Annotated in this window: 48 protein-coding genes and 1 tRNA gene (1 of these 49 only partly in view); 21 read left to right on the forward strand and 28 right to left on the reverse strand. The window is 55.2% G+C overall.

The window, feature by feature from the left end; translation table 11 throughout:
- Nucleotides 1-141, reverse strand: partial view of a PorP/SprF family type IX secretion system membrane protein gene (locus tag BLR09_RS07705; protein WP_093199994.1) — the 5' end (the start) only. The gene continues 891 nt to the left of window position 1, outside the view; the window shows 141 of its 1,032 coding nt (coding positions 1-141); the start codon lies at nucleotides 139-141; the stop codon falls past the left edge of the window.
- 370 nt (nucleotides 142-511) lie between these two features.
- Between BLR09_RS07705 and BLR09_RS07715 the strand changes: the two genes are divergently transcribed.
- Together BLR09_RS07715 and BLR09_RS07720 are read left to right on the forward strand one after the other, a co-directional pair.
- Nucleotides 512-3,826: a PKD domain-containing protein gene (locus tag BLR09_RS07715; protein WP_093199998.1), complete on the forward strand. Its 3,315-nt coding sequence runs from the start codon at nucleotides 512-514 to the stop codon at nucleotides 3,824-3,826.
- A 136-nt stretch (nucleotides 3,827-3,962) separates the two neighbouring features.
- Nucleotides 3,963-4,787: a glycoside hydrolase family 16 protein gene (locus BLR09_RS07720; protein WP_093200001.1), complete on the forward strand. Its 825-nt coding sequence runs from the start codon at nucleotides 3,963-3,965 to the stop codon at nucleotides 4,785-4,787.
- Here BLR09_RS07720 and BLR09_RS07725 read toward each other — a convergent pair whose 3' ends face one another.
- Nucleotides 4,788-5,543, reverse strand: coding sequence for an SDR family NAD(P)-dependent oxidoreductase (locus tag BLR09_RS07725; protein ID WP_093200004.1), 756 nt, complete (start codon nucleotides 5,541-5,543; stop codon nucleotides 4,788-4,790).
- A gap of 1 nt (nucleotide 5,544) precedes the next feature.
- Complete coding sequence (gene uxuA, locus BLR09_RS25895) at nucleotides 5,545-8,808, reverse strand: mannonate dehydratase (RefSeq protein WP_176785490.1); 3,264 nt, start codon at nucleotides 8,806-8,808, stop codon at nucleotides 5,545-5,547.
- A 274-nt stretch (nucleotides 8,809-9,082) separates the two neighbouring features.
- Here uxuA and BLR09_RS07735 point away from each other — a divergent pair, with 274 nt between their 5' ends.
- Entirely contained in the window at nucleotides 9,083-10,222 is a 1,140-nt protein-coding gene (locus BLR09_RS07735) for a LacI family DNA-binding transcriptional regulator (protein ID WP_093200007.1), read from the forward strand.
- Between the two features lie 50 nt (nucleotides 10,223-10,272).
- Here BLR09_RS07735 and BLR09_RS07740 read toward each other — a convergent pair whose 3' ends face one another.
- The 5 genes from BLR09_RS07740 to BLR09_RS07765 all read right to left on the reverse strand — a co-directional run bounded on the left by BLR09_RS07740 (nucleotide 10,273) and on the right by BLR09_RS07765 (nucleotide 17,064).
- Nucleotides 10,273-11,265, reverse strand: a complete 993-nt coding sequence (locus tag BLR09_RS07740) for a ribonucleoside-diphosphate reductase small subunit (protein ID WP_093200009.1) — start codon at nucleotides 11,263-11,265, stop codon at nucleotides 10,273-10,275.
- 369 nt (nucleotides 11,266-11,634) lie between these two features.
- Nucleotides 11,635-12,756 carry an N-acetylglucosamine-6-phosphate deacetylase gene (nagA, locus tag BLR09_RS07750; protein ID WP_093200015.1) on the reverse strand — a complete coding sequence of 374 codons (1,122 nt, stop codon included), beginning with the start codon at nucleotides 12,754-12,756 and terminating at the stop codon, nucleotides 11,635-11,637.
- A 399-nt stretch (nucleotides 12,757-13,155) separates the two neighbouring features.
- The gene (locus BLR09_RS07755) at nucleotides 13,156-14,550 is read right to left on the reverse strand and encodes an MBL fold metallo-hydrolase RNA specificity domain-containing protein (protein ID WP_093200017.1); all 1,395 of its coding nucleotides are present in this window, start codon (nucleotides 14,548-14,550) and stop codon (nucleotides 13,156-13,158) included.
- A gap of 12 nt (nucleotides 14,551-14,562) precedes the next feature.
- Nucleotides 14,563-16,302, reverse strand: coding sequence for a family 43 glycosylhydrolase (locus BLR09_RS07760; protein WP_093200019.1), 1,740 nt, complete (start codon nucleotides 16,300-16,302; stop codon nucleotides 14,563-14,565).
- A 72-nt stretch (nucleotides 16,303-16,374) separates the two neighbouring features.
- On the reverse strand, nucleotides 16,375-17,064 hold the full coding sequence (locus tag BLR09_RS07765; RefSeq protein WP_093200022.1) for a ComF family protein: 690 nt from the start codon (nucleotides 17,062-17,064) through the stop codon (nucleotides 16,375-16,377).
- A gap of 99 nt (nucleotides 17,065-17,163) precedes the next feature.
- Between BLR09_RS07765 and BLR09_RS07770 the strand changes: the two genes are divergently transcribed.
- From BLR09_RS07770 to BLR09_RS07780, 3 genes are read left to right on the forward strand one after another with little or no spacing between them, the layout of a single operon-like run.
- Complete coding sequence (locus BLR09_RS07770) at nucleotides 17,164-17,523, forward strand: carboxymuconolactone decarboxylase family protein (protein ID WP_093200024.1); 360 nt, start codon at nucleotides 17,164-17,166, stop codon at nucleotides 17,521-17,523.
- Nucleotides 17,507-17,854 (forward strand): hypothetical protein, encoded by a 348-nt coding sequence (locus BLR09_RS07775; RefSeq protein WP_093200026.1) that lies wholly within the window; start codon nucleotides 17,507-17,509, stop codon nucleotides 17,852-17,854. The genes BLR09_RS07770 and BLR09_RS07775 overlap by 17 nt, the downstream gene beginning before the upstream one ends.
- 24 nt (nucleotides 17,855-17,878) lie before the next feature.
- On the forward strand, nucleotides 17,879-18,640 hold the full coding sequence (locus BLR09_RS07780; protein ID WP_093200028.1) for an exodeoxyribonuclease III: 762 nt from the start codon (nucleotides 17,879-17,881) through the stop codon (nucleotides 18,638-18,640).
- Here BLR09_RS07780 and BLR09_RS07785 read toward each other — a convergent pair.
- Nucleotides 18,634-19,074: a DUF2085 domain-containing protein gene (locus tag BLR09_RS07785; RefSeq protein ID WP_218126630.1), complete on the reverse strand. Its 441-nt coding sequence runs from the start codon at nucleotides 19,072-19,074 to the stop codon at nucleotides 18,634-18,636. The two genes, BLR09_RS07780 and BLR09_RS07785, sit on opposite strands and share 7 nt — an antisense overlap.
- 9 nt (nucleotides 19,075-19,083) lie before the next feature.
- On the opposite strand from BLR09_RS07785, the gene BLR09_RS07790 reads away from it, so the two are divergent.
- Nucleotides 19,084-20,634, forward strand: a complete 1,551-nt coding sequence (locus BLR09_RS07790; RefSeq protein WP_176785491.1) for a glycerol-3-phosphate dehydrogenase/oxidase — start codon at nucleotides 19,084-19,086, stop codon at nucleotides 20,632-20,634.
- A 47-nt stretch (nucleotides 20,635-20,681) separates the two neighbouring features.
- Here BLR09_RS07790 and BLR09_RS07795 read toward each other — a convergent pair whose 3' ends face one another.
- The gene (locus BLR09_RS07795; RefSeq protein ID WP_093200032.1) at nucleotides 20,682-20,903 is read right to left on the reverse strand and encodes a DUF2795 domain-containing protein; all 222 of its coding nucleotides are present in this window, start codon (nucleotides 20,901-20,903) and stop codon (nucleotides 20,682-20,684) included.
- Nucleotides 20,904-21,085: 182 nt separating this feature from the next.
- On the opposite strand from BLR09_RS07795, the gene BLR09_RS07800 reads away from it, so the two are divergent.
- The 3 genes from BLR09_RS07800 (at nucleotide 21,086) to BLR09_RS07810 (ending at nucleotide 23,053) form a co-directional block, all read left to right on the forward strand.
- Entirely contained in the window at nucleotides 21,086-21,847 is a 762-nt protein-coding gene (locus tag BLR09_RS07800) for a copper homeostasis protein CutC (protein WP_093200034.1), read from the forward strand.
- Between the two features lie 92 nt (nucleotides 21,848-21,939).
- Nucleotides 21,940-22,323: a hypothetical protein gene (locus tag BLR09_RS07805; RefSeq protein WP_093200037.1), complete on the forward strand. Its 384-nt coding sequence runs from the start codon at nucleotides 21,940-21,942 to the stop codon at nucleotides 22,321-22,323.
- Nucleotides 22,295-23,053 carry a phosphoglycerol geranylgeranyltransferase gene (locus BLR09_RS07810; protein ID WP_093200044.1) on the forward strand — a complete coding sequence of 253 codons (759 nt, stop codon included), beginning with the start codon at nucleotides 22,295-22,297 and terminating at the stop codon, nucleotides 23,051-23,053. Before BLR09_RS07805 ends, BLR09_RS07810 begins: the two co-directional genes overlap by 29 nt.
- Nucleotides 23,054-23,133: 80 nt before the next feature.
- Here BLR09_RS07810 and BLR09_RS07815 read toward each other — a convergent pair whose 3' ends face one another.
- The 5 genes from BLR09_RS07815 to BLR09_RS07835 all read right to left on the reverse strand — a co-directional run bounded on the left by BLR09_RS07815 (nucleotide 23,134) and on the right by BLR09_RS07835 (nucleotide 26,775).
- Nucleotides 23,134-23,733 carry a NifU family protein gene (locus BLR09_RS07815; RefSeq protein WP_093201372.1) on the reverse strand — a complete coding sequence of 200 codons (600 nt, stop codon included), beginning with the start codon at nucleotides 23,731-23,733 and terminating at the stop codon, nucleotides 23,134-23,136.
- A gap of 158 nt (nucleotides 23,734-23,891) precedes the next feature.
- Nucleotides 23,892-24,158, reverse strand: coding sequence for a 50S ribosomal protein L27 (gene rpmA, locus BLR09_RS07820; RefSeq protein ID WP_093200045.1), 267 nt, complete (start codon nucleotides 24,156-24,158; stop codon nucleotides 23,892-23,894).
- A 68-nt stretch (nucleotides 24,159-24,226) separates the two neighbouring features.
- Nucleotides 24,227-24,538: a 50S ribosomal protein L21 gene (gene rplU / locus BLR09_RS07825; RefSeq protein ID WP_093200046.1), complete on the reverse strand. Its 312-nt coding sequence runs from the start codon at nucleotides 24,536-24,538 to the stop codon at nucleotides 24,227-24,229.
- A gap of 108 nt (nucleotides 24,539-24,646) precedes the next feature.
- Nucleotides 24,647-25,486: a prephenate dehydrogenase gene (locus BLR09_RS07830; protein WP_093200047.1), complete on the reverse strand. Its 840-nt coding sequence runs from the start codon at nucleotides 25,484-25,486 to the stop codon at nucleotides 24,647-24,649.
- 104 nt (nucleotides 25,487-25,590) lie between these two features.
- Nucleotides 25,591-26,775, reverse strand: coding sequence for a pyridoxal phosphate-dependent aminotransferase (locus BLR09_RS07835; protein WP_093200048.1), 1,185 nt, complete (start codon nucleotides 26,773-26,775; stop codon nucleotides 25,591-25,593).
- A 323-nt stretch (nucleotides 26,776-27,098) separates the two neighbouring features.
- On the opposite strand from BLR09_RS07835, the gene BLR09_RS07840 reads away from it, so the two are divergent.
- The 6 genes from BLR09_RS07840 (at nucleotide 27,099) to BLR09_RS07865 (ending at nucleotide 34,134) form a co-directional block, all read left to right on the forward strand.
- The gene (locus BLR09_RS07840) at nucleotides 27,099-28,838 is read left to right on the forward strand and encodes a DNA polymerase III subunit gamma/tau (protein WP_093200049.1); all 1,740 of its coding nucleotides are present in this window, start codon (nucleotides 27,099-27,101) and stop codon (nucleotides 28,836-28,838) included.
- Nucleotides 28,839-28,934: 96 nt separating this feature from the next.
- Complete coding sequence (locus BLR09_RS07845) at nucleotides 28,935-29,639, forward strand: 2-phosphosulfolactate phosphatase (protein ID WP_093200050.1); 705 nt, start codon at nucleotides 28,935-28,937, stop codon at nucleotides 29,637-29,639.
- Nucleotides 29,640-29,656: 17 nt separating this feature from the next.
- Complete coding sequence (locus BLR09_RS07850; protein WP_093200051.1) at nucleotides 29,657-30,592, forward strand: PPC domain-containing protein; 936 nt, start codon at nucleotides 29,657-29,659, stop codon at nucleotides 30,590-30,592.
- Nucleotides 30,593-31,288: 696 nt separating this feature from the next.
- Nucleotides 31,289-32,893, forward strand: a complete 1,605-nt coding sequence (locus BLR09_RS07855) for a tyrosinase family protein (RefSeq protein ID WP_093200063.1) — start codon at nucleotides 31,289-31,291, stop codon at nucleotides 32,891-32,893.
- 1 nt (nucleotide 32,894) lies between these two features.
- Nucleotides 32,895-33,704, forward strand: coding sequence for a copper chaperone (locus BLR09_RS07860; RefSeq protein WP_093200066.1), 810 nt, complete (start codon nucleotides 32,895-32,897; stop codon nucleotides 33,702-33,704).
- A complete protein-coding gene (locus BLR09_RS07865) occupies nucleotides 33,697-34,134 on the forward strand; it encodes a DUF7868 domain-containing protein (RefSeq protein ID WP_093200069.1) in 438 nt (145 codons plus the stop codon). Before BLR09_RS07860 ends, BLR09_RS07865 begins: the two co-directional genes overlap by 8 nt.
- A 33-nt stretch (nucleotides 34,135-34,167) precedes the next feature.
- Here BLR09_RS07865 and BLR09_RS07870 read toward each other — a convergent pair whose 3' ends face one another.
- Both BLR09_RS07870 and BLR09_RS07875 read right to left on the reverse strand, forming a co-directional pair.
- Complete coding sequence (locus BLR09_RS07870) at nucleotides 34,168-34,536, reverse strand: hypothetical protein (RefSeq protein ID WP_093200072.1); 369 nt, start codon at nucleotides 34,534-34,536, stop codon at nucleotides 34,168-34,170.
- 12 nt (nucleotides 34,537-34,548) lie between these two features.
- Nucleotides 34,549-35,040, reverse strand: coding sequence for a M15 family metallopeptidase (locus BLR09_RS07875; protein WP_093200074.1), 492 nt, complete (start codon nucleotides 35,038-35,040; stop codon nucleotides 34,549-34,551).
- Between the two features lie 299 nt (nucleotides 35,041-35,339).
- Between BLR09_RS07875 and BLR09_RS07885 the strand changes: the two genes are divergently transcribed.
- Nucleotides 35,340-36,068, forward strand: coding sequence for a LexA family transcriptional regulator (locus BLR09_RS07885; RefSeq protein WP_093200078.1), 729 nt, complete (start codon nucleotides 35,340-35,342; stop codon nucleotides 36,066-36,068).
- A 206-nt stretch (nucleotides 36,069-36,274) separates the two neighbouring features.
- Complete coding sequence (locus BLR09_RS07890; protein ID WP_093200080.1) at nucleotides 36,275-38,692, forward strand: T9SS-dependent choice-of-anchor J family protein; 2,418 nt, start codon at nucleotides 36,275-36,277, stop codon at nucleotides 38,690-38,692.
- A gap of 35 nt (nucleotides 38,693-38,727) precedes the next feature.
- On the opposite strand, the gene BLR09_RS07895 is transcribed toward BLR09_RS07890, so the two are convergent.
- Entirely contained in the window at nucleotides 38,728-40,443 is a 1,716-nt protein-coding gene (locus tag BLR09_RS07895) for a tetratricopeptide repeat protein (protein WP_093200082.1), read from the reverse strand.
- Nucleotides 40,444-40,803: 360 nt separating this feature from the next.
- Here BLR09_RS07895 and BLR09_RS07905 point away from each other — a divergent pair, with 360 nt between their 5' ends.
- Nucleotides 40,804-43,302 (forward strand): bifunctional YncE family protein/alkaline phosphatase family protein, encoded by a 2,499-nt coding sequence (locus tag BLR09_RS07905; RefSeq protein ID WP_093201375.1) that lies wholly within the window; start codon nucleotides 40,804-40,806, stop codon nucleotides 43,300-43,302.
- Nucleotides 43,303-43,366: 64 nt separating this feature from the next.
- On the opposite strand, the gene BLR09_RS07910 is transcribed toward BLR09_RS07905, so the two are convergent.
- From BLR09_RS07910 to BLR09_RS07930, 5 genes are all read right to left on the reverse strand, one after another.
- A complete protein-coding gene (locus BLR09_RS07910) occupies nucleotides 43,367-44,482 on the reverse strand; it encodes a Fic family protein (RefSeq protein WP_093200088.1) in 1,116 nt (371 codons plus the stop codon).
- Nucleotides 44,483-44,701: 219 nt separating this feature from the next.
- Nucleotides 44,702-44,775 (reverse strand) — tRNA-Asn (locus BLR09_RS07915).
- Between the two features lie 68 nt (nucleotides 44,776-44,843).
- Nucleotides 44,844-45,245 (reverse strand): PH domain-containing protein, encoded by a 402-nt coding sequence (locus tag BLR09_RS07920; protein WP_093200091.1) that lies wholly within the window; start codon nucleotides 45,243-45,245, stop codon nucleotides 44,844-44,846.
- 52 nt (nucleotides 45,246-45,297) lie between these two features.
- Complete coding sequence (rsmG, locus tag BLR09_RS07925) at nucleotides 45,298-45,924, reverse strand: 16S rRNA (guanine(527)-N(7))-methyltransferase RsmG (RefSeq protein ID WP_093200094.1); 627 nt, start codon at nucleotides 45,922-45,924, stop codon at nucleotides 45,298-45,300.
- Nucleotides 45,925-45,934: 10 nt separating this feature from the next.
- Nucleotides 45,935-47,047 (reverse strand): glycosyltransferase, encoded by a 1,113-nt coding sequence (locus tag BLR09_RS07930; RefSeq protein ID WP_093200098.1) that lies wholly within the window; start codon nucleotides 47,045-47,047, stop codon nucleotides 45,935-45,937.
- A 125-nt stretch (nucleotides 47,048-47,172) separates the two neighbouring features.
- Between BLR09_RS07930 and tgt the strand changes: the two genes are divergently transcribed.
- Together tgt and BLR09_RS07940 are read left to right on the forward strand one after the other, a co-directional pair.
- Nucleotides 47,173-48,306, forward strand: a complete 1,134-nt coding sequence (gene tgt / locus BLR09_RS07935; RefSeq protein ID WP_093200099.1) for a tRNA guanosine(34) transglycosylase Tgt — start codon at nucleotides 47,173-47,175, stop codon at nucleotides 48,304-48,306.
- A 147-nt stretch (nucleotides 48,307-48,453) separates the two neighbouring features.
- Nucleotides 48,454-49,932 (forward strand): OmpA family protein, encoded by a 1,479-nt coding sequence (locus BLR09_RS07940; RefSeq protein WP_093201377.1) that lies wholly within the window; start codon nucleotides 48,454-48,456, stop codon nucleotides 49,930-49,932.
- A gap of 222 nt (nucleotides 49,933-50,154) precedes the next feature.
- Here the strand turns inward: BLR09_RS07940 and BLR09_RS07945 are convergent, their stop codons facing one another.
- The 5 genes from BLR09_RS07945 to BLR09_RS07965 form a co-directional block, all read right to left on the reverse strand.
- A complete protein-coding gene (locus tag BLR09_RS07945; RefSeq protein WP_093200100.1) occupies nucleotides 50,155-52,923 on the reverse strand; it encodes a T9SS type A sorting domain-containing protein in 2,769 nt (922 codons plus the stop codon).
- A gap of 470 nt (nucleotides 52,924-53,393) precedes the next feature.
- Entirely contained in the window at nucleotides 53,394-54,656 is a 1,263-nt protein-coding gene (gene serS, locus BLR09_RS07950; protein ID WP_093200102.1) for a serine--tRNA ligase, read from the reverse strand.
- 68 nt (nucleotides 54,657-54,724) lie between these two features.
- Nucleotides 54,725-56,083 carry an aspartate kinase gene (locus BLR09_RS07955; RefSeq protein WP_093200103.1) on the reverse strand — a complete coding sequence of 453 codons (1,359 nt, stop codon included), beginning with the start codon at nucleotides 56,081-56,083 and terminating at the stop codon, nucleotides 54,725-54,727.
- A 25-nt stretch (nucleotides 56,084-56,108) separates the two neighbouring features.
- The gene (ribH, locus tag BLR09_RS07960; protein ID WP_093200124.1) at nucleotides 56,109-56,591 is read right to left on the reverse strand and encodes a 6,7-dimethyl-8-ribityllumazine synthase; all 483 of its coding nucleotides are present in this window, start codon (nucleotides 56,589-56,591) and stop codon (nucleotides 56,109-56,111) included.
- Between the two features lie 92 nt (nucleotides 56,592-56,683).
- Complete coding sequence (locus BLR09_RS07965; RefSeq protein WP_093200127.1) at nucleotides 56,684-57,376, reverse strand: tetratricopeptide repeat protein; 693 nt, start codon at nucleotides 57,374-57,376, stop codon at nucleotides 56,684-56,686.
- Nucleotides 57,377-57,671 lie beyond the last annotated feature (295 nt).

The following is a 57,671-nucleotide window of genomic DNA, read 5'->3' on the forward strand; positions in this document are numbered from 1 at the left end:
ACGGGGAGCCAGCGCCGAGCCTGCAAAGGCCGGGTTCAGGTACAGAGGGGCAGCATAAAACTGGGACAACTGCGGATCCTGCGCCTGAGCGGTCAGAAATCCGGACAGCAGCACCGTATAAATCAGAAGACGTTTCAACATGGTCAACAACCGGAAACCTGACTCTTTGTACAGACGGCGATACGATTCAAAAAGGGAGAAGGTCTGGACAAAAACGGACGCGGTCTTCAAAGTAACGGTTCAATCCCTGGATTTTTTTTCAAAAGTTCGGCAAGTTGCACAAACCGTCACAAAATTTGCGGCCCCGGAATCCGTTATTTTTCCGTGAAAATTGTCCTGTCAGCGGCATTCAAACCATTTGCTTCCGACGGGTGTCCACGAGATCGAGAATAGAAAGCGTAACGTCGCGATTTTGCGTGCGCTCATCGTGTGACGCGTTCCTCTTTACGCCGGTCATAAAGGCGTTTCCCGGTCCACGTCGTTTAAAACGCAGAGAACAGATGCATCGGGTATGATTCGAAAAATATTTTTTCTGACCCTGGTCCTGATTACGTGCTTTCTGACCGCCAGAAGCCAGTCGATCAAAGTGAGCGGTCGGCTCTGTGTCCCCGAGCAGGGATGCGGAGGTGACTCCACACGCTTCGAGGTCACGGGGGCAGCCAATATCGCGACGTATAACTGGACCTTCGGAGACACCCAGGCCAATACGTCCAACCGCGCCCTGGCCCGGCACCTCTATCTGCAGCCCGGCCAATACAACATCCGCGTTTCACTGACCTTTACCGGCGGAGCGGCTCCCGTCTCGAAAGACACGACTATTACCATTGGCGACCTGCCGCCGGCTTTTGAATTTTTCGGAGGAAAGGAAGATACTACCATTTGTCCCGGAACCAAGCTGCTCCTCGACCCGTATGATTCCCGTTTTTTCAAGGGAACGGTACCCACTGATGTGACCTACCTGTGGTATCCGTCAGGAGATACGACGCGGACCATCGAAGTGGATTCCATGGGCTGCTATTCTGTCGAAGTAAAGAATAAAAACGGGTGTACCGTTACCGACCGGATCAACGTCAAAATCTGCGGAGAAAGCGAGCAACAGGCGTCCAAGTGGTATTTCGGATCGAACGCCGGGATCAGTTTCGAAGGCGGACAGCCCACGGCGATTACCGACGGAAAAATCAATACCCCGGAAGGCACATCCTCGATATCGGACCGGAAGGGGAACCTGCTCTTTTACACCGACGGCAGGACGATATACGACCGGGACGGAAACGTAATGAAATCCAGGGACCCGGCCCAGGATACCGTCAAACTCGGCGGGAGTCCCGGCTCCACACAAGCCGCGCTTATTGTGCCTCAGCCGAGCTGCCGGGGGTGTGAGACGATCTATTATGTCTTCACCACGAAAGACGTAAACGACTCCCTCAAATGCCTGGAATACACCACTGTAGACATGCGCGGAAACAAAGGAAAGGGTATCGTCCTCGAAAAAAATGTACTACTCCAATGCGGTGTAACCGAACGCCTGACGTCGATTCAAAACCCGATCGATTCGTCGTACTGGGTCCTGACCCACGCGTACGGTACCAACCAGTTTATTCTCAAACGACTGACGAAAAACGGCCTCGAAGACGCCAACTCCCCTTCCATCGGCTTGCCGCATGACACCAAATACCGGGGCGAAGGGCAGATTAAATTCGCTACCTCCGGCGGGAAAATGGGCGTTGTCGTGCCCGGACCCGACCGGAACTATGTCGAAGTATATGATTTCAACGATACGACCGGTACCATCACCAACAAAATCACGATAGACCTGGGGCCGGCGCCGCCTTCTGCCTATGGGGTCGAGTTTTCGCCGGACGGGACCAAAATGTACGTGACGCTGAAAGGGACGAAGGATAGCTCCTCGGTGCTGTTGCAGTACGACCTGACCAGCAAGGATTCGGCGACAGTCGCGGCGTCGAAACTCGAAGTAGCCCGTTCCGAACAGATTTTCGGGGCGCTCCAGTACGCGCCTGATGGCAAGATTTACATGGCCATCGAGGGAAGCGGCTCATTAGGGGTCATAAGTCAGCCGGATGGTACTACGCTGAAAGACATTGATTTCCAGGAAAATGGCTTTGACCTGGGTGGGAAAACCAGTCAGCTTGGGCTTCCAAACTTTGTTCAGAGCATCATTCAGCCGCCAACAGGACCCGGAATCAGCGTAGCCGATACCTGCTTTGGGGTACCGACGCAGTTTCAGTCCGGCCCCATCTGCGACCCGTTGAAGGACAAGTATGAATGGGATTTCGGGGATGGCGCTACCTCAAAGGATCAGTCCCCTACTCACCTGTATGCCGCGCCGGGGCTGTACACTGTCAAACTCCGGCAGTATAACCAGTGCAAGGATACGACGATGACCTATCAGCTGACGATCAAGCCGCAGCCGGTAGCAGATCTGGGCCCGGATATCAATGCCTGCGCCAACTCCGTTGAGCTGGATTCGAAAAGTCAGTATCCGAATAGTCAGTATATCTGGCTACGAAACGGGCGGATATTGAATGTGCCGACTACCGCGTCAAAAATCCGTGTCGATTCTACCGGTCTTTACATCGTGGTGGTAGCCATCGGAGAATGTTACGACATGGATACCATTCAGGTGATTCTTGAGCGACCGCCTCTCTATAAGTTGAAGCAGGATTCGACGTTTTGCGCCGGAAATTCGCTTCGCCTGGATGCAGGTCCGGGAGGTTCTGCCTACCTGTGGAGTACCGGTGCGACGACACAACAGATTACTGTCAATCAGACCGGCAACTACGTCGTAACCGTGACGCTGCCCCGGACCAATAACATCAGCTGCCAGGTGTCAGATACGGTAAAAGTGAACGTACTGCCGCTCCCGCAAATCAGCCTGACGCCTCCAAGGAATATCTGTGCCAATGCGCAACCGGTGCGATTACCTGCCAGCCCGACGAATGGCAAGTGGTCGGGGCCGGGCGTCGATTCTACCGGATTATTTACGCCAAAGCTTCAGCTGATCGGCGCGCAGACGCTGTCGTATGCTGTGAAGGGAGCGAATGGCTGTTCAAATTCAGCGTCGACGGTCATTACAGTTGATTCATACCCCAACTTCACCCTCGGGCCGGATATGGCGTATTGTGCAGATAGCCTGAGGATACTATCCGGCCCTGCAATTCCGGGTGCGACGTATTTCTGGAGTACCGGAGAACGGACACAATCGATACAACCGAAATCGTCGGGTACTTACCGGCTGATTGTCGGCGCCGGAAATTGTAACAATGCCGATACCGTGGCGATTAAGGTACTGCCCATGCCGAACCTGACGCTGCCGACGAAGGCGACGGTTTGTGTAGCCGATAACCGGACCGTCGCGCTCGACGCCGGTGGCAACCCGACCTTCCAATACCGCTGGAATCCGGGCGGGGAAACGACACGGATCATTAACGTCGGGAAAGTAGGCGTGTATACCGTGGAGGTGACCAATGCTGACGGCTGCGCAGAAGATCATTCCATCGAAGTGGTGGATATGTGCGAACCCCAGATCTATGTTCCGGACGCGTTCTCGCCGAACGGAGACGGAACCAACGACCGCCTGAAAGTAACGACGGCGCACGTTGCCGACCGGGATTATGAATTCCGGATTTATGACCGGTGGGGCGAGCTCATCTTCCGCACAAACGACAAAAACGAAGAGTGGGACGGTACGTATAAGGGAAGATCGTTCCCGCCTTCTACCTACGCCTGGGTCGTTGTTTACCGGAGCCTCTACTACCCCGAGCGGGGCATCAGTACCCAGCGCGGAGCAGTACTGATCGCCAAATAGACCGATAAGCCTTCTGTGTATTCTGTGCTTTCTGTGAGCCAATTTTTTTATTTCTCACAGAAAGCACAGAATACACAGAATAAAAAGCAAGAGAGAAAGGCCACCGTCCGTATCTTTCCGGTCAAAACCTCTCTGTATGAAACCTGTTTTCGCGCTGCTTACCGTTGTCGCGGCGGCCTGTCTTACGGCGGGTATACCGACTCCCGCCGATTCCTGGAAGCTCGTTTGGGCCGATGAATTCAATACTCCCGGCAAGCCCGATCCGGCCAACTGGTCGTTTGAAAAGGGGTTTGTCCGGAATGAAGAACATCAATGGTACCAGCCCGACAATGCCTGGTGCGAAAACGGCCACCTCATCATCGAAGCCCGCCGGGAGCAGAAGCCCAATCCGAACTACGAGGCAGGCAGTACAAACTGGAAAACGAACCGGCAGAATATCACCTATACAGCGTCGAGCCTGCACACCCGCGGCCTGCACACGTGGAAGTATGGCCGCTTTGAAATGCGCGGAAAAATCGACGTCAGACCCGGTATGTGGCCGGCTTTCTGGACCCTTGGCATAAAAGGCGAATGGCCTTCCAACGGCGAAATAGATATCATGGAATATTACCGGAATATGCTGCTGGCCAACGTCGCGTGGGCGACAGGTACCCGCTACAAAGCCAACTGGAATTCCACCAAAACACCGCTCAGCGATTTTCCGGTAAACTGGGCCGACAAATTCCACGTCTGGCGGATGGACTGGGACGAAAAGGAAATCAAGCTGTTCGTGGACGACCGCCTGCTGCTGACCTCCGATTCTCAGAAGACTGTCAACCCCGACGGCACCCATCCGTTCGACCAGCCGCATTACATCCTTCTCAACCTCGCCATCGGCGGGCAGAACGGCGGAGACCCCTCCGGCACACAATTCCCGGGCCGGTTTGAGGTCGACTACGTCCGCGTCTATCAAAAACAATAATCAGAAACCGATCGAGTTTCCGCCATCTACCGGCAACGACGCGCCAGTGATATACCCGGATGCGTCCGAAGCGAGGAAAACGGCCGCGTAGCCGATGTCAGCCGGTTTCCCGAAGCGGCTCATGGGCGTACGCCGCAGGGCCCGGTTCATGCGGTCGGGGTCGCCGCTCATCGCGGTTTTCATCATGTCGGTTTCGATAAAACCAGGAGCGATGGCATTGATCCGGACATTGTAGGGGGAAAATTCCGAGGCAAGTACCTTAATCATCCCGGCGACAGCCGATTTGGACGCCGCATACGCCGCTACCCGGTCGATACCGTAGTAGGCCGCCATCGACGTAATCATGATGATGCTGCCTCGCTGCCGCGCAATCATGCGCCGGGCACATTCCCGCGTGAGCGCGAAGACGGCATGCAGGTTTGTTTGAACGATGCGGTGAAAATCGTCGTCTGTTACTTCCAGCGCCGGTTTTTTCATGTTCACGCCGGCGTTGTTGACGAGGATATCGATTGCGCCGAGTGTTGCTTCCACCTGCTGAATCAAACCGGGCAGGGTGGCGAGGTCTGTGACGTCGTTGACAAGGTAGTGCGCGCCCTTTCCGAGGCGTTCAACGGCCTGTTGAAGGACTTCTTCCCGACGGCCGGTCAGGACGACAACAGCTCCTGCTTCTTTCAGGCAACGGGCAATGTCAAAGCCGATACCGCTGCCGCCGCCGGTGACGAGCGCTATTTTGTTTTCGAGGGAAAAGATGTTCATGTCAGCGTAGTTGGTAAACGTCTGTCAGGGTTTTGGTTTCTTCGAGGGAATGTCCGGGTTTCTCGACACCAACCGGAAGCGGCATCCGCGAAAAGGTCTGAAAATACTGCACGCAGGCATCCCGCCACCAGCGGGCTTCCCGAAGCTGAATGGAAAGACGGCCGGCGACGTGCGTAAATACTTCCGGGTCGACCGCTTTTTTCACGCCGTTCCATTGCTGCTGCATCCGCGCGACGCTCTTCACGCCGGCATCGTACCGGTAGCAAAGCTCATCCCATAACGTCCGCCCGTTGGCCATTTTCTGCGACCAGGCAACATGGTGAAACCACAGCAAGTATTCGGGCGGACAGTTCTCACCCCACTTTGCTTGAATTTCAGGCGAATACAGGCCCAGGGCATTACTGCCCGACGCAGATCGGTTGAAGCCGATGCCCAGCGAATCGGCCCGGTGATAGTAAACGGCCGTCCAGTCCGGCCGGGCACTTTTCGCCAGCCACGGCTCAGGACCGTAGTGGAGATTGTGACCCATCAGGTGATGCAGACCGAGAGGTGTCATGTAGTTGACAACCGCCTCACGCGAGCCCATCATCATCTCCCGGATACTCGAAACAGCTTCGGGCTGATGTGTCAGCGTCATATGAATCCATTCCGTAGCGACCTGATCCGCAGCAAGCGTCCAATCCCAGGCCAGTCGCCCGAACGCATACCAGTTGGCCTGACCAAAGGGATGGCCCGTCCAGTTACGGTCGGAACCGGTATTCGCAACTCCTGCCATACCTGTCATCCGGTAGCCGTGCAGCGAACCGTCGACGACCCTGCCGACCTCTGTTCCTGCACCGGCAACGGGGGTATCCAGGCATTCCTTGAACATCGGCGCGAGATAGGCCAGGTGCGTGGCAAACCCGAGGTACTCCTGCGTAAGCTGAAACTCCATCATGAGCGGAGTTCGCGGCATCGCGCCGAAGAGCGGGTGAAACGGCTCCCGCGGCTGAAAGTCAATCGGGCCGTTTTTGACCTGTACAAGGACTTTCGGGTGAAACTTCCCGTCTAAAGGCTTGAACTCTTCAAAGCCTTCCTTTGCCCGGTCGCCGTTGGAATTGGCCTTGTATACAAACGACCGCCACATCACGATACCGGGATGATTACCAAGCGCTTCTGCTAGCATATTGGCGCCGTCGGCATGGGTGCGGCCATAGTCCTGCGGGCCTGGCTCCCCCTCCGAATTGGCTTTCACCAGGAATCCGCCGAAATCCGGAATACGCGCATAGATTTCATCGGTCTTGGCGGCCCACCATTTTCGCACTTCCGGGTTAAGAGGGTCGGACGTCTGCTGCTTCCCGAGCGTTTTCGGAGCCGCAAAAAACACCGACAGATATACCTTGATACCATATGGCCGGAATACGTCTGCCAGCGCTGCGAGCTTGTCGAGGTACTCCGGCGTCAGAAAACGGGCGCTGGCATTGACGTTATTGACGACGCTGCCGTTGATACCGACCGAAGCGCTGGCGCGGGCATAGTCGCGGTAGCGCTCATCCACTACATCCGGCAGGTCAAACCACTTCCAGAGCGATGAGCCCGCATATCCCCGCTCGATGGTACCGTTGTTATTATCCCAGTGATTGAGCAGGCGGTACTTCACTTTCGGACTGCTGGAGATCGATAGTCCGTCGAGCGGCTGGAGTGTCTGCAACGCCCGCAGGAAGGCGAAAGAAGCATAAATCAGACCCTGACTGCTCCGCGCCGATAGTATAATGCCGGAAGAGCCCGAAGTGATGGAATACCCTTCGTCATTGGCAACAAGAGATGGATTGATTTTCAGGGTAATAGCACCCATTCCTTCTTTTCCGCCCACTACCGGCTGTTTACCCGTCAGTCCCCGGATGCCGGCAACCAGCTCCTGTACGGCAGCCTCCGGTACGCCGGGAGAAGCAACGATACGATTCAGGCGGGGTGCATAGGCCGTACGATTGGCGGCGGGAAGCAGGTCGTATTTCAGCCAGAGGCGATACCCGTCGTCAGCGCGCGCCGTTGTTCCCCAGAAACCAAGAACAACGACCAGAACCGTTCGCAGCGTCTGCCAGACAGCCCGCTCCACGCCCCGCAGCTCGGCCAGGCCGCGCAAACGACCGATTGCGGAATAGCCGGGGTATGTTTTCTTTTCGAGGTCGTCAAGCATCTGATGCCCGTGATCCGGACGCATCGGAAGGTCGGTTTCACCTTCTCCGGCGTCGGCGCGCCGTATTTGTTCCAGTGACAGTTCACGGATAACGGCCACCATATCAACATCCCCTTCCAGGTGATCGGCTTCGTGGAAATTGAGGGGATTTTCCTCCCGTTTGGTAGAGCGGAGGTGGACGAAGTGGATCCGGCTGCCCAGTCGGCGGATAATCGACGTCAGGTCATTATCCGCCCGCACACCCAGCGAGCCGGTACAAAACGTAATACCATTAGCGATGGAATAATGGGCGTTAGTCAACTGAATGAGGTCTGCTTCTGTCGAAACGACCCGTGGCAACCCCAGCAGCGGTTTCGGAGGATCATCCGGGTGAATACACAGCCGGATACCCACTTCCTCGGCAACGGGCGCAACAGCCCGGATGAAGGTATACAGGTTTTCACGCAGGCCTGCATCGCCGATTTCCCGGTATGCGTCCAGTTTTTCCTGAAAGCTGCTGAGTTCAAAGGCTTCTTCCGAGCCGGGTAGCCCGAGGAGAACGGTATCGGTCAGGCGCTGACGCTCTGCTGCCGTCATGCCTGCGAATTTTTCCCGGGCTTTTTCAGCGACGTCGGAGGTATAGTCGGCTTCCGCGCCGGGGCGTTGCAGGATGCAGAGGTCAAATACGGCAAAATCTTCCCAAACAAAACGCAGGCCCAGCGATCCGTCCGGCATTTCATAGCGGACGTCGGTGCGGGACCAGTCCAATACCGGCATAAAATTGTAGCAAACGGTCTGAATACCGCAGGCAGCGAGGTTACGAAGCGATTGCCGGTAGTGTTCGATGTATTTTTCCCGGGAAGGCAGCCCCTTCTTGATGTCTTCGTGAACGGGCAGGCTCTCTACCACCGCCCAGTGCAGGGGCGTATAGCGGTCGTTGCCGGCCTCAATACGTGCTTTCCGTTCGAGGATCGCTTCGACGGGCCAGGTATCGCCCACCGGAATCTGGTGCAGCGCCGTGACAACGCCGGTGCAGCCGGCCTGGCGGATGTCCATCAACGACACCGGGTCGTGCGGACCGAACCAACGCATGGTTTGAATGAAAGGCATGATATCGGAGAAAAGTACAAATTCAAACGCCGGACGGCCTCGTCCCAACGCCAACCGAAAGGAAAAATGACAGTGTATTTCCGACAAAAGCAAATGCTTTTCGTCTAATCCTGACCCGGTTATCGTCCAAAAAGTATCTCAAACGTTTTCGAAAACTTTTGAGATACTTTTTGAAAAATCCGGTAATTTGGAAAAAGATAGGTGCGGTCGTGGATTGCTATATCTGGTGACAGGCAAAGTGCCTGCGGGTGTTTTCCCGGTAAAATCCAAAACCATGATTGAGTGTACGCGTTGCGGCAGGGTAGAAGGCATCAAACGGGCGGGTTTCGTCCGCGGGCAGCAGCGGTATTTCTGCCGGGATTGCCGGTATTACTTCGTGCTGGAAAAGCAGGCGCCTGCGCCCCGGCGGCGTCAGACAACGATCATTGACATCGCCCGGCACCTCGGCGTCTCTCCTTCCACGGTATCGAAAGCGCTGTCGGGCCGGCAGGATATCAGCCCACGTACCCGCGAAGAAATCCGCCGGGTCGCCGCTGAGTTGCAGTACCAGCCCAATTTGCTGGCACAGGGGCTTACGTCCAGCAAAACCTTTACCATCGGGGTGATTATTCCGAATATCGAGCGACCGTTTTTTGCTTCGGTCGTCAGCGGCATCCAACAGGTCGTTTCTCCGGCGGGGTACCGCGTGATGATCTGTCAGTCAAATGAATCGCATGCGACGGAGGTCGCCAACGTCCAGGCGCTGGTAGCGAGCCGGGTGGAAGGCATGCTGATCTGCCATTCCATCGAAACAGAAACATTTGATCACATCGCGCGACCGTTTGCCAACGGATTTCCGATCGTGCATTTCGACCGTGTTTGCGAAGAAATCGCGACAGCTAAGGTCATTCAGGACGATTTTGGCGGCGCCTTTGCGATGGTGGAGCATCTCCTTCAGCAAGGGTACCGCCGGATCGCCATCCTCGCCGGACCGGAGAAACTGCTGATCAGCCGCCGGCGCCTGGCCGGGTATCAGGCCGCGCTGGAAAAATACGGTCTGCCGCTGGAAGAAGAGCTGATCTATCATGGTGATTTCCGGCCGGAGACAGCCCGGCGGGCGCTGGAACAATGGGAAAACCAGCGTCCGGATGCCGTGTTTTGCATTCACTACGGCAATGCCATTGACCTGTTGCAAGCCTTGCATGAGCGGGGCATCCGGGTGCCGGAGGAGATGGCGCTCGCCGGTTTCGGCGATGAGCTGCTGACCGCCCTTATCGAGCCGGGTCTGACGACTATCCAGCCCTACCCGTTTCAGATCGGGCAGAAAGCCGCGCGTTTGCTGCTGGAACAGATTCATCATCCCGAGTCATTTGTCCCGGCAACGCATGTGCTGAAGGGGGAGTTGATCGTGCGGGGGTCTTCCAGGAAGAAATAAAAAACGCCGGTACATGGGTACCGGCGTCAGAAAAGAGAATATTCTATTGACTAGAAATCTTCGTCAAGCGCGAATTTCGGCGAATCCTTCTCCTGATTTCCGGACATGACGCCGGCCTTCTGGTATTCGCCGACCCGTTTTTCGAAGAAATTGGTCTTGCCCTGGAGGGAGATCATCTCCATGAAATCGAACGGATTGGTAGCGTTGAATTGCTTTTCAAGGCCAAGCGCTACAAGAAGGCGGTCGGCTACGAATTCAATGTACTGACTCATCAAAGCCGCGTTCATCCCGATAAGGGAAACCGGCAGGGCGTCGGTCACGAATTCTTTTTCGATCGCGACAGCATCGAGGATGATGTCGTAGATATCCTGCTTCGGCATTTTGTTCACGATGTGGTTCGTGTACAGGAGGCAGGCAAAATCGCAGTGAAGACCTTCATCCCGGGAAATAAGCTCGTTCGAGAATGACAGGCCGGGCATGAGGCCGCGTTTTTTCAGCCAGAAAATGGAGCAGAATGAACCGGAGAAGAAAATACCTTCCACGGCGGCAAAAGCGATCAGGCGCTCGGTAAAGTTGCCGCTTTCGATCCAGCGGAGCGCCCATTCGGCTTTCTTCTGCACGCACGGAATCGTGTCGATCGCGCGCAGCATCTTGTCCTTTTCAACCGGATTTTTGATATAGGTATCGATCAGGAGGGAGTACGTTTCCGAGTGGATGTTCTCCATCATGACCTGAAAGCCATAGAAGCACTTGGCTTCGGCGTACTGTACTTCGCTGAGGAAGTTGACAGCGAGGTTTTCGTTGACAATGCCGTCAGAAGCAGCGAAGAAAGCGAGCACGTGAGAAATGAAGTGCCGCTCCCCGTCACTGAGGTTTTCCCAGTCTTTCAGGTCCTGGCCGAGGTCAATTTCCTCCGCCGTCCAGAAAGAGGCTTCGTGCTTCTTATACATTTCCCAAATGTCCTGATGCTTGATCGGAAACAGCACAAAACGCAGCGGATCTTCCACCAGCAGCGGTTCGTTGACAGTTTGCTCCTGAGCCATAGAATGTCGGTCGATTATTGTTTTGTAACGATCTGATTATGAATGTATTTCCGAGAGAAGGACCGCAGGCGGCCTGTGGATGCAAGGGTTAATCCGGAATCGGGTATCAACAAAATTAGGGCTTTCCTCGGCGGATGCAAGGAAAAAAATGAAAGAAGAAATTACCGCCCGCGGGAACCTTTTCACAACGCCCGCCGGGTCTGGGAGTTACCGGCCTGAAGAAAAAAATCAGTTGAGAGAAGACCTTACCCTGCCTGAAGTTTACCGGAAGCGGAGAGGTTCAGGCGCTGGAGTCCCGTATACTCGGGAGCAAACAAAAAGCCTTCCGGTTATGGCACCGAAAGGCTTTTGAAGAAGGATAAATCCGGATTAAACCCAGCGGAAATGCCCGTTGGTATAAAGGGCTTTCAGCTCAAATGCCGGCGTGAAAAGCAGCAGGCTGGCTTCGAAGCCCGGTGCCACGCGGCCCAGGTGATACTCCTGCCGGATTGCCTGAGCGGGGTATAGGGAGGCCATCCGAAGGGCCTCTTCCATTGGAATACCCACTTTTCTGACGCAATTGGCAACGGCCTCCATCATTTTCAAATTGGAGCCTGACAGCGTACCGGAGGCATCCTCGAAACGCGCTGTCTGCGGATTCATCCGGAAGACATACTCGCCGCGGAGGTCTTCCGTGACGGCGTCCGTGATCAGAAAGAGCCGCTCCTTCATGATTTCCTTTGCGATCCGTACGCTGGCGTAATTGACGTGGATACCGTCGACGATGATGCTCGCCCGGGCATGTGAGTCAAACGTCGCTCCCAGCAATCCGGGCTCCCGGCTGCCAAACGGAGACATGGCATTGAACAGGTGCGTCACCAGGCCGATGCCCTTGTCAAACGCATGCTGAGCCTGCTCATAAGTGGCGTTGGAGTGCCCGGCCGACAGGCGGATGGGGCTGTCGAGGAGCCAGTCGAGAACCTCTTCGTCGGCTTCTTCCGGCGCCAGCGTGAGGAATAAGGGCAGGTCTCCGGCCGCGTCGACAAGCAACTGAAGCTCGGCGATGGTCGGCTTCCGGATATATTTCAGGATATGGGCGCCTTTTTTGGCCGGACTGAAATAAGGCCCTTCCAGGTGCAGACCGAGTAATCCGGCGCCTCCTTCGGCCCGGTAAGTTCGGCAGGCTTCAATCGCTTTGAGCATGCCGCTGAGCGGCCCGGTGTGATAGGTTACCTGAAAGTGCGTGGTACCTCCCTCCAGGTGCTCTTCGTAGGTTTTCCGGATCGATTCGGGGGAGATTTCGGTGGTAAACAGCGACCCTTTGCCGCCATATACCTGCAGCTCCATAAATCCGGGAGCCAGCAGCAGGCCGCGGCAATCGATCACTTCAGTATTCTCCGGGAGCGTATCCAGCAGACCGGCAACAGATTGATTTTCAATCAGTACGACTTTATCTTCCACGAAAGCCGAGCCATCAAAGACACGGGCGTTCGTCAGGGCAGTGAACGACATGGGGATTCTGGAATTTTGACGCCCGAATATACAGGCATTCCGCCGGGATTACCGCCACCTTTTGTACCTCAGAAGATCTTGCTGAAAAGCCAAAAGAAAAACCATACCCAGACAAGGGTAATAAGCGGTATGGCGATGAACCAAACCCAGATATTGAGTCTATTGTACGGCCGTTTCATGGACGGGTTATAAAATACCAGCCGGGATACCGCTGGAGTGGACAACTCGATAATTCAGGCGGAAGTATAAAGCAAAAAGGCGGTGGCGGCCGGGGGCAAACAAATATCAATAATTCCGGGGGATTTCTGAGGGATCGGTCAAAAACAGCGCTGTTTTTTGATTCAACGGCAGCGGGTCTTCTGAAAATGAATGAAGGCCGGTAGAAACACCGGCCTTCGCTTACAACTCAAATCCTTCATGCATGTGCGGAATCTCGATATCCCGGAAACCGATCGCCCGGAGCTTATCCCGGAATACTTCCTGCACCGGCAGGTCTCCGTGGACCAGAAATACCCTGCTGACCTTCTCCGGAGCCTGGTCCTGCAGAAAATGAATCATTTCCGCGTAATCAGCATGGGCAGAAAACGAGTCCATGACCTCCACATGGCAGCGTACCTGATACAGCTCCCCGAAAATCTTTACTTCCTGATCGCCCCGCTTCAGCGCCCCGCCAAGGCTGTCGGGCGAGCAGTACCCGACAATCAGAATGGTATTGCGCGGATCGCCGATGTTGTTTTTGATGTGGTGCTTGATGCGCCCGGCCTCGGCCATTCCCGAAGCGGAAATGATGATGCACGGGCCGCTGCGATCATTAATGGCTTTCGATTTTTCTACGCTTGTAACATAGTGGAGATTGGGAAAATCAAATGCATCCCCGTCTTTCTTGATGTAGGAAAGGATGGAGGGATTAAAGCACTCTTCGTGATCACGCATAACGGACGTTGCCCGTACCGCAAGCGGACTGTCCACATACACCGGCAGGCGCGGCAGCCGGTCTTCGCTTTCCAGCTGATCAAGGGCAAAAATGAGTTCCTGGGTGCGGTCGACCGCAAACGCCGGAATAATTACCTTCCCCTGCCGCTCCACGCAGGTTTCCCGTACAATATCCAGCAGGTGCCGCTTCATATCCGGTTCGGGCTCGTGGAGGCGATCGCCGTAGGTCGACTCGCAGATGATGTAATCCGCCTGCGGAGCTGACTCGGGTGAGCGGAGAATCTTGTCGTCCGGTCGCCCGATATCTCCCGTAAACCATACCTTCTTTTCTTCCCCGTTTTCCCGGACGGTGACAAATACGCTGGCACTGCCGAGGATATGGCCCGTATCATAAAACCGGACGCTTACTTCTTCGTTGAGGAAGAATGTTTCGTGGTAGTCAACCGTCTTGAACATGCGGATAGCATCCGTCACATCCTGCAGGTCATACAATGGTTCGAGGGCCGGCTCTCCGCGACGCTGGCGCCGTGCGTTGACCCGCTCGAGGTCCGTTTCCTGGATATGCGCGCTGTCGAGGAGCAGAATTTCCGCCAGATCCCGGGTGGCAGGCGTGCAATAGATATCGCCTTCGAACCCTTTCCGGATCAGCCGGGGTATCAGTCCGCAATGATCGATGTGTGCGTGCGAAAGGACGAGTACGTCTACCTTGACAGGGTCGAAACCGAACTCCTGGTTCATTTCCGTCGTCCCGATACCCTGAAAAAGTCCGCAATCGAGCAGTACCCGGAAGCCGGATTGCGTGGTGAGGAGGTGCTTGCTGCCGGTGACCGTCTGCGCGGCACCATAAAACTGAAGTTTCATAACGAAAAGAAGCTACTTGACAGAAATAATCGGACTGAGTACAGAGACGCCGTTTTCGTTAAACGCCTCGATCGCAAAGAAATACGGCACACCGACGTTCAGCGCGCGTATTTCCAGCGAGGATGGCTGGTCGTTCCAGACCTGCCAGGTTTGATATAGTTTATCCGGCGCGATACCCCAGCGAATGTTGTATCCGACAGCGCCCGGTACTTTGTTCCAACGGATATCGGCATTGCGTTCGTCTTTCTGGCGGACAGCCGAAAAGCCTCCCGGCACGGCAGGCGCCGGGCCGGTACCTTTTCCAAATACCCGTATGTCGCTGATAGCCAGGTTCGGACCGGCCGTGTAAACGTGTTCGTAACGCATGTACCTCGTGCGTACCGGTTGCGGAAGCTCGACATAGGCGCAGGCCCGGTCCCGCTTCGGCTCCCGGGTGAGGTCGGCCAGAAGCGACCAGGACTTCCCGTCAGCCGAGTGCAGAAGCCGGAACTGTGTGTAAACAGCCGTATCGCTGTTGAAAATCGTGTTTTTGTAATCGGTGTAATTGACCTGGACAGCGCGTACCTCCGCCGTTTTTTCGAGATCGATGGTGACGGTCTCTCCGCCTTTGTTTCGGGCGGCTACCCAGTATGTCCGCGGATTTTCGTCGGTCACAAAGCCGGCTCGGAGCGTATCACGGGTGGAAGAAGCCGTCGCCGGCTTCCGGTAAGAAAGCAGCATCCAGCCGGTGAAAAGGGCGTCTTTCTGCTGCCATTTGCCTGTTGGAAGATAGTGGGGGAAATCGCCAAAGCGCGTATCGGAAAAAAGCTGGTCGTCCTTATCAAACCCCGCCGGAAACATCGCTATGCGCCGTTCAAAATTCCAGTTGACGGCTATCCACGGAGTACCGGTATTCCAGTAGTTGCCGTGTACATCCTGAAAGGTATTGCCATGCCCGGCGCCGGTCATGAATCCACCGGGTTTGTAGGAGAACGGGTTGTAGGGCGCGTATTCCCAGGGGCCGAGCGGCTCCTTTCCGACATAGGTGCCGTTTGCGTAGACATTGTACTCAGTACCCGGCGCGCCGTACTGAAGGTAGTATTTCCCGTTGTGCTTGGTCATCCAAGCACCTTCCACAAAGGGCTTGATCAGGTCGGCGTGATTGGGGCCGAACCGCTCCCAGCCGTGTTTCCAGGGGTCGAGCCAGAGCATAGCCTGGTAAGGGCCGGCATAGGTGAGCCGGCGGTGATAGTCGAGCTCAGCGCCGAAAATCGGGTAAACATTCGACGACCCCCAGTACATAAACCACCGGTCCGTATCCGGGTCATGGAAGATAGCCGGGTCCCACGGGCCGATGTCTTTCGGAAGCCGGGGAAGCCAGCGGTTGTAAAACTGAAGCTTTCCTTTTTCAGGTTCGACGGAGTAGAGAATGGGGCGCTGCTCAAAAGTAGACTGAAAGAGAAACAGCGTATCCCGGACCGACAGCGCCGCCGGCGCGCACATGTCTTCAAACGGCCATTTATCAGGCACAACATAGTGCCAGTCGGACAGGTCTTTCGAATGCCAGTATCCCCCGGAAATCGTCACAAAAAGGTAGTATTCGCCTTTGTGCGTTACGATCACGGGATCAGCTCCGGACCGGTACGAGATCCGTTCGTTCAGTTGCTCAAAGTTGTACCGGTAACCGATGTCCATCGGATTACAGTATGTTTTTTGGGCGAAAGCGCTGATTCCGGGGAGGAGCCAGAGCAGTAACAAGCGGAATACAGACATAGGCAGGGGGATGATCTCACCTGCCACGAATCTAGGTTTTGTTTCAGGAAACCAAAAATAAGTTCAAAAATGTCACATGGCCGTCGCCAACGCCCAGACGTGCACCTCCCGGCAGCCGCTGTCCAGAAGCGCCTGTGCGCAGGCTTCGAGGGTGGAGCCGGTAGTGACGACGTCGTCGACCAGGGCAATCCGCCGGCCGGCGATCTGCTCACCCTCTGAGACGCGGAAGAGGGCATCCGTATTCCGGAACCGCTCCATGCGGGATTTATGCGTCTGGGTATCCGTCGCATGTTCTTTCCGGAGAATCTCCCCTGACCAGGGCGACTGAAGTACTTCGGCCAGTCCGCGGGCAATACATTCGCTTTGGTTGTAGCCCCGTTGACGGAGCCGGCTTTCGTGCAGCGGGACGGGTATGATCAGGTCGATCTGTTCCGAAAAACCGGCCTTCCGGAGCTCGGCGCCGAAAAGACGGCCGAGTACTTCCCCGACTTCCTGCCGGCCGTTGTACTTCAGTTGGTGCAGCAGGCGCTGTACCCGCCCGCCTTTGCGAAACCGGAGAAACGCATGTGCGCTGCCGACGCGCACCCGGCCTTCGAACTTTCCGGCTACCAGCGGATTTCCCGTTTCCGCGCTCCCGGTACGCGGAAGTTCGTACCGGCAAACGGTACAGATGGTGCGTTCTCCGTCGGTCAGGGCGTCCTGACAGGCCAGGCAGATTTCGGGGAAAAGCAGCCTGCGGAAGGCCTCCCAATATCGTTTCATTCGCAGGAAAAGTTTTTGGCTAACTTCGCAGGGAATTGAATCCGGACGAATGCCGTTCGGTAAGTCAGGCTGCCCTGCGCAGCGTTACATGAAAACAAGATGTCTCAGATAGAAGCTTTTAATGACTACAGAAGCCGCATGAATGAGCGGATTCTGGGCTCGGATAACCTGATTGTCAAGCGGTTATTTAACCTCGATACCAATACCTATGCCGACGGAGCGCTTGACGGCAAAACCAAGGAAATGATTGGCCTCGCCTGCTCCATGGTACTCCGCTGCGACGACTGCGTCAGGTACCACCTTGGCAAATGCTATGAACTGGGCGTGACCGAAGCCGAAATGCAGGAGATCTTTTCGGTGGCGACGGTCATCGGCGGAACGATTGTCATTCCGCACCTCCGGCGGGCAGTAGAATATTGGGACGAATTACAAGCAGCAGGCCATGGAGACAACGCATGACGATACCCGGCAGTGGGATGAGCTGCTCGACAAGCTCGAAGGACTCCTCGGGAAACGCCCGGGCGATCTGAATGGGGTCCTTTTCCTCATCGGCGTGCAGGAACTGGGCAAGGGCCACCAGTTTTTCACCAAAGAACAGAAGCAGGACCTCATGCATATCGCCATCTGTAAAGTATTGAGCTACAGCGGATACTATGAGCTGGAAGGACTCGATGCCGAAGGATGGCCGCACTGGAAACTGGTACAGAAGCTCCCGTTTGTAGACCTGCTGAGCCAGGAAAAATTATTAAAACAACACGTCGTCGAGTATTTCGAACGCGAAGGTATCTGAACCGGCCGGAACCGGTTTTCCCCCATGAAACTACTTACTTACAACGTCAACGGCATCCGTGCGGCGCTGAACAAAGGCTTTGCGGATTGGCTGCAATCGACCAACGCCGACGTCGTCGCCCTGCAGGAAGTCAAGGCCGACGAGAGCCAGATCAACCGGGCCGTTTTCGAAGACCTCGGGTACCATATTTACTGGAATGCCGCGGTCAAGAAGGGCTACTCAGGCGTAGCCGTTCTCACGAAGAAAAAGCCGCAACACGTGCAGTATGGCTGCGGGAAAGAGGTATATGACCAGGAAGGACGTATGCTGCGGCTCGACTTTGACGATTTTTCCTTCATGAGCCTGTACCTGCCGTCGGGTACTACGGGAGATATGCGGCAAGCCTTCAAAATGGAGTTCTGCCATGATTTTCAGGACTATATCGACGACCTGAAGAAAGAAGTACCCAACCTGATTGTTTCCGGCGACTACAATATCTGCCACCAGGCGATCGATATCCACAATCCGAAAACCAACGCGAATTCATCCGGTTTTTTGCCGGAAGAGCGGGAATGGATCGGAAAGTTCATGGAGAGCGGGTTTATTGACTCGTTCCGCCATTTCCACCCCGAACCGCATCAGTACACCTGGTGGACATTCCGGGCCGGCGCCCGGGAGCGGAACCTCGGCTGGCGGATCGACTACCACCTGGTTGCCGAATCGCTGCGGGATCGCCTCAAAGACGCGGCCATCTGGCCTGATGTCAAGCATTCCGACCACTGCCCTGTGATGCTCGAGCTTCATTGAAAAAAGGCATGGAGCAGGGGGCGGAGAGCATCCAGCAGGGTGTGTGCGAGTGAAAAGGAAAACAGAACTACGCCGATACCTGCCGGAAAGCCGGTCAGAAACCGCAGGGTATTGGTGCTGGTTCGCCAGCCGCGGTACTGGGTGTAGCCGTCGACTGCCAGGGGCAATACCAGCAATCCCCAGCGCAGATCGGCCGGAAGCCACCAGAACAGGACCGCGCCGGCGGCATAGCCGGCGTAAAGACCGGTACACCGGGCGCAGACGGGAAAGGGTTTTCCCCGCCAGAAAAAGGACCGGTCGGGGCGGTGATGGCAGGCAAACATACGGAAACGGGTGATTCGGGTATCCAATTTCGGCAGTATGGCCGAAACATCCGCCGGAATCATCCCCGCGATGTCAATAATTCCGGATATTTTTGGGCTTTGTCCTTTCATCAAGTTCGTATGGATCGTCAGCGTAACCTGGATCAGCTGTCAGGTCAGTCATTTGATCTGTGTATTATCGGCGGAGGAGCAACCGGTGCAGGATGTGCCCTGGACGCGGCTTTGCGGGGATTGAAGGTATGTCTCATCGAAAAGGAAGACTTTGCGGCTCAGACGTCGTCGAAGTCGACCAAGCTGATTCACGGCGGAGTACGCTACCTGGAGCAGGCCGTTAAACAACTCAGCCGGGAGCAGTTCCACATGGTCCGGAAGGCGCTCCGCGAGCGGAAAACCCTGTTGCGGAATGCGCCTCACCTTACCCGTCCGCTGCCCCTGCTGACGCCCTGCCACAACTGGTTTGAGGGTGTATACTACTCGATCGGACTGAAGATGTACGACTGGCTGGCCGGTTCCCGCAACCTGAGCCCGAGCCGCTGGCTGTCGAAAAAGCAAGTACTGGAACTCATCCCCCAGCTACAGACACAGGGTCTCCATAGCGCGGTGATGTATTACGACGGGCAACTGGACGACGCCCGTTTCTGCCTTGCCCTGATCCGCTCGGCAGCGCGCGAAGGCGCCGTGGTCCTGAACCATACCGAAGCCCTGGATTTCGGTCGCTCGAAATTCGGAAAGCTGAAAAGCGTGGAAGTCCGCGACCGCCTCTCCGGCAAAACCTATGAAATTCAGGCGAAGGTCTTTGTCAATGCGACGGGCCCCTTTGCCGACCATATCCGGGAAATGGCGAACCCGAAAATGCGGCCGCGGATGCGGGTCAGCAGAGGGTCGCATATTGTCCTGAAAAAGAGTCATTTGCCGGGAGATACGGCTATTCTGGTGCCGAAAACAGACGACGGCCGCGTGCTGTTTCTCATCCCCTGGCAGGAGCAGGTACTGGTAGGTACCACCGATCTCGAAGACCAGCTCAGCGAGACGCCGATGCCGACGGAAGATGAAACGAAGTACCTCATCGGCTACGTCAACCGGTACCTCAGCACGCCGATTACCGAAGCGGATGTCCGGGCGGGCTTCACCGGCCAGCGCCCGCTGATCGAGGCTATTTTCGCGAAGGATACCAAATCGCTTGTCCGTGACCATGAAGTCGAGCAGGATGATAAGTCCAAACTGATCAGTATTCTGGGCGGAAAATGGACAACGTACCGCCTGATGGCCAGCGATACCATCGACGCAGTGTGCGAGCAACTGAAAATTTCCGATCAGGAATGCCGGACGGAAAACCACATACTGATCGGAGGAGAAAAATACTCGCCCGCGCTGGAGAGCGAGCTGACCCGGACGTATGGCTTTGACAGCGATATTGCCCGGCATTTGCTTCACAAATACGGATCGGAAGCACTGGAAGTAGCCGCGCTGACGCGTGAGAATAGTGCCTGGAAAGCGCGCCTCGCCGACGGGCATCCGTTTATTCAGGCGCAGGTAATATTCGCTGCGCGGAAGGAAATGGCCTGTTCGCCGGAAGATATTCTCTACCGCCGGCTGGGCTTGGGATTGATGGACGCGGCAGCAGCGGAACAGGCCTATCCGGTCATTACCCGGCTGCTGACAGAAGCATAAAAAAAGCCCGGCAATTGCCGGGCTGTCATGTCCTTTGGGGTCGAAGATCAGTATTCGTCTTCGTTGAAGAAAAAGTCGTCCTTCGTAGGGTAGTCAGGCCAGATTTCTTCAATGCTTTCGTAAGGTTGCCCGTCGTCTTCGAGTTCTTGCAGGTTTTCGACCACTTCGAGCGGAGCACCCGTACGGATCGCGTAATCAATAAGCTCGTCTTTCGTTGCAGGCCACGGAGCGTCCTCCAAATAGGAAGCAAGTTCAAGTGTCCAGTACATGCGTTTTCCCTCCTATAAAAATAATGGGTTCAGAAAAATGACTGCAAAAGTAAGTCTTTTTTGGATAGCATAACGACTTACCCCTATTTTTCGCCTGAATAAACTAAAAAACGGATCAAAAAGAATACAGAGGCCCGAAAAAAATACGGATACTTCTCTTTTTCTTTTCTAAGCGTCTGATTATGAGTAAGCAACAAACGAGGAAGGTGGAAGTGTGCGCATATTCCCTCGAGTCATGTCTGGCGGCGGAAGAAGCCGGCGCAGACCGGATCGAATTATGCGCCTCTCCGTTTGAAGGAGGAACGACGCCTCCGGCAGGTATGGCCTATCTGGCAGTCCATGCGGTGTCATTGCCGGTCAATGTGATGGTCCGGCCGCGGGGCGGCGATTTCTGTTACGACGAGACGGAGTTTGCCGTCATGAAAGCGGAAATCGAAGCCTTCAAGGCCATCGGAGTGGCAGGCATCGTGCTGGGTATTCTGACGCCGGAAGGAGAAATAGACATTGCCCGTACCCGGGAACTGACCGAACTGGCGGCGCCGCTGCCTGTTACGTTCCACCGGGCGATCGATTTTGCCGTAGATATGGAAAAAGCCGTGGAAGACGTGATCGCGGCGGGTTGCCGGATCATCCTGACTTCCGGCGGGAAAGACAAGGCGCCGGACGGAGCAGAGACCATCGCCCGGATGGTTGCCGCCGCCGCCGGCCGGATCGACATCATGGCCGGAAGCGGAGTAAGTGGAGCGAACGCAACCAGGCTGTTGCAAACCGGAGCGGATGCCCTGCATCTGACCGGAAAGGTGGATCGGGATAGTGCCATGGCATTCCGCAAGCCCGGAATCGCCCTCGGCGGCGTGCCGTCGGTACCCGAGTATGCCATCTCGTATACGGACCCCGCGCGCGTGAAGGCTGTCGTAGATGCCGTCCGGCAATGGCCGGCCTGATTCCCGTGCATTTTCGTGCCGGAAAGAGGGTTTTCCCCCAAAGTTTGTACTTTTGAGAACCTGACGTCGGGGCGTTTTCGCTTCGCCGGGCCATGAAAAACTACGAAAAGTCTATGATCAGTATCAGCAAGAAAAAGGAAAATCCCTTTCCTGACGACCCTTTCCAGGCGCATTTCCGGCAGATTGGTTCCTCTATTGAACGGGGCGTCCGGCAGGATATCCGGGAAATCGGAACGAGAACCCTCGTCATCACCGGATCTCTCCTGGCCGCCTATGCCCTGTTCGAGTGGCTGATGCCCGGGGAAGAAGAACGCCCCGCAAAAACCGAAGAGCGCAGTACTCCCTCCTTTCTGGCGGAGACCGTGAAAGGATTGGCTGTACCGGTGCTGCTGCAGCTGGCCCGGGAGAAGCTCGTCGATGTTCTCGCTCATTTGAACCCTAAATCCAATGATAAAACCGATTCTGAAACAGTTTGAGACGCTTCGGGAACAGGGACGGAAAGCGTTCGCGGTCCTGATTGACCCGGATGACGTCCGACTGGATGAATTTCCGCTCCTGTTACAGCGGGCGGAAAAGGAGCAGGTAGATTATTTCTTTATCGGAGGAAGTCTCATTACCCAGTTCCACATGGGGGATATCATCGCCCTGATCCGGCAGCATACCCGGATTCCGGTGGTACTTTTTCTGGGTAGTAATATGCATGTGCACCCGGCAGCGGATGCGGTATTGTTTTTGTCCCTGATTTCGGGCCGAAACCCCGAATACCTCATCGGACAGCAGGTAGTGGCCGCGCCGATGCTGAAGAAATCCGGCCTGGAGGTACTCCCAACGGGCTATCTCCTCATTGATGCCGGCCGGCAAACCACGGCGTCGTACATTTCCAACACGACGCCCATTCCGAACGACAAGCCCGCCGTAGCCGCCTGTACCGCAATGGCCGGTGAAATGCTGGGCCTCCGGCTCACCTACCTTGACGCCGGCAGCGGCGCCCTGAAGGCGATTACGCCGGAGATGATTGCCGCTGTGCGCCAGTCGGTGGAGACCCCGATTATCGTCGGCGGAGGGATCGATTCGGCGCAGAAGGCCCGAACCGCTCTGGAAGCCGGCGCGGATGTGGTGGTAGTAGGGAACGGAATCGAGCGAAATCCGGATTTGCTGCCGGAAATCGCGGCGACCGTCCGGCACTACAATGCCCAATACGCATAAACCATAACTGGAAAAGACATAAGAAAAGCGGCTGGCTCATTCATGAGCCAGCCGCTTTTCTTATGTCCGAAATCGGATGATCAGGCGTTTTCAGCCTCTACCAGCTTCACTTCGGGAACCATCCGGGTCAGGAGATTTTCGATACCGGCCTTGAGCGTCATGGTAGACGACGGGCAGCCGCTGCACGATCCCTGAAGGAGGAGTTTTACGATACCGGTGTCTTCCTGGAAGGAGGAGAAAGTAATGGCGCCGCCGTCTGATTCGACGGCGGGTTTGACGTATTGGTCAAGTACCGCCTTGATTTTAACAACCGTATCCGAATCCTGCTCGCCGTTGACTACTTCGAGCTGGGCTTCGCCGGCAGCGCGGGTCAGGACGGGCTTGCCGCTGTCCATGTAGCGCTTGATGACCTGCTTGGCATCGAAGAGCACGTCGTCCCATGATGTTTCGTCATTCTTCGTGATTGTCACGAAGTTATAGGAGATGAAAACGCGGTTGACCCACTCAAATCCGAACAGCTCTACCGCGAGGGGAGAGTTTTTGTCGGGAGAAATGGCTTCGGATGCGTCGGCGTAATCGAACGTGCTGCCTTCCGGAACCAGTTCAAAATTGACGACAAATTTGATGGAGTTCGGATTGGGAGTCGATTCCGTATAAACAAGTACCTGTGGTCTGAGCATGACGATAGAAAGTCGTTTGGAGGGCGAACACCGCCGGGGCTGGAAAAGTTTGCCGGAGGAGCCGGTTTTAGCCGCCTGCAAACAGTTGATTTTCAGGCGTTGCACAAAAAAGCCTGTTCAGTGCAAACTGAACAGGCTTTTGAGAAGAAAAGAATACCTTACGCTTCTGCTTCAACGGGGACTACGCTCACGAAAGAACGGCCTTTCAGACCTTTCTTGAATTCGACAACACCGTCAGTAAGAGCGAAGAGCGTGTGATCTTTGCCGATACCAACGTTACGACCCGGGTTGTGCTGCGTTCCGCGCTGACGTACGAGTACGTTGCCGGCAATGGCTGCCTGGCCGCCGAAAATCTTCACGCCGAGGCGCTTGCTTTCTGATTCCCGGCCGTTTTTGGAGCTACCTACACCTTTTTTGTGTGCCATGGTTCTGTTCAGTTGGGGAGAAAGACCGGAATCATCCGTTTAACGGGATATCCGTATCCGTCACCTTTTTAAAGAGAAATTTCTTCAATGAGGATCTTCGTCAGGTCCTGACGGTGTCCGTTTTGCTTCTGATACCCTTTGCGGCGTTTCTTCCGGAAGACAATTACCTTTTCACCACGAACGTGGTTCAGGATTTTGGCTTTGACGCTGGCGCCGGCTACTGTCGGAGCACCTACTTTTACGTCACCACCATTGTCCACCAGCAGAACCTTATCCAGCACAAGGGCAGCACCCTCCTCACCCGCTAAACGATGCGTGTAGAGGTAGCGGTTTTTTTCTACTTTAAACTGCTGACCTGCGATTTCAACAATTGCGTACATTTTTAGATAAGATTTGGTCCTGAAAAATGGACTGCAAATATAGCTGAAACGTTTTGAAAATCAGCGTTCTGTTTCAAAAAAAATCAAAGATATTCCCGATGATTGTTTTTACTCCAGAATCCGCTGAATGTCATTTGCCTCCCGCAGGTACTCTTCGAAGCGCCCGTAGCTGTCGGACAGCATGAGTCCTTTGAACTTCAGCAGGTTATTGATGTATTCATCGAGTACGTCGAGCAGGTTATCCCGGTTTTGCCGGAAAATCGGGATCCAGGTTTCGGGCGAGCTCTTGGCCAGCCGCACTGTACTTGCGAAGCCGGAACTCGCCAGCTCGAAGATGCGATTGGCTTCCTTCTCTTTCTCCAGCGTGGTCAGCGCGAGGGCAAACGAGCAGATATGGGAAATGTGGGAGATGTAGGCCGTATGCACGTCATGCGAGACCGAATCGAACTCGGTAATCTTCATGCCGATGGCTTCGTAGAGGGCCTTGACGGTCGTTACAGCGTCTTCATCCGAATCGGCTGCGTCACAAATGACCGTGTATTTGTCTGTGAATAATCCGCGTATGGCTGCCTCCGGACCGGAGTACTCGGTTCCGGCCATGGGGTGCGTAGCGACAAAGCGCCCGCGCTTGGGGTGCTGGCGGACGGCTTCGACGATGGGCCGCTTCGTTGACCCGACATCGATGACGATTTGCCTGTCGACCCGGTCCAGTACGTAGGGAAGCAGCGTCAGCAGGGAGTCGACGGGCACCGCCAGGACGATGAGATCGGCCTGCTGGATGGCGTCATCGAGGAGGGCCATCTTATCGGCGAGTTGCAGTTCAAGGGCTTTGACGACGTGCTCGACCTGCTTGTCGACGCCGATGATGGTTTGGGCGAAGCCGGATTCCTTGAGAGCCAGGGAGAGCGAGCCTCCGATCAGGCCCATTCCGACGATGGATATGGTCATGAGGGGGTATGAATCTATAGTGAATGTTTTTGGAGCTTTAAGCCATAGGCGATAAGCGTTAAGCAAACTACTCGCACAGTCGGCTAATGCCAATAGCTTAAAGCCTACTGCTTATTGCTCAAAGCCTGCTGCCTAATCCTCCTCCCGGCTTCCTCAAAAACACGAACATCCGCGCAGAGCGAAATACGGATATAGCGGTCGCCCTGGGTACCGAAGATGCCTCCGGGTGTGATGAAGACATGCGCCTTGTGCAGGACTTCGTCCGACAACGCATAGCCGCTTTCCCAGGTATCCGGAATGCGGGCCCAGACAAACATACCCGTCTGCTGAGGATCATACCGGCAATCGAGCAGGTCCAGCAGTTCGAAAACTGCTTTCTGCCGCTCCCGGTAGATCGCATTCAGTCCGGCGTACCAGGAAGGAGGGTTTGATAACGCCTGTATAGCAGCTTCCTGCATCGGAAGGAACATACCCGAGTCCATATTCGACTTGAATTTCAGGACATTCGATAAAATCTCCGCGCCGCCGGCGAGTACCCCCATGCGCCAGCCGGCCATGTTATGGGACTTCGACAGGGAATTAAGCTCAACAGCGACTTCCTTCGCACCCGGTACCGAAAGGATACTCAGGTACTCCTCGTTCAGGATAAAACTATAGGGATTGTCGTTGGCAATGAGGATGTTATGCTCTCTGCCAAATGCTACGAGCTCTTCGTAAAGGGCACGGGTCGCTTTCGCTCCGGTAGGCATATGCGGGTAATTGACCCACATGACCCGGACGGCCGACAGGTCCGTTTGTGCCAGCGCTTTGAGGTCAGGCAGCCAGCCGGTTTCTTCCGACAGATCATAATTCCGCACTTCCGCACCCGCCAGCAGCGAAGCCGAGCGGTACGTCGGGTACCCCGGATTCGGAACAAGGGCTACGGTACCCGGCTCGAGGTAGCTCATCGCGATGTGCATGATTCCCTCTTTCGAGCCGATCAGGGGCAGTATTTCATTGACCGGGTTGAGATCCGCCCCGAAATACGTCCGGTACCAGTCTGCAAAAGCCTGACGCAATGCCGGTAATCCCACGTAGCTTTGATATGCGTGGTTTTTCGGGTCTTGCGCAGAAACATGAAGGGCCTCGATGGTTTGGGGCGAAGGCGGCAGATCAGGGCTGCCGATGCCCAGGTTGACCACATCAAGTCCCCGGCTTTTCATCTCGGCGATCTCTTTCAGTTTCGTCGAGAAATAGTACTCCTGTACCAAATTAAGCCTTTTTGCCGGCTGGATACTGGACGATGCCATGACTGTATGAAGGGGATAAAAACAAAAAAACCGAACCCAACAGGGCCGGTCGCGGAATGCACTCAATCAAAATGACAAATTCCTACCCGGCTCCTACGACATTGCGTAGTAGTAATAATAAGAAGCCGTGTAGTTGCGAGATGTCATGTTGCGTGATGGATGCGCTGCAAAAGTATCGGATAATTCCGTATTCTTCAAAATTGTGTATCTTTTTTCATAACGAATTGAACATCAGTTCTGTACCGGTTCCATTAACAGAAAACCAGCCAACCAAACCTACATCAGGCATCCCGAAATGCCCAACTCCTCCGTAACTTCACGGCATGGAAGACAAGCAGTTTGTGGTTTCGGCCCGGAAATACCGGCCGGTGACATTCGATTCGGTGGTTGGGCAGTCGCACATTACGACGACCCTGAAGAACGCCATCCGGACGAATCACCTGGCGCAGGCGTTTCTGTTCTGCGGTCCGCGGGGAGTCGGAAAAACTACCTGCGCGCGGATTCTGGCCAAGACTATCAACTGCCTCCGCCTCGACGATCACGTCGAGCCCTGCGGAGAATGCGAAAACTGCGTAGCCTTCCAGAACAATGCCTCGCTCAACGTCCACGAGCTCGATGCGGCGTCGAACAACTCCGTCGAAGATATCCGGAACCTGATCGATCAGGTACGCTACCCGCCTCAGATGGGGAGCAAGAAGGTATACATCATTGACGAAGTGCACATGCTGTCGACGAGCGCCTTCAATGCTTTTCTGAAGACGCTGGAAGAGCCGCCGTCGTACGCCATTTTTATTCTGGCAACGACGGAGAAGCACAAAATCCTGCCGACGATCCTCAGCCGCTGCCAGATTTTCGACTTCAACCGTATTCAGATCAAAGACATGGCCGACCACCTCGGCCGTATCGCGAACAACGAAGGGATCCGGGCCGAGTACGAAGCGCTTGAGCTCATTGCGCAGAAAGCAGACGGCGGGCTTCGGGATGCGCTATCAATGTTTGACCTCAATGTGACTTTTTCGAAAGACAACGCGCTGCACTACCGCGATGTCCTCGAAAACCTCCATATTCTCGACTACGATTACTACTTCCGGATGACCGACGCGCTCCTCGACGGCAGCGTTCCGGCTACCTGGCTGCTTTTTGATGAAATTCTCCGGAAGGGCTTTGACGGCCACCAGTTTGTGGTGGGCCTCCTCGAACACCTCCGGAATCTGATGGTCTGCAAAGACCCCGCGACAGTCCAGCTTCTGCAGGTATCTGCTTCGGTGCAGAACCGCTACCTCGAGCAGTCGGCGCGGGCATCCCTTTCCTTCCTGCTGTCGGCCCTGAGCCTGGGCAGCCAGTGTGATATCAACTACAAGCAGGCCAAGCAACAACGCCTGCATGTGGAAATCGCGCTTTCGAAGATGGCGCACCTGCCGGCGGTGCTGAACCTGGCAAGTCTGCCGTCGGAGCCTGCGGCCGACGGCGAAAAAAAAAAGCCGGTTGAGTCCGTAAGCACACCTGCCGAACCGAAAGGCGCGGCGCCGGTCGCGGTTCCGCAGCCGGAAGCCCCCGCTGCACCTGTAACCCCGCCAGCTCCCCCCGTTCCGCGCAAACCGGCTGTCTCCTCCCGGCTGAAAGCGACGATCGACCTCAACGACTTTGCCGAGACGTCGGAGAAAGAAACGGAAGTAGCCGAGGTAGTCGTCCGGCAAAACCAGGAATACACCGAAGAAGAGCTGCACAAGGCCTGGCATGCGTTTGTAGAACAGCGCCGCCAGGGCGGCTCGATGAGCGAAGTTGTGATGCTGGACCGCGCTTTTTCGGTCGAAAAACACGTCATTCAGTTGGGAGTTGACAACCCCGTTCAGCTGGAGCTGCTCAACGACCTGAAGACGGATCTGCTGACCTTTCTCCGCACAACCCTGAAAAACGGGCAGCTGCAGATACATGCCTTCGTGCTGGAACAACAGGTAAATCGCCTGCCGTACACCCAGTCGGAAAAATTCAGCTATATGCTCGAGAAAAACCCTGCTATTCAGGATCTTAAGAATTCCCTCGGGCTGGATTTCGACTGGTAACGCCCTGCTTTCTGCGGAAACGGCATCTCACCTGCCGGGGCAATACCTATCTTTGTGCCGCATTTCTTCCCGGACCGTCCGGCGATCCCCTTTCTCATGAAACAAATCGACGTCTGCTTCACTCCCGAATTGCTTTACCAGCATAAGATTGACAATGCCATTGTAGTTGTGGTGGATATTTTCCGGGCTACCTCCTGTATGGTGACCGGCTTTGCCTACGGAGTGGAAGGTATTATTCCTGTTGCGACGATCGAAGAATGCGTAGCACTGCGTGAAAAAGGGTATTTCGCCGCAGCCGAACGGAACGGCGTCACGCCTGATGGCTTTGATCTCGACAACTCCCCGTTCAGCTATATGAATGAGAAGTTTGCCGGCTCGACCATCGCCGTTACGACTACCAACGGTACCCTGGCGATTACCAAATCCCGCTCGGCGGTGAAAGTCATGATCGGGGCATTTCTCAACCTCGAAGCCCTGGCCGGCTACCTCCGTACGCAACAATATGACGTACTGGTGCTCTGCGCCGGCTGGAAGGGCAAGCCCAACCTGGAAGATACCCTGTTTGCCGGTGCATTGGTAGACCGTCTCCAAAATGATTTTATGATTTCGGAAGATGCCGCGCTGATGGCGCAGCGGTTATATGTACAGGCGCAGGGTAACCTGCCGGCCTTTGTGGCGAATTCTTCGCACGTACGCCGCCTGCATCGCCTGGGTATTCACAAAGACATTTCCTATTGCCTGCAACACGACCTGTACGATGTCCTGCCCGTTCTCCGGGGGAATCAGCTGGTTCGTATGTAAGCCCTTCCACCATCCAGATGAAAAAGTACCTCCTGCTCGGCCTCCTCGGCCTGATGACTTCCGGCGTATATGCCCAGAAGGCGAAACCCCGGAAACCTGCTCCCAAGAAAAAGGGATCAGTTACGGTGAAAACCGTCGCCACGCAAACAGCGCTTGACGCCCACCCGCTTCAATCCGGGCAGTCGTATGCCTATGATGTCGTGAATGGTTCGCTGACGAAGACAGATGCAGAAGAAACGGTTGGTACCAAAAAACGGTACTACGACGTCTATACCCTGTCGCTGAAAGAAGGAGAAGAGCTGCGGATCGAAGCGGCGTCGGACCGGTACCGGGTGGCGCTTCAGCTCAAAACGCCCGATAACCAGACCATTGCACGGGCCGATACGGCCGAATTTCCCGGCTTCAGTATTCAGAAGCTGGCGTATAAAGTACCGGCTACCGGTATTTACTCGCTGCGTATTTCGACGACAGACGCCGGCCCTACCGGCGATTACCTGATCCGGAAGTACCTGCTGCCGGGTACCCTCGAACTACCCGCCGCTACCGCTGACGCCTGCGAACGGCTGCATTTTCTCCTGGCGCACCATCAGGATCACTTCCTGAAACTGAAAGGTAAAAAGGGCAAAACCGATAAAAAAGCGGGGATCACCGAGCATTACGAAACCCCGTTTGCGTTCGTAGCTGGCAAACCGGCGGAAATTATCTTCGAAACGGAGCAGCAAAAGACGAAATACCTCAATGTACTTGGCGAGTTTCCGACAAAAGACGCCGCGCTGAAGGCCCATGCGGAATATGTCGCGCAATTGAAAAAATGCCTGGAAGGATGGCAGACGGATGAATTGTCCGGCGAAAAATTCCAGGAATTCAGCCTTTCGAGCTATACCGATTTCATTACTCTGACGGTGAAGGAAGTGGGAAAAAAGAAATTCCAGCTGGTCTTCGGGCTGGACTAACCATCTGGCCTGTTTTTCGAAAAGCCCCTGTCGCATTCCCGCGGCGGGGGCTTTTTTCATGCCGGAAACAGCAGGAGAGGTAATCAGCAAAAACGTCAAAAAAAAATGGGAAATTTCCCATTGTTGTTCGGAAAGGTTCGCCCTATATTTACCGCCAGACGCCTTTCTTTTTTACACGTAACTTTCTCAGGGACACCGGATAAATGCTTTCGCTGACGAGCTGTTCGGCGCAGGAAGTATTTTGTCCGGGAGATAATCAGAAACCGTTTCCGCGCTCCGGCGCCGGGAGCCTCCGTATGCCTTTTTAGTTGGAAAAGTCCCTTGTTACACGAATCGGAATGAATTATCTCAACCCTAAAAATCCCCCTGAATAACCCCCTGGATTGCGCGCAACAACTGCCTGCCGGACGACCCACGGCCCCAGGCAGCTGCCTGCCGGCTTTTTGCAATCGCCCAACCGAACGTAACCTACGGCCGGATGATCCCGTTTTCACGCTTTTTACCAGTAATCGCCCGGAAAAAAGCATACTTCGTCGTATAGACTACCCGGTTACCCGGGAAGGCTGGAAAGCTATGTCTTGCTGCGGGAAACGGGGATGTCCCGGGTCAGCCGGTTCCGCCTGATTACCCGGTTGTTGCAGGCCCGCCAGTACTGTCCTGCCGGCCGGATTCCTCACCTTCTTTACTACAAAACCTATGGCAACCTATTTGCGTCATAACGCGTGGAACAACGGTGGTAACTTCACCAATCTCGACCTTTTCTGGTATGCGAAAGGCGTCGAAAAGATGATGAGCCGGGGATTGAACGACCCGGCCAGCTGGTGGTTCTACGCGGCCATTCACGGCGAATATGTCAACCCCAATACTCCGTGGTACCCCCGGCCTCCCGCCTTTCCGGCCTGGGGGTATATCACGGCTCCGCCGCGTGTGCCGACCTCACCCCTGCCGGCGCCCGCCTCGCTGAGCCTCTACTGGAATCAGTGTCAGCATGGTAGCTGGTACTTCCTGCCCTGGCACCGCGGGTACCTGATGGCGCTCGAAGTACAGCTTCGGACGGATATTGTCAGCCTAGGTGGCCCGTCGACATGGGCACTGCCTTACTGGGATTATTTCGGAGGAACGAACGGCAATCAGTACCAGATGCCGCCGGCATTTGCCGCGAGAACGCTGCCCGACGGAAGCCTCAACGCGCTGTATGTCTCGATGCGGTACGGTCCGGATGGTAACCGGAATATTTACGTACCCACTCCGGCCGGCGCCGCTGCTCACCCCGGAGATCCCAACTTTCAGTATGGTATCGTGACGAAAGATGCCCTGAAGAATAATCTTTTTACCGGCTCTAATGCCGTGACGCCGCCTCCCGGTTTCGGTGGCCCTGAAACGGGCTTCTCGCACTCGGGACGGGCACATGGAAATTTCGAAAGCAATCCCCACGACCTCGTACACGTGTATGTAGGCGGGCAGGTTTCGGACACCGACTACGGTCTTATGGCTGACCCCGGTACCGCGGCGCTGGACCCGATATTCTACCTCCACCACTGCAATATCGATCGGCTGTGGGGCGTCTGGAATGCCAGCGGCAATGCCAACCCGACAAGCGCCGCCTGGCTCAACGGCCCCGCGACACGCAAATTTGCCATGCCAACCCCCAACGGGCAGCCGTGGTACTACACGCCGGCGCAGGTGCAAAACCTCAGCAACCTCAATTATTCGTATCAGGAGCTTCAGGCTCAGCCGATTCCGCATGCGCCGATCGTGGCAAAACGCCTGGAAATGCTCGGCGCAACCGAAGCGACCGCCAAAGCCACCAGCGAAGCCGCCACGACGGCAGTACCCAAGCAGCCCGAACTGCTGGGCGCCAGCGCCGGGCCGCTCACGCTGACCGGCAAAGGCGCGCATACTACCGTGAAGCTCGACGCCACCGAACGGCAGCATACCCTGAAGAGCTTCGCGCTGGCCGCCGATCACCTGCCGGATAAGGCGTTTCTGAAGCTGGAAAACGTCAGGGGAACGTTCGATGCCACAGCCCTGAGCATCTACGTGCCTACCACGGGTGGAAAGGAACTCCTCGCAGGTACCGTCGGACTATTTGGCCTGCGGCGCGCGAGCGTTCCCGACGGCGAGCATGCCGGGGAAGGGCTCACGTTCATCCTCGATATCACACCCATTATCGACCAGCTGCACCTGTCCAACGGGCTGTCGGGCGATACGATACCGGTTGATATCGTCCCGAACCGTCCTTTACCGGAAAATACCGAAATTCAGGTAGGCCGCGTCAGCGTTTACCGACAGGAGTTCTGATATGGTCTACACTACCCGGGAATACACGCAACTACAGAAAGCCGGCCTTGCCGTTAGTCTGGCCGCATGGGGTATCCTCCTGCTGCGGCCGGCGCAGGCTGCTTCGTGGTGCTGCGGGGGAGATTGCCTGACGCCTGTACAGACTGTGCTGGCTTGGGACCCGCCGTTTTCCCTGGTCGTCCGGATGGTAATGGCTTCATACGCGCCCGGTTCCCTTGCCGGGGACTGGGCGCTGATGCTGCCTGCGATGATGACGCCGACGCTCATTCCGCCGTTGTATCACATCAGGATCAGTAGCTTTGCGCGAAGGAGGGGGCGCTCAACCATTCTCTTTGCGATCGGCTATGGTCTTGTCTGGATGGCCGCCGGGGCTGTATTGCTCCTGCCGGGATTACTGACGCGGGCACTTATGCCCCAATCGTGGCTACCGGCTTTGTGCGCGGCGGCGGTTGCAGTGGTCTGGCAGGCGACTCCTGTCAAGCAGCGGAGTCTCAACCGCGCCCACCAGCACGATTCACTCGCGGCGTTCGGAACCGCGGCAGACAGGGATGCGTTCAAACTGGGAATCGATCACGGGCGCTGGTGCGTGGTCTCCTGCTGGGCGGCGATGCTCGTTCCGACGCTGCTCCCGCACGGGCACATGGCCGGAATGCTGGCCGTTGGCCTGCTGATGTTTTGCGAGCGGCTTGATCCGCCTGCCATACCTGCGTGGCGCCTGCGTGGATTCCGGACTGTGTTCCGGTATGTCGTTCTTCAATGGAAAAATGCCCGGATACCTGCGGCGCAAAACGATATGACTCAGGATGGATGATCCGATCGGAGTAAATGACGGCGCGCTTGCCGTCAGGGGGGCCGGTGCGCGGACGCTGGTTCGCCTCTCGCCCGACGGCCGGCGGGGGCTGCGACTGCTCGCGGAAGGCGGTGGCCGGCTGTATCTCCGGCTGGAAAACATCCGGGGTACGCGGGATGCGACCGTCCTCAACGTGTATCTCTTCGGTATGCCGGATGAGCCCGGCTCCCGGCTGGCGGGAAGCGCCGGCCTGTTTGGCCTCCGCCTGGCAAGCGTACCGGAGGGAGACAACCAGGGCGCAGGGCTGACGTTTGTCTTTGATGTGACGGCGTTATTGCCCGGGCCGGAAACAGACGCGCTGCCGGTGGGAATCGTGCCGGTGCACCCGTTGTCGGAGCTGTCGGATGTGGTGGTCGAACGGGTCAGTCTATTCTTCCGGCCAGCGGAATAAAAAAAGCCCCGGAACCATCCGGGGCTTTGCTTTTCAGGAATAGGTGGGTTCATCGCCGGGCTCTTCGAGTGATTGCCCGGACTGTAGGTTTTTCATCGTCCTGACGGGGTTTTGTTCGAAATGCTGCCCGATTTTGAGAATTCCGCCTACAATATGCATCCCCGTCATCCCCACCAGAAAAGACAATACATTCTGGAAGGAGGGGCTGATGTTCACCCATTTGCTGAGAAACGGGGTCAGGTATCCGGAGGCGAGCATGCCGACGATGAGCATGCCGGTCACTTTCCGGAGAGACAGTCGTTGTTCGGACTGATAGATCGCCGCGACAGCGCCGGCAAACCCGGCGGCGACGGCGGTAAGGCTCAGTCCCATTTCGATCAGAAACTGCTTGATTTCATTCATGGCTGTAGCGTGTCATAGGCGCAGCGGATCTACGCCGGCCAGGGCTTTTGCCCAGGTCATGCCTTTGAATTGAAAATGCGGCATATCCCGCTTCGCGCCCGGCCATTCGCCTCCCCATTCAATAAGGGGATCCTGCCGGGCGAGTGCCGCAAATTGCCGGAAAAGCTGTTCGCTCCAGTCTAACCCGGCGTCGGTCGTCCGGAAGCCGATGTCATAGGCCAGCGCAGGCGAGAAATTATGGAGGCTTTTGCCGGCAGGCGCATGCGTGACGACCTTATTCTGTGCCGGAGCAATTGGTCCCAGACCGGCGATTTTCCGCAGGCGGTTGACTTCTTCCGGCGTATTTCTTCCCTGCGCGTACAGGGCCGTCTGCTCTTCGGAAGAACGATGTGTTTCCGTCAATACGGGTACCGGCGCTCCGGGATACCGCGCCTGAAAGGCGGCGGCGGTGCGGCGGAAATGCGCCAGCAGATACGGATGGAGAAATTCGGGTTTTCTGCCCATGAAAATAGATCGATAAAGGAAAGGGCACGGCGATTCCGGTGAAAAGGCCGGCCCTTTCAGGATTGGATAAAAGATACAGCTATGCAGAAGATCTCTCCCGGAAGGAGAGCGAACGGTACCGGCGGACGGAGCCGGAAAAAGCAAGGTCAGATAAGCCGGACCAACGGTTTCATAACGTGGGCGAGGATGACGCGCTCAGCGATCAGGATGTGACAAATGTATGTACAATATTTTACATGATGCAAATATTTTACATTTAATTTTTACATTTGTCGAAGGGACACTCGCACACATCGTATATGCTTGACATCAAAAAACTACGGAAAGAAATGGGCCTCTCCCAGCTGGATTTTGCCCGGCTGATGGGCGTTTCGCGGCAGACCGTCGTCAACTACGAAAACGGACTGCCTATCCCGGCATCCCGGATCTCCTTTATTGAAAAAATGAAGGATGACTTCGCCGGAGCCGCCAAAAAAAGAAAACCGGAAGCGGAAATACTTCCCGGTTTTGACGAATATAGCGACGCCGGATTCTCGAAATCCGGCAACCATTTCCTCGAGCACTCCTCGGGGCAGTTGATCATGTCGGTTCCGCTGGTCGAATCCTACGCCTACGCCGGCTATCCCGCAGGCTGGAACGACCCTGAATACCTGGAAGAGTTGCCAAGGCACAGCATCACCGTCGAAAAGCACCACAAAGGCGTATACCGGTCGTTTCGCGTCCGCGGGGATTCCATGGATAACGACAGGCGTAATGCCATATGTGCTGGTGACATCGTGTCCGGACGGCGCATCGAACGGCAATACTGGCAGAGCAAACTACACCTGCACAAGTACAAGTATTATGTCATCGTTCAGGAAGACGGTATTATCGTGAAGTGGATTTACGACCACGATGTAGAGGCCGGAATCGTCTACTGTCGTTCGCTGAACCCTGACAAGGAGCTTTACCCGGACTTCGAACTGCCGCTGTCCGATATCCTCGAACTGTATAACATCGTGAGCGTAGACCGGAAGTTTGCCTTCTGAGAAAAGGTGCAGGCAGCTTTTCCGGCCTGTAGCTGGGGTACTTTCCGGCCGGTTTCCCGAAATGTAAGATTTTTGTAAGATGCGTTTCTGACGTCTGACGGCAGGCTCAGGATAAGTTTGTCGCCTGGTCCGGTGATCGCCTGCGGGCTTCGCCGGCGACAATCTCCTGTACCGGGAAAACCTTCCCGCCACCTGTTGTCACACGTATGAAACCTCTTTACCTTTCTTTCGGGAGACCGTCCGTTTTCCGTTTCCTGCTGTTGCTGTCACTGCTTTGCCTGGGGAGAGTATCCCGCGCCCAGTTTACGGAGAATTTCGAATCGGCATCCTTTCCTGCTTCGTGGAAGGTAATCAACGTCGCCAGCGGGTCAACCGCCGGCTGGACCATCCTGCAAAATCAGCTCGGTACCACTGCTTATCAGGGCTCCCGGATGGCGTATTTGCAGGGAAATGTCATCGGCTCCTCGGCACCGCATGACGACTACCTCATTACTCCGGCTATTACGGTCACCGCCGGGGTCAACGACTACCTGTCTTTTTATGCACGGGTCGGTGTGACCACCGCCTATTCCGACGCCCTGAGCATCAAGGTATCCACCACCGGAAACGACGCGGCGGATTTTACGGCAACCCTTGCGTCCAACGTCAAACCAACTACTTCGTGGAGTAAGTACGGCTATGATTTATCGGCTTATGTGGGCAAAACGATATACGTAGCGATTTATAACAATACGTATGACGGAGGGAAGAACCTGTACCTCGACAATGCCGTCAGCGGTCCGAAGCCCGGCGCGCCTGCCGGGTGTACGGATGCTCCCAACGGTCAGTACCCCTCCGGCACCGTCAGCGCGGGCAATTGTACGGGTACTCCGAAGGTCGTCACCGACGAAGGATACGCCGGTGAATACAGCGTCGTCAGCCTCAAAGGAGGCGTAACGTATACTTTCAGCAGTTCCAAAGCCACCGACTACATTACGATTTCGACAACCGGCAGAGTCGTCCTGAAACATGGTACTACGCCTGTTACATACACGCCGGCGGCCGACGGGAACGTCCGTTTTTACACCCATACCAACCAGAATTGCGGCGCCGAAAGCACTAACCGTACGCGGGCGGTAGTATGCGGCACGCCCCCGCCGCCGGTCGTCAACGACGAAGCCTCCGGCGCAGTTGCCATGACGGTAGGCGCATCGTGCTCCGGCGGAGCCTATTCCATGAGCCGGGCGACCGCCGCACCAAATGAACCGCTGCCGGGATGCGGTTTGCGGGAAGACGTCGGCGAACAAACGCTCTGGTTCAAGTTTACCGCTCCCGCTTCCGGGGCCGTTAAAATCAGTACGGATTTCGCCGGGACCAGCCTCGACGACCCCCGTATGGCGCTCTACTCTGCCACCAACCCGGCTGATTACAGTACGTTTACCAACCTGGCCTGCGACGATGACGGCGGCGTGAAAGACGGCGGCTGGAAATCCGTCATCTTCTGCACCGGACTCATCGCGGGGCAGACCTATTATGTGCAGGTGGAAGACTACATCGGCAGTTCGGCCAATTTCTGCCTGGAAGTGAAGGAACTGACGGCAGATATGCTGTCTGCGTCGACCGGCTGCACCCCGAACAGCAACAGCGAATTCGGTAGCGTCGTCTACAAGGGCTGGCTGTCGCTGACGGACGACGAAGGACGGCTGATTGCCCTGGTTAAAAACAGCGCCGGCGTTCCGAGCAGCTCCACGACTGAATTGATGCACATACATACCGGTCCGGTCCGGAAAGACGGCAGCGGTACGTACTACCTCGACCGAAATGTCAACCTGCACAATGACAATGCGGGACCGTACGAAGTTGTCCTGTTTTTCCTGCAAAGCGAACTGGCTGCGCTTCAGGCGGCTAGTCCGGCAACTACACTTGGCTCTCTGAACATCACCCGGCAAACCGGCACGGGGTGCGCCAGTGATTTTGACGGAACGCAGGGGACTTCGTCACTGCTGGGAATCTCGTCGTCCGGGTCTACTTCCGACGTCGCCTGGGTGACATTTACAACGCCCGGATTTTCTAACTTTTTCATCGCCGGATCGACCGGCGCGCTGCCGGTCACCTGGGGTAGCTTCACCGCCAGAGCGTCTTCCAAAGACATAACGCTGCAATGGACGACCCGTTCGGAAAAGAACAATACCGGGTTCGTGATTGAGCGCAGTACCGACGCAGTGCAGTTTTCCCGCATCGGATGGAAAGACGGCGCCGGAAACTGGTCGGGTGTGCGGACGTATGAATTTCCGGACCGGACGATCGATCCCGGTGTGACCTATTATTACCGCCTCCGGCAGGTAGATGCAGATGGAAAAGAGTCGGTATCCGTCGTCAGAAGCGCGCAAGTGGAAGGAACAGCTGTCCGGGTAGGTCCCAATCCTGCCAAAGGGCATGTCTATCTGTATTTTCCCGGTACGCTCGCCGGTGTGGCAGAGGTCAGTTTGCTGAGCGGAGAGGGCAGAATCGTGCGGAAGTGGGACAGAACAGAGGTTAAAAACGAACCTGTCCCGCTGGATCTTAGCCATATCGCACCGGGACTATACTTTGTGCAGGTACGGACGGCAGGCGCTGTTTATGCCCGAAAACTTGTCGTCGAGTAAAAATCAATCTACCCGTCTGTGAGAAAAGTACGTCCTCACAGACGGGTAATTACGTCTTCCAGCTCTTCATTGTCGGCGAAATGGTGCTTTTTTCGAATACGGTGCCGTAAAACCTGCACAGTATTCGGCGATACCCCGAGCATAGCGGCCATTTCCCGGTAGGATAGTTTCATGCGTGATAAAACAAAATAGCGTAGCTCACTCAGCGATAGGTCATTGTAGGCCTCTTTTGCCCGGGTAATAAAACCGGGATAGGCTTTGTCGAAAAGACGCTGGAAGGTTTGCCAGTCTTCTTCGGTCAGAATAGAGCTTTGCTGTAACCGGCCGATCAGCCCGTCGTGCTCATTTTCGGATCGCTGGCTTTGTAATTGCTCAATCAGCCGGTTTTTCTCCGAGATACTTTCGGTAAACTGCTTCAGCCGGAGCGTCGCCGTTTCGAGCTCCAGCGCCGCGGCCTGTATTTGCAGGTCTTTTGCCTGTTGTTTTTTCTTTTGGACGAAGTATCCCAGCGTCAGAATAATGACGGCGGCGGAAGCGACGATGAAAAGTAATACCCGCTGATTGGCTTTCTGCTGTTTTTCGAGGGTGAGTTCGGCCTGTCGGAGTTCTTCTTCCTGAAGGTTGATTTTCTGTTGTGCCCGGAGGATTTTCGTAGCGCTGAACTGCTCCTGATAGGCATTGATGGCCTGTATGGTAGAATCGAGGTACAGGCGGGAAAGGTGGCCGTCTCCCGCGGCGCTGTACCACTTGCTCATAACCGGATACAGGAGCTGCAGCCGGTCTTTTTGCCCGGCTTTCTCAATGCATTCCCGGGCTGCGGTGAAGTATTCCCGTGATTTTTCCCGTTGATTTCGCCCGAGAAAAATATCCGCCAGCAGGATGGAAGCGCCGGCCGCCGGGCCGTAGTCGGCCTCCCGGATTGCTCCCTCGAAATCGTATTGCAGTAACGGAATCGCTTTGTCGTATTCGCCGCGGTAGTAGCAGTTGGTACCGAGGTTGCCCATGGCAATACGCCGCCAGAGTTTCTTCGGCAGCTCGAACCTGGTTTTCAGAATTTCCTGAAAATAGTAGTCCGACCGGCGGTAGTCTTTTTCTTTCTGATAACACAGCCCGAGGGTATTGCGGGCGGAGTTCATGAACATGGTATTGAAATCGTTTTCGGGGAGGCGGATAATGCGCTCGAAGTAGCTTTTTGCCCGCTCGTAGTCGTGGAAGAAGTAGTAGGCTTCTCCGATTTTGAGTAGGTCGCGTACGAGCTCCGGGTACTCGTACACGTTGGTAGCCCGTAGCTTTTTGTCTAACAGCATGTACTGTTCAAAAGCCCGTTCGTAGCTTTTTTGCTCCCAGTAGTATTGTGCCAGGACGCGCACGGCCCGGATATGGATATGTTCAATCTTTTCGCGTTCGGACCGGGCGATGAGCGCTTCGATGGCTGTTATGGCACGCGGGGTAGGTATCTTCCGGAAAAAGGCGTCGTGATAGACGCGGAAGAGGTCCATTTCCATCTCCAGTTCCCGGTCATTTTCCTGCCGGGCAAAGGCTTTGATCTGCGCCGTCCGGCGGGCAAGGGCGACGGAGTCTTTCAGACCGAGCAACTCAACGTACAGGTAATGATACCCGTTGATTCGTTGGGCATACGGCCGGTGGACGAGGCTATCGTAGCGGGGCGTTTCCGCCTGTGCGGCAACCGGTTGCGCCCGGGCCGGAAACCACAGGCACAGCTGCGTGAAAAAAAGCAGAAGGTATTTCAAGGCGACGGTGCGGGTATGGGATTTCCGATAGGCAAAAATGCACGTTTTCCTGTCGTATCGGGAGACCTTATTGCCAAACAATACCGAAACCCTTCCCGGTATGGACTACTTCAGCAGGAAGAACGACTGCCTGCTCTTCTTCCGGCAGAAAATGCCAGCCCTGAAACTCCCGCAGAAATCCAGTATTTGTTTACAATATTTAATAATTCCTTCATCTTTATCGGACGGTAGCGTCGCGGGTGGCGGACTACATTTGTTTCCCGGAGCGGTGTTGTGCTGCGGGTTTCGCAGCGGCAGGATACCGCCTTTTTCTTCCCGAAGTATTCCGAAAAACAATCCTCTCTTCTAAAACCTGTTCAGATGAAAACACTTTTCCACTGGGGTGTGCTGAGCCTCGCGGCGGTTTGTTTGCTGGTCGTCAGCTGCCGGAAGGATACCTCCGGCAAATCCGGCAAGGAGCTGGCCGTATATAAAGAGCTGTCGGCCAGTCGTGTACAGCTACCCAATGGCTGGTCGCTCACGCCTGTTGGTACCAGCACCGAGCTGGATGATCTTCCGCTGAATCTCGTTGTCTCCCCCGGAAAAAAATACCTCGCCGTTTCGAACAACGGGCAGAGTACGCAGAGTATCTCCCTGATCGACGCCCGGACGGGCACCGTTCTCGACACTGCGCGCGTGGGGAAGGCCTATCTCGGCCTGGCCTTCAGCGACGATGAAAAGACGCTTTATGCATCTGGCGGAAATGATAACCTGATTCTGACCTATTCCCTCGAAAATAACCAGCTCGTCAAACACGAACCCATCGTATTGGGCAAGCCCTGGCCGGTGCGTATTTCGCCGGTCGGCATCGCACTGGACGACGCGGCACATCGCCTGTATGTCGTCACGAAAGACGACAGCACGCTGTATATCTGCGATACCCGCACCCGGCAGACGCTGAAAAAAGTACCGCTGGGCGCGGCCGCGTATACCTGCCTGCTTTCGCCCGATAAAAAAGAACTATATGTTTCGCTGTGGGGCGGTTCCCGCGTGGCGGTGGTGAATACGGCTGCGCAGACGGTAGCGGGGGAAGTACCGACGAACAAAAACCCGAATGATTTGCTCCTTACCCGCGACGGGCAGTACCTCTTCGTCGCCAATGGAAACGACAATACCGTCGCTGTAATCGATACCAAATCCCGCCGCGTACTGGAAACGCTCACGACGTCGCTTTTTCCTGACGCGCCGGTAGGTACAACGCCAAATGGTTTGGCCCTCAGCGAGGACGAAAACACGCTCTATATCGCTAATGCGGACAACAACTGTCTTGCCGTATTTGACGTCAGCACGAAAGGCCGAAGCCGGTCAAACGGCTTTATTCCCACCGGCTGGTACCCGACGGCGGTGAAGGTGATCGGTAACCGTCTCTTTGTCTGTAACGGGAAAGGACTGACGTCGAAAGCCAATCCCAAAGGCCCGAACCCGTCGCTGGCAAAGGTACCGCAGCAAAAAGGACCCAATCCGCAGGCGTATACCGGCCGGGATCAGTACATCGGCGGGCTATTTAAAGGAACGCTGTCGGTGTTTGCCATTCCGGACGAAGAAACACTGGCGGCGTATTCCCGCGTGGTCTACGAAAACACGCCGTATACGAAAGACAAGGAGCTGCATGCGGAGGGAGAAAAAGGTAACCCGATTCCGATAAAGGTAGGCGATCCGTCGCCGATCAAATACGTGTTCTATATCATCAAGGAAAATCGCACCTACGATCAGGTACTGGGGGATATGAAGGAAGGAAACGGCGATGCGTCGCTGTGTCTTTTTCCGGAGAAAGTGACGCCCAACCTGCATGCGCTGGCCCGGGAGTTTGTGTTGCTGGACAACTTTTACGTGGATGCGGAAGTGAGCGCCGACGGGCATAACTGGTCGTCCGCCGCCTATGCCAACGACTACGTTGAGAAGACCTGGGTGACGAGCTACGGCGGGCGCGGAGGCACCTATGACTATGAAGGCCAAAAAGAAATAGCCCACCCGCGTGACGGCTTCATCTGGGATCATTGCCAGCGCGCCGGGATCTCGTTCCGGACCTATGGCTGGTTTGCCGACGGCGGAAAGCCGAATATCAAAACCCTGGCCGGACACTACGCGCCACATTTCAAGGGGTATGACCTCGGGTACATGGACATCAAACGGGAAGAAGCCTGGGAGGCGGATTTTGACTCCCTCCTGGCGATCGGCAAGCTGCCCCGGCTGAGTACGGTACGTTTCGGAAACGACCATACCTCCGGCGCGGCGGTGGGCAAGCCGACGCCGTTTGCGGCCGTGGCGGATAACGACCTGGCAGTCGGTCGGTTTGTCGAACACCTTTCAAAGAGTAAAATCTGGAAGGAGGCGGTGGTTTTTGTGCTGGAAGACGATGCCCAGAATGGTCCGGACCATGTCGACGCGCACCGGTCTATCGCATTTGTCGCCGGCGGAATGGTGAAACGGGGTTTTGTGGACCACACGATGTACTCCACCTCCGGCATGCTGCGCACGATGGAACTGATTCTGGGCCTGAAGCCCATGAGCCAGTATGATGCGGCGGCGGTGCCGATGTGGCGGTGTTTTGCGAAAACGCCTGATAAACGGACGTTTACGGCGCGCGAAGCGGGCGTAGATCTTAGCCAGCGGAACGTCGCCGTCAATTTCAACTCCCGGCGTACAGATCGCTTTAACCTGTCCGTCCCCGACGCCATCGACGACCTGATTTTCAGCGAAATCGTCTGGCAGACGGTTCGGGGGGATAAAAGTGTGATGCCTGCGCCAAGGAGAGGAGCATTTGTGCGGTTGAAGAAGGGAGGGGGTGAGGAGGAGGAGGGTGAGGATGATGATGATTGAAGGGCGAAAGAAAAAGAAAACCCGCCTGGTGAGAACCGGGCGGGTTTTTTGTGTGGAGTAGGTTTTATTTCGGAGGGTTGAGAGGGTTAGCTAAAATATAGCTTGTGCTCCTGCCTCCGCTATTTTCTTTGAGGAGGATGCCTTGTTCGACGAGGCCGAGGATATCGCGGAGGGCTGTGTCGGTTGATACCTTCATGATTTTTGCCCATTTCGCGGTTCGCAGCTTTCCTTCAAAACCATCCAGAAGTTTGTTAATCATTATTTTCTGGCGATCGTTGAGCTTGGATGAAGAGATGGTTTCCCAGAAGCGTGCTTTTGACAGGACAGTGTCCAACAGATCATTCGCCGCCGAAAGTGCAAGATCGAGGCAATGAAAAAACCACAGAAGCCAACCGGTGATAGTCAAGTCCCCTTTCTGCGTTGTTTCCAGTATCTCGTAGTATTGTTTGCGCTCGAGCCGGATCTGAGCCGACATACTGTAAAAGCGCTGTGCGCTTTCATCAGAACGGGCAAGCATCAGATCGGTCAGAGCCCGCGCAATCCGGCCGTTCCCGTCGTCGAAAGGATGAATGGTGACAAACCATAAATGGGCGAGCGCCGCTTTCAATACCGGGTCAATGCGGTCTTCCGCATTGAACCATGTCAGGAAGGAGTCCATTTCCTCCGGTATCAGAGTCGCTTCCGGTGCCTCAAAATGGGTGATCTCGCGACCAACCCGTCCCGAAACTACCTGCATCGGGCCGTTTTCAGACCGACGCCATTCTCCGGTTGTGATGGCATATAATCCGCTTCTGCCGGTCGGAAACAGCGAGGTATGCCATCCCATTAACCGATCCTTCGTTAACGGGAGCGAATAGTGCTGGGTGGCATCCAGAATCATATCTACAGCGCCATCGATCTGTCTGTCACTCTGAATCGGCGCGCCGATGTCCATTTCCAGCCGTCTGGCTATGGACGACCGAACCTGATCCGGATTAAGTAACTCGCCCTCGATCTCGCTTGTTTTAACTACGTCCTGTGTCAGTGTTTGAAGTACTGCTTCGTCGCGCATAGGAAATCCCAGCGCCTCCATTCGTCCGACAAGCCTGCCTTGTTTGTGACGTACGGCCGCAAGGGCAAATGAAACCGTTTTTTGATCCCAGGAAAAAGCAGGCCATTCCGGCAGTTGATGGATATACATTCACCGCATGTTTTGCGGTGAATGTAAAAAATAACAAGCACACTCACCGCATGATTTGCGGTAAATAAGTCCTGTATTCGCCGCACCGGCCAACGATACCGGCGTGAGAAAGACATATCTCAGCGAATGGAGCGGTGAGACAACCGGGAAGTGATAACAATGAAAGCAGATATAAAACAAAAACGGCTACGACGTTCATCGTAACCGTTTTCTAAAATGCTCCCGAAGCTGGGCTCGAACCAGCGACCCTCTGATTAACAGTCAGATGCTCTAACCGACTGAGCTATTCGGGAGTGCTGTTGAAAGCGAGTGCAAAACTAATGCTTCAAACAGGCGAACGCAAGTGTTTCCAGAAAAAAAATTAATTAAACGTGTTTCGGGACTGCTTGTACTGGTCGTACTGCTCCTGGAATTTCCGGCGGAATTCGAGGGGATCGCTCACCAGTGTGTAGCGGGCATTGGTGACGCCTGTTCCATGAACTGTGATCGTTCCATAGCCCAGCATGCGCGCCCAGACGCTCTGATCGATCTGAATGCTCTCAACCTTGTCCAGGTTCAGCTCGACTGAATCGCGGGCTATGAAGCCGGTTTTGATGATCAGCCGCTTGTTGGTGATGACGAACTCGTTGCTCGACTTCCGGATCCACGCCGCGATCGTCAGCGTGAAGAGCGACGCCCAGGTGAAGAAGATCACCCAGTGATGCGTGGTTTCGTATTCGACTTTTTCGTCTTTGATGAGGTGATTATCGACGTAGCTGCCCATGTGTGATAAGGGAAATTAGGTGTAAAGGGGTGAAAAGACCGGCTGCCCGGCCTCAGGAAAACGGAACATAAACGACTTTCTTCGTCTCGAAAAACTCTCCGGCAAAGTAGTCCGACAGGTTGTAGACCTGCGTCTTCCGGCCCAGCTCCCGGAGCTCTTCTTCGAGATCGCCGCCTTTGAGGTACAAAATACCGTTCCGGAGGTCGTTGAACTGGTTCTTGTGGACTTTCGTCTTGACCCAGCCATAAAACGGCGTCAGGCGCGTGACAGCACGGCTCACGACGAAATCATAGGCCTCCGCCGGTACCTGCTCGGCACGGGTCTGTTGGGCGCGGACGTTCATCAGGCCGACGCCCTTGGCAACTTCCTCCACGACTTTGATCTTTTTCCCGATGCTGTCGACAAGATGAAACCGGCACTCCGGAAACAAAATCGCCAGCGGAATACCCGGAAAGCCGCCGCCCGTACCCACATCGAGGATCTCCGTCATGGGTTTGAACGACATGACCTTCGCAATTCCGAGCGAATGCAGCACGTGCCGCTCGTAGAGATTGTCCACGTCGCTCCGCGAAATCACGTTGATCTGGTTGTTCCAGAAACGATACAGCTCGCCCAACTGGCCGAACTGCTCCTCCTGCCGCGGGGTCAGGGACGGAAAATACTGTTTAATCAATTCCATAGCGCAAAAGTCATTTCCAGGAAACGGTCTTCCGGGAAAACAGCGAAACAAAACCCGACCAGGACAGGTAAAAGGCCCAGAGCAGGTCAAAAAGCGGTAATTGCCATGTGCGGAGGGGAGAGCCGAGTTTCCGGTTTACTCCCGACCAGACCAGCCACACCAGGAGCGTCCGCACGCCAAAAATACCGAGTATCCAGCCAAGTTCTTCCAGGTTGCGGCTCAGGAGGGCGATTACCGCCGTTACCACAAAAATAGCCCAGCTGCCGGCATGGCTCAGCGCCTGCATGCCGAGCAGAAATTGATGCCGTTTTTTGTACAGCTTTCCGACCGAGAGGTGCCGGCGTTTCTGGTGCGACCACTCCTCTTTCGTCTGCTTCGGCACTGACCATACAAAGCTATCCGGGTGCAGGGATACCGTTGTGTTGCGTCCTTTGGCCGTTTTGTTGACGAAGAGGTCGTCGTCTCCCCCCAATACATTCAAAAAGCCATGAAAGCCTTTGTGTTCGAGAAAAAACGACTTCCGGTACATCAGGTTCCGGCCTACGCCCATGTACGGCGCTCCGGCCAGGGCAAACGACAGGTATTGAAGGGCGGTATAGAACGTTTCGAACTGGATGAGGGTATTCAGAAAACCGGGATAGGCAAAGTACGGCGAGTACCCCAGTACAATGTCTCCGGAGAGATTCCCGGCCATGTACCGGACCCAATCGGGCGAGGCGGGGCGACAATCCGCGTCCGTCAGCAAAATGACATCGTATTTCGCTGCCTGAATACCCAGGGTAACGGCGTATTTTTTGGCGGATATATGCGACGGCGTCCGGTTGATCGTCACCACCCGTACCTGCTCCGGCGTAAAACCCTGCAAAAAGGCGTAGGTGCCGTCGGTCGAGCGGTCGTTTACCACGACGATTTCAAACTCCGGGTAGTTCTGTTCCTGCAGCACAGGTATCAGCACCTGCAGGTTTTCCAGCTCATTCCAGGCACATACCACAATCGAAACGCCGGGAAGCGAAGAGGCGGGTTCTTCACCGGGCGTATGAAAGGCCGCCCGGGAAAAGACCAGCAGGTACAGTCCCTGAACAGCGCATACAGTAGAAAGCAGGATAATTCCGACGGTGATCACGGTGGGGAAAAGTCATCAAAGCCGCAAAAATAGCGGTTTGACGGGGAATAATCGCCTGTGCAACACCGGGGATACGCGCCCTCCGGCCCGAAATAATTAACTTTGCCTCCTTTGACTACGGAATTATGCAGTTCGATCTCATCAAGCAGGACCCCGGCAGCAAGGCCCGGGCCGGGCGTATCCAAACCGATCACGGGACGATTGAAACCCCGATTTTCATGCCGGTTGGAACCGTCGGAACGGTTAAGGCAGTGCACCAGCGGGAACTGAAAGACGATATACAGGCACAGATTATCCTCGGCAACACGTATCACCTGTACCTCCGCCCCGGCCTCGAAGTACTCGAAAAAGCCGGTGGATTACATGGATTTAATGGCTGGGACCGCCCTATTCTGACCGATTCAGGCGGGTTTCAAGTGTATTCCCTTGCCGGTACCGGCCGTAAAATCGACGAGGCAGGTGTCAAGTTCAAATCGCATATCGACGGCTCCACGCACTACTTCACGCCGGAAGGTGTGATGGATATACAGCGGACCATCGGCGCTGATTTTGTCATGGCGTTTGACGAGTGTACGCCCTACCCGTGCGACTACGGGTATGCCCGCCGCTCGATGGAGCTCACCCACCGCTGGCTCAAACGCTGCTGCGAGCGGTTCGACGCTACCGAACCGAAATACGGACATTCCCAGACGCTCTTCCCGATAGTTCAGGGCAGTACCTACAAGGATTTGCGCGCCCAGTCGGCCGAATTCATCGCTTCGATGGGCCGGGAAGGCAACGCCATCGGCGGTCTGTCCGTCGGCGAACCCGTCGAAGACATGTATGAGATGACCGATCTCGTTTGCTCCATCCTACCGGCCGACAAGCCCCGGTATCTGATGGGCGTCGGCACGCCGGCCAATATCCTCGAAAGCATCGCGCTTGGCGTCGATATGTTCGATTGCGTGATGCCAACGCGCAACGCCCGCCATGGCATTCTCTATACCACGCAGGGGATTATCAACATCAAAAACGAGAAGTGGCGGGAAGATTTCAGCCCGGTCGACGAAGCCCTCGGCGGCTATGCCAGTACGTTTTACACGAAGGCATACCTGCGCCATCTTTTCAAGTCGGACGAGCTCCTCGGCCCGCAGATTGCCAGCGTGCATAACCTGACGTTCTACCTCTGGCTGGTGAAACAGGCCCGCGAACGGATTCTCGACGGTACCTTCGCCGCCTGGAAAGACGGGATGGTCCGGCAGGTGATGCAACGCCTTTGATCCACAGAAGAGAAGGGAAGAAATAGCAATGCCCCGGAATCCCGTAGGTATCGCAGGGAAGTGAATTGGAATTAACTTCTATTTTTGCGGAGACTGTTTCAAACTGACAACCGGGGGATACGTCCCTTCTCTTCCAACATGAACCTTATGAGAAGATTCTGCTTGCTGTCTTTGCTTCTGGTTACGGGAATCGCCTCCTCATGGTCGCAAACAGTTCCTTACTCGCCGAATGCGCTTTACGAAGGCCCTAACAGCATGAATACCTGGTCGCTGACGGTACGCGGCGGCTCTCCTCAGTTTTTCGGGGATCTCCGGGAATATGATTTCTGGCCGGCTCCCCACCCCAAAGAATACTCTCCCGCCTCTGAGCGTGGCGCTTTCGGTTTCGGAGTAGACCTCAACAAACAGCTTTCGCATCTTTTCGGCTTAAGCCTCAAAGGCGATTTCGGAAACCTCCGGGGCGCGAAAAGCCGCATCTATAACTCGTATTTCCGCGCGGATTACTACCAGGGCGCGCTCGTCGGCAGTACCAACCTCAAAAGTCTCCTCTTCGGGCCGCGGAAGCTCAACCGCTGGAAAATCGATCTGCATGCCGGAATCGGCGTGATGTGGTTCAAATCCACCGCCTATGAAATCGGGACGGGTCGCGTGCAGCGCATGTCGAACCCCACACTGACGGTTATCGAAAGCGACCCGGCCTACACGGGTATCAAGGCATCGACAAAAAGCATGACACGGGAAGTGGTTTTTCCGGTCGGACTGGCGGTTTCCTATGAACTTTCTCCCCGGTTTGACCTTGGTTTGGATATTGTGCTGAATAATGTCAATACGGAAAAGCTGGACGCGACCGTCGGCGGAGACAACACGTCAATGTATGACAAAACAGGTAACCGGGGCGATATCAGCACCTTCAAGAAAGGTAACTCGGACCTCGACAAATACGCGACGCCGTATCTCTCCCTGACCTACAAATTCGGTCGGAACGCCATCAAGGTAGGACGCGATAAAGTATGGGACTCTTCCAAGGGTACTTACCACCTCCGCAATACCGATCCCCGCCTGCTGATCAAGCCGGAGAAGATCCTGACGATGTCGGAAATCGATTCGATTGCGAAGGCCAACCGCCCGAAAGACATCGATCCCCGTCTGCTGATCGATTCGGACGACGACGGCGTTTCCGACTACTTCGACAAACAGCCGAATACACCTGCCGGAAGTATCGTTTCCGGCGCGGGTGTAGCCATCGATTTCGAGCAGGTAGTCAACTCGCTCGTGCCGGGTCAGGCCTGTTTGGAAATTTTCGCCAATATCCAGTTTGATACCGATAAGAGCGTCGTCAAACCGGAATACAACGATATGCTGCGGAAAGTGGCTGAATTGCTCAACCGGACCAACTGCCGCCTGCAATTAACCGGCCATGCCGACCGCCGCTCGTCTGACCGCCACAACGTGGCCCTGTCTGACCGTCGGGTACAGGCTGTCAAGAAATACCTCATCAGTGCCGGCGTAGCGAATCCGAGCCGGATTCTGACGGATTCCTTCGGGTCGTTCAAACCCATTGCTGACAATTCCTCGCGGGAGGGTCAGCAACGCAACCGTCGGGTAGAAATCCGGTTGCTGCCCTGATAGTTAACAGATAGCAGAAAAGCCCCGCGACATCCTCGCGGGGCTTTTTTGTGACCTGAAAATACCTGCTGTGTATTCTGTGCTTTCTGTGAGAACATACTTTTCTTTTCTCACAGAAAGCACAGAATACACAGAAAATGGGGATATCGTGGTCATGAACAAGACAAGCGGCTGGTATCCTGAACAGATACCAGCCGCTTGTCTTGTGTTGTAAAAGAAGGATTATGGACGAACAACGAGCCGTTTCGTCCGGGTTTCGGTAGCCGTCTGAATCCGCAGAATATAAACACCCGGCTGCGTACCGAGGCGCAGGAATTTCCGCTCGTTAAATTCTGTCACCCGGCCCTGGTAAATGACGGTCCCGTTCATGGTCGTCACCGATACATCTGCATTTTTCCAGACGTCTTTGGTTTCGAGCGTGAAGTCGCCGGTCGTACTGAAGTTCGGATACACGATGAAGTTATCGCTGTTGGCATTGTAAGCAAAAGTATACGGCTGCGAAACGGCCGAAAAGCATGTGAAAGAGCCTGTGTCAACTGTGTAGCGAATAACGCTGCTGACGCGGTACGTCCCCTCTTTCAGCGGCTTGAAGTACACGGAATTGAACGTCAGCGTGTCTTCCCCGATAAACCAGGAATTCTGCGTGCCGGGGATATCGGCTTTCGCCTGAAGGGTATACGGGCTGATAGCCACGATCGTCGGCGTCTGCGGATTCGGACGGGAACTCACCGTCACCGGATCAGAGAGGTTTTTACAATTATTCTGATCGGTAGCCTGGGCGTAGTACGTACCGGAAATACCTGTTTTGAGCGTGGCATTGTCCGAAACCTGGGTCGTTCCCGAAACCCAGGAAGCTTTCTGATCGGTAATGGCTTCGAGCGTAACAGTTTTCCCTTCACAGAAGGCCAGCAGGCCGTCTTTTACACGGGTAGTAGGCTTGGCGGGCAGGGGATTGACTTTCACGCCCACAGCGTCCGACCAGGGCGAATAACAATTCGCTTTGCTGATGGTCTGTACCTGAAACGAACCGTTTTGGTTAACGGTAATGCCGGCGGACGTCTGGCTCTGGTAGTTCCAGTTGTATCCCGATTCGGAAGCGCTGGAGGTCAGGGTGACGTTTTCTCCGTCGCAAAGCGAGACGCTGCCGCCGCTGATTGTCCGGCTGGCTGTGATACTCGGTTTTGCAGGGGCGGGGTTCACCGTTACCTGAATGCCGTCGGACGCAGCCGAAGTACACTGGTATTCGTCGACGACCTGAGCCGTGTATACTCCGGACGTAGACGGCTGGATGGTTTTGTTATTTGAGCCGTTGCTCCACAGGTAGGAACTGGCGTTTTGATCCACCGAGAGATTACGTCCTGTTCCTTCGCAGAAAGTAGTCGACCCGTCTGCCGAAATACTGGGTTTCGCCGGGCGGGAGCGCTGGATGATCTGTACTGTTCCGGACGCAAATTCACAACCGAGTACATCCTTGTATTTCAGGCTGTAAGAGCCGCCGTTCGGAGCCAGGCTGATGCTCTGGGTCGTGGCGCCCGTACTCCAGGTATTGCCGGTGTTGTAGGAAGAAGTCAGAACAGGCGAAGACCCCTCGCAGTAATAGGCATTGCCGCCGGTATACTTCAGATCATTGCTGTTGATCGTCGGAACGGATGGTACCTTGTATGGAGCGGAGAAGCGGGTTTTATTGCCGCTTTTCACCTTCGCGAAATAAGTCCCCTGCCCGACGGTGACATTGGAACCGGTGGCGCCGTTGCTCCAGGCGTAGGGAGTTTGCCCCGGAACGGTCAGCGTGAGGGTATTGGTGCCGGCACAAGCTGCTGAAATACTAAGCAGGTCGGCGGCTTCCATCGGAGCAGTATTGGCGAAATAGGCGTCGGTCAGACTGTTTCCCCAGGCCTGAGCGACAGTGGGAAGTGCTTCTCCGTGGAAGTGTACATCGCCGGGAGGGTCGACCCGGGGAATGTCAATGCCATCGGTTGCAGGTCCGGGATAGACGTCCGATACACTGGCGATTACCTGATTCTGACCGTTGATCGTAGCTTGCCAGGTTTGTCCTGAATTGTATGAAACCCGCGAAACCATCCAGGAAAGCCGGTTGTAGCCAAAGTCGCTCCGGCTCTTGGCAATAACTTTCGTCAGATCTGAAACATAGCTGGCAGTGGAAGTTTTCATCGTCCAGTCGTCGGCCTCTCCCTGGTGCCACAACACACCGCGTACGCCGGTCAGCGAGCAGTAATAATTGAGCGTGTTTTTCAGATTGTCATAGGGAATGCCCTGCGGATAGTAGCCGGCTTCGCCGCAGGAAGTACAGTACCGGTTCTGGGTGCGGATCCCTTCGGATGACTCGCGCCAGTTCTGGACCGTTGTCCTGTCTGTCGCCGCATTGTAAAAGAGAATGGGTACGTTAAGGCGGCGTGTAAGGATCTCGCCGACCATCCCCCAATACCAGGAATTCGGACCATTGGGAAGTACATTGGAGCCGGCCGTCATGCGTTTGAATGCCGGTGACTGCGGGTTGGATGGGAATCCGTCTTCGTAATTGGAACCATCAGCGATGGAGATACGCTCGTCGGACGGATCCGGAATAGCTGTCCCCGGAACTCCACGGGCATTGGATTGGCCGGCGACAACAAATACTTCTCCTACGCCTACCCGGTCGACCCGGTCCGTGGCGACGACATTGCCCTGGTAGCTGCCACGGACTTCCAGGGTATACCAGCCCCCGGACACCGTCAGTGCCCCGGCAAAAGCGCCGCCGGACGGCGACTGCTGTATCGTTGTCCAGTCAATGAGGTTGCCTCCGTTTACCGGCGTGAGCTTCGCTTCGACCTTATCTACAGCCTGGTAGTACGTTCCGGCAATCTGCATTTTGGTCTGATTGGCATTATTGCGCTGGAGAACAATGCGATTGAGCGGAAACGTAACGGCGATCTGGGCGTGAGTAATGACGGGTACAAGTAAAAAAATAAAGACAAGGTTGCGGAAATACATGATTAACAGTTCATTCTGGGTCTGAAGAAAGTCCTTTTATAGTATCGTTTTCAGGGGGTCCCGGTTATCATGGACAGCCTCCGGAAGAACAAGCGATCCCCGATCCGGACGACCGCCTATGGCAGCCTTTCCCCGGAATAGATACGAGGTATTGTGCTTCTACGTTGCTCTCAAGACAAAAATTATGCTAGAGAGGTTGGATGGCCGTGCGGAATTCGGGCATAAAAAGACCTATAGGCTGAACGAAAAATGGTCCTATGCTCATATTCCGAACCGGCAGGGAAAGGTGGTAAGGGTAAAATCGACTTCAAAAATCGGAGAAAAAACCAAGACGGACATTCCACTTACTAAATTCCTCGTATCAACTGTCGATTCTTATAGTAAAGACTGTAGAAATAATACCCCGTCTTATGCAAAAAAAAAGCGACTCCCTTCGAAAAGGAAGTCGCTCGTTTATCGGTCAACCCGAATCATATCCGGTCAAAACCGCAATACGGAACCAGGACAGGAGGAATCGCGATGCCGTCCGCCGTCTGATTATTTTCCAGCATCGCCGCGAGAATACGGGGCAAGGCCAGGGCAGAACCATTGAGCGTATGGAGCAGCTGGGTTTTCCCGTCGACCTTATAGCGGAGCTTCAGACGGTTGGCCTGGTATGTTTCAAAATTGGAAACAGAGCTGCATTCCAGCCAGCGCTGCTGTGCGGCAGACCATACTTCGAAATCATACGTCAGTGCAGACGTGAAGCCGAGGTCGCCTCCGCACAGGCGGAGGATGCGGTAGGGCAGATTCAATTGCTCCAGCAGCGTTTTGACGTGGGCAACCATTTCGTCGAGCGCCTGGTAGGATTCCTCCGGCTTCCGGATCTGAACAATTTCAACCTTATCAAACTGGTGGAGGCGGTTAAGGCCCCGTACGTGAGCGCCCCAGCTGCCTGCTTCCCGGCGGAAACACGGCGTGTACGCAACGTTTTTCACCGGAAGATCCGTCAGAATTTCGTCCCGGTACAGGTTCGTCACAGGGACCTCGGCCGTCGGGATCAGGTACAGGTCATCTTCGCCGGCGTAATACATCTGGCCTTCCTTATCCGGCAGCTGACCGGTAGCAAAGCCGGAATCCTTGTTGACGAGAATCGGAGGCTGCATTTCCGTGTAACCCGCGTCAGACGCCTGATTAAGGAAAAAATTAATCATCGCTCGCTGCAAACGGGCGGCTTTTCCCTTGTAGACCGGGAATCCGGCGCCGGTAATCTTGTTGCCCAGCTCGAAATCGATGATATCGTATTTTTTGATCAGCTCCCAGTGCGGTTGCGCGTCGGCCGGAAGCTCCGGCAGTGTGCCCCAGCGGAATACTTCCACGTTTTCTTCCGGCGTACGGCCTTCCGGAACGCTGGCGTGCGGCAGGTTCGGCAATTTCACGAGCTCATCCAGCAGCACAGATTCCGCCTGGCGGAGCTGTTCTTCGAGTTCCCGGGATTTCGCCTTCAGCTCGGCCGTTTGTGCCTTGGCCGCTTCGGCTTCTTCTTTTTTGCCTTCTTTCATCAGGCCGCCGATCTGCTTGGCCAGCGCGTTGGACTGAGCCAGGGTCGTATCCAGTTCGGCCTGGGTTTCCCGGCGTTGCTGATCGAGGTGGATGAGTTGATCGACGGCTGCCTCGGGATCTTTAAACCCCCGTTTGGTAAGGCCGGCGATCGTCAGGTCTTTATTTTCCCGGATGAAGTTGAGTTGTAGCATTGGTTTTGACCCGTAAGGTCAGAAAAATGGAACCATCAGCCGGGCGTCATCCGCCCGGCTGTCGGCTCTCAGGGAGCCGTAAAAATACCTTTCATGGCGTCTTCATAATAGAAGAGGCGCTCGTTGAGGGCGTTGAGCGCGTCGGCTTTGAATTTGCCGTCCACCAGAATCGAAATATTATGTTCGGAACCACCATAGGAAATCATCCGGATCGGGATGTTTTTCATGGCTTCCAATACCTTCAGAGCCACTCCTTCCTTGTCGGCCGAGAAATTCCCCACGATACAGATGATGGTCTGGTTATAATCGTGGTCTTCCAGGTCGGCAAACTGGCGCAGTTCCGCGGAAATAGCCTCCAGGTTTTCGGGGTTGTCGATCGTGACAGATACCGAAATTTCCGAGGTAGTTATCATGTCCACAGGCGTTTTATACTTCTCAAACACCTCGAATACCCTGCGCAGGAAGCCATAGGCATTCAGCATACGTGTCGAGTGGATGTATACTGCTGTGATACCGTCTTTCGCGGCAATCGCCTTGATTTCCCGGTCGCTGGATTTGGTTGCAATCAGGGTACCGAACGCTTCCGGTTCCATTGTATTCTTCAGCCGAACCGGTACACCGCGGAGTTTCGCCGGTGTAATCGTACTCGGGTGCAGGATTTTGGCGCCGAAATAAGCCAGTTCAGCCGCCTCTTCAAACGTGAGTTCCCGGATGGGGAATGTTTTCCTCACAATGCGGGGATCGTTGTTATGCATCCCGTCGATGTCGGTCCAGATCTGGATTTCTTCCGCCCGGATCGCTCCGCCGATCAGCGATGCGGTGTAGTCTGAACCGCCCCGCTTGAGATTGTCTACCTCTCCGCGCGGATTCCGGCAAATGAATCCCTGGGTAATAACCAACTGTTTGTCAGCATGCTGGAGCAACATCTGGCCGAGGGCTTCTTCGGTATGTGACAGAACGGGCTCGTTGTCAGCGTCGATGAGCATGAATTCCAGGGCCGGAAGCAGCACCGAGCTTTCGCCCTGCTCTTCGAGGTAGGCCTGGAAGAGCTGCGTCGACATGAGCTCTCCCTGTGCGACGAGTTCCTTCTCCTGTTTCAGTGTAAACGGCCGGATGGACGTCACCGACTGAATAAAGGAAAACTCTTTTTCAACGATCTGCTGTCCGTTTGCGAGGCCTTCAGGGCTGACGAGAAGCTCCTTCACAAACGCGTCGTAATGCGCGCGCAGTTCGGCAATCTTGCCGGCGAGTTCCTCTTCGTTTCCGGATTTGGCGGACTCACCCATCGAAAGCAGGCTGTTCGTGGTACCGGAAAGCGCTGAAAGAACGACGATTTTCCTGCCGCTGTCGGCAGTGATGAGATTCCGGATAGAATGCATCCGTTCCGGTTTGCCTACGGATGTTCCACCAAATTTCCAGACTTGCATGAGGTAGTAGTTAAGGTTTAAAAAGTCAGAAAGAAACGCCGAGCATTTTGATCGCCGTGATGGCGGCTTCATCGCCTTTGTTTCCATGTTTGCCGCCTGCCCGGTCCAGCGCCTGCTGAAGCGTATTCGGCGTCAGAACACCAAAAATGACGGGTTTATTGTATTGAATACTTACCTGCGTGAGCCCATGCGCGACGGCATTGTTGATGTAATCGTTGTGCCGGGTTTCGCCCTGGATGACGCAGCCGATGCAGATCACCGCATCGATGTGCGAGGCCTGAGCCGCGAGTGCCGCGCCATAGCTCAGCTCATAGCTGCCCGGAACGGTCTGTACATGGATAAACTCCTCTTTCGCTCCGAAACGCAGCAGCGTCTGATAGGCGCCGCTGAACAGCGGATCGGTTACTTCACTGTTCCATTCCGCAACGAGGATAGCGAAATGTTTTTCGCTGATGTCCGGAAGATTCTCGGTGGAAAAAACGCTCAGGTTTTTATGTTCGGAAGCCATATTCGGGCAAAAATGTGAGACGACAGATACGAAAAAAGGGATGTGACCAACAGGCCCCATCCCTTTCATTTTTAGTGCTTTTGTGCCCTAAATTACTCGGAAGCAGGCCCTTCAAGTTTGGCCTTGTATTTCTTCGCGGACACCAGCTCGGGGGATTGAGGATATTTCTCAATGATTTCCGAGTACGCGCCGATAGCTTCCTTGTCCTGCTTTGCGGTTTCATAAGCGATACCGAGCTTCAGCAGGTAAGTAGGCGTAAAGAACTTATTGGGCTTGTATTCAGCCGCTTTTTTGTAATAGTCGATCGCAGAAGACGCGTCCTTCTTCTCCAGATAAGCATCGCCGATCAGGGAGTAAGCACGTGCCTGGATGAGCAGGTCGCTGCTGCTGAAGTTTTTCAACTGCTCGATAGCCTGATCGTACTTGCCTTGTTTCAGCAGCGCCACGCCGGCATAGAAACTGGCGAGCTTGCCTGCTTTCGTTGAACCGTATTCGTCGGCGATGGAAACGAGGCTCTCCACTCCCGGGCCGCCTTTCAGCGCCTTGTTGAGGGAATCGGCTTCAAATTCGTTGATGGCCGGGAACAGCGCTTCCGAGGCTTTCTCGTTTTGAGTGCCCTGCAGGTACTGGTATCCGAAAACTGCAGCGATCACCACGATAACCGCAGCAGCAGCTCCGTAAACAAGCTTTTTGTTTTTATCCAAAAAAGACTGGGCTTTTCCGAACTCGCCTGCCAGTCCTTCCGGACTTTCCAAAAACTCCAAGCCGCTGTTTTTCTTTGCCATTTAAAGGTGCTATTGAAATTTGGAACGCAAAAGTAAGCATCCGTATGGATAGCTCAAACGTTTACGTCCAAAGATTTAGACGCAGAGACAAAATAGTTGCAATCTTCGCCGAAGTAGCTAGCGTTTAGCGCTTTCAACACGGGTATTACCATACGCCGGGCAGTTATTTTTCCGGGCGCAGGAAGCCAGCATCAAAAGGGTAGCCAGGGCGAACAAACAGGCAGATCTTTTCATAAAAGGAGGATACAAATAGACGTCAAAAGTAGTACCTATTTTAATGGAAATCAATAACTTA

The organism is Siphonobacter aquaeclarae (assembly GCF_900103285.1).
Classification (GTDB): domain Bacteria; phylum Bacteroidota; class Bacteroidia; order Cytophagales; family Spirosomataceae; genus Siphonobacter; species Siphonobacter aquaeclarae.

Excerpts from the sequence above, each read along its gene's own strand:
- BLR09_RS07890 (WP_093200080.1), top strand. The coding sequence starts at position 36,275 with ATGAAACCTCTTTACCTTTCTTTCGGGAGACCGTCCGTTTTCCGTTTC.
- nagA (WP_093200015.1), bottom strand. The coding sequence starts at position 12,756 with ATGTCGTTCACTGCCCTGACGAACGCCCGTGTCTTTGATGGCTCGGCT.
- BLR09_RS07875 (WP_093200074.1), bottom strand. The coding sequence starts at position 35,040 with ATGGGCAGAAAACCCGAATTTCTCCATCCGTATCTGCTGGCGCATTTC.
- BLR09_RS07965 (WP_093200127.1), bottom strand. The coding sequence starts at position 57,376 with ATGGCAAAGAAAAACAGCGGCTTGGAGTTTTTGGAAAGTCCGGAAGGA.
- BLR09_RS07795 (WP_093200032.1), bottom strand. The coding sequence starts at position 20,903 with ATGTACTGGACACTTGAACTTGCTTCCTATTTGGAGGACGCTCCGTGG.
- serS (WP_093200102.1), bottom strand. The coding sequence starts at position 54,656 with ATGCTACAACTCAACTTCATCCGGGAAAATAAAGACCTGACGATCGCC.
- tgt (WP_093200099.1), top strand. The coding sequence starts at position 47,173 with ATGCAGTTCGATCTCATCAAGCAGGACCCCGGCAGCAAGGCCCGGGCC.
- BLR09_RS07870 (WP_093200072.1), bottom strand. The coding sequence starts at position 34,536 with ATGAATGAAATCAAGCAGTTTCTGATCGAAATGGGACTGAGCCTTACC.
- BLR09_RS07920 (WP_093200091.1), bottom strand. The coding sequence starts at position 45,245 with ATGGGCAGCTACGTCGATAATCACCTCATCAAAGACGAAAAAGTCGAA.
- BLR09_RS07755 (WP_093200017.1), bottom strand. The coding sequence starts at position 14,550 with ATGAAACTTCAGTTTTATGGTGCCGCGCAGACGGTCACCGGCAGCAAG.
- uxuA (WP_176785490.1), bottom strand. The coding sequence starts at position 8,808 with ATGCCTTTCATTCAAACCATGCGTTGGTTCGGTCCGCACGACCCGGTG.
- rplU (WP_093200046.1), bottom strand. The coding sequence starts at position 24,538 with ATGTACGCAATTGTTGAAATCGCAGGTCAGCAGTTTAAAGTAGAAAAA.
- rsmG (WP_093200094.1), bottom strand. The coding sequence starts at position 45,924 with ATGGAATTGATTAAACAGTATTTTCCGTCCCTGACCCCGCGGCAGGAG.
- BLR09_RS07735 (WP_093200007.1), top strand. The coding sequence starts at position 9,083 with ATGATTGAGTGTACGCGTTGCGGCAGGGTAGAAGGCATCAAACGGGCG.
- BLR09_RS07765 (WP_093200022.1), bottom strand. The coding sequence starts at position 17,064 with ATGAAACGATATTGGGAGGCCTTCCGCAGGCTGCTTTTCCCCGAAATC.
- BLR09_RS07860 (WP_093200066.1), top strand. The coding sequence starts at position 32,895 with ATGGTCTACACTACCCGGGAATACACGCAACTACAGAAAGCCGGCCTT.
- BLR09_RS07885 (WP_093200078.1), top strand. The coding sequence starts at position 35,340 with ATGCTTGACATCAAAAAACTACGGAAAGAAATGGGCCTCTCCCAGCTG.
- ribH (WP_093200124.1), bottom strand. The coding sequence starts at position 56,591 with ATGGCTTCCGAACATAAAAACCTGAGCGTTTTTTCCACCGAGAATCTT.
- BLR09_RS07720 (WP_093200001.1), top strand. The coding sequence starts at position 3,963 with ATGAAACCTGTTTTCGCGCTGCTTACCGTTGTCGCGGCGGCCTGTCTT.
- BLR09_RS07865 (WP_093200069.1), top strand. The coding sequence starts at position 33,697 with ATGGATGATCCGATCGGAGTAAATGACGGCGCGCTTGCCGTCAGGGGG.
- BLR09_RS07810 (WP_093200044.1), top strand. The coding sequence starts at position 22,295 with ATGATAAAACCGATTCTGAAACAGTTTGAGACGCTTCGGGAACAGGGA.
- BLR09_RS07775 (WP_093200026.1), top strand. The coding sequence starts at position 17,507 with ATGGAGACAACGCATGACGATACCCGGCAGTGGGATGAGCTGCTCGAC.
- BLR09_RS07945 (WP_093200100.1), bottom strand. The coding sequence starts at position 52,923 with ATGTATTTCCGCAACCTTGTCTTTATTTTTTTACTTGTACCCGTCATT.
- BLR09_RS07780 (WP_093200028.1), top strand. The coding sequence starts at position 17,879 with ATGAAACTACTTACTTACAACGTCAACGGCATCCGTGCGGCGCTGAAC.
- BLR09_RS07770 (WP_093200024.1), top strand. The coding sequence starts at position 17,164 with ATGTCTCAGATAGAAGCTTTTAATGACTACAGAAGCCGCATGAATGAG.
- BLR09_RS07760 (WP_093200019.1), bottom strand. The coding sequence starts at position 16,302 with ATGTCTGTATTCCGCTTGTTACTGCTCTGGCTCCTCCCCGGAATCAGC.
- BLR09_RS07725 (WP_093200004.1), bottom strand. The coding sequence starts at position 5,543 with ATGAACATCTTTTCCCTCGAAAACAAAATAGCGCTCGTCACCGGCGGC.
- BLR09_RS07845 (WP_093200050.1), top strand. The coding sequence starts at position 28,935 with ATGAAACAAATCGACGTCTGCTTCACTCCCGAATTGCTTTACCAGCAT.
- BLR09_RS07905 (WP_093201375.1), top strand. The coding sequence starts at position 40,804 with ATGAAAACACTTTTCCACTGGGGTGTGCTGAGCCTCGCGGCGGTTTGT.
- rpmA (WP_093200045.1), bottom strand. The coding sequence starts at position 24,158 with ATGGCACACAAAAAAGGTGTAGGTAGCTCCAAAAACGGCCGGGAATCA.
- BLR09_RS07910 (WP_093200088.1), bottom strand. The coding sequence starts at position 44,482 with ATGTATATCCATCAACTGCCGGAATGGCCTGCTTTTTCCTGGGATCAA.
- BLR09_RS07850 (WP_093200051.1), top strand. The coding sequence starts at position 29,657 with ATGAAAAAGTACCTCCTGCTCGGCCTCCTCGGCCTGATGACTTCCGGC.
- BLR09_RS07800 (WP_093200034.1), top strand. The coding sequence starts at position 21,086 with ATGAGTAAGCAACAAACGAGGAAGGTGGAAGTGTGCGCATATTCCCTC.
- BLR09_RS07785 (WP_218126630.1), bottom strand. The coding sequence starts at position 19,074 with ATGAAAGGACAAAGCCCAAAAATATCCGGAATTATTGACATCGCGGGG.
- BLR09_RS07835 (WP_093200048.1), bottom strand. The coding sequence starts at position 26,775 with ATGGCATCGTCCAGTATCCAGCCGGCAAAAAGGCTTAATTTGGTACAG.
- BLR09_RS07840 (WP_093200049.1), top strand. The coding sequence starts at position 27,099 with ATGGAAGACAAGCAGTTTGTGGTTTCGGCCCGGAAATACCGGCCGGTG.
- BLR09_RS07815 (WP_093201372.1), bottom strand. The coding sequence starts at position 23,733 with ATGCTCAGACCACAGGTACTTGTTTATACGGAATCGACTCCCAATCCG.
- BLR09_RS07715 (WP_093199998.1), top strand. The coding sequence starts at position 512 with ATGATTCGAAAAATATTTTTTCTGACCCTGGTCCTGATTACGTGCTTT.
- BLR09_RS07790 (WP_176785491.1), top strand. The coding sequence starts at position 19,084 with ATGGATCGTCAGCGTAACCTGGATCAGCTGTCAGGTCAGTCATTTGAT.
- BLR09_RS07805 (WP_093200037.1), top strand. The coding sequence starts at position 21,940 with ATGAAAAACTACGAAAAGTCTATGATCAGTATCAGCAAGAAAAAGGAA.
- BLR09_RS07955 (WP_093200103.1), bottom strand. The coding sequence starts at position 56,083 with ATGCAAGTCTGGAAATTTGGTGGAACATCCGTAGGCAAACCGGAACGG.
- BLR09_RS07830 (WP_093200047.1), bottom strand. The coding sequence starts at position 25,486 with ATGACCATATCCATCGTCGGAATGGGCCTGATCGGAGGCTCGCTCTCC.
- BLR09_RS07940 (WP_093201377.1), top strand. The coding sequence starts at position 48,454 with ATGAGAAGATTCTGCTTGCTGTCTTTGCTTCTGGTTACGGGAATCGCC.
- BLR09_RS07740 (WP_093200009.1), bottom strand. The coding sequence starts at position 11,265 with ATGGCTCAGGAGCAAACTGTCAACGAACCGCTGCTGGTGGAAGATCCG.
- BLR09_RS07855 (WP_093200063.1), top strand. The coding sequence starts at position 31,289 with ATGGCAACCTATTTGCGTCATAACGCGTGGAACAACGGTGGTAACTTC.